Origin of the sequence: Streptomyces sp. NPDC056061 (genome assembly GCF_042266885.1) — a bacterium.
In the GTDB taxonomy this organism is placed as follows: domain Bacteria; phylum Actinomycetota; class Actinomycetes; order Streptomycetales; family Streptomycetaceae; genus Streptomyces.
In genome coordinates this window covers 572,656-630,326 of record NZ_JBHJWQ010000001.1, presented here as the reverse complement: position 1 = coordinate 630,326, position 57,671 = coordinate 572,656, and the positions used below count along the sequence as shown (strand labels likewise).

Below are 57,671 nucleotides of genomic sequence, written 5' to 3'. Positions count from 1 at the left end.
AGAACATCAGCTGACCGGCCGCCTCGGCCTCCACGAAGACGGCGTTGTACGCCTCGCGGACGGAGGCCAGCGGGTGGCTCAGCGGGATCATCGCGGGGTGCACGCGGGCGGTGACGGAGTTCCCGTCGGCGGCGCGCTCGCAGATCGCGAGGAGCTTGACGGTGCAGCCCATGCGACGTGCGGAGACGATGTCGGCGGCGGTGACCTCGGTGATGCCCTCGCGGTGCACGTCACCGATCCGCACCCGGGTGTGGAAGGCGATGCCGGCCAGGATCGCGGCCTTGGCGGCGGCGTCGAAGCCCTCCACGTCGGCGGTCGGGTCGGCCTCCGCGTAACCGAGCGCGGTCGCCTCGTCGAGCGCCTCGGAGTATCCGGCGCCGCTGGTGTCCATCCGGTCGAGGATGAAGTTGGTGGTGCCGTTCACGATGCCGAGGACCCGGTTGACCTTGTCCCCGGCGAGCGACTCGCGCAGCGGCCGGACCAGCGGGATGGCCCCGGCCACCGCGGCCTCGTAGTAGAGGTCCCTGCCGTACTGCTCGGCCGCGGCGTGCAGGGCGGCGCCGTCCTCGGCCAGCAGCGCCTTGTTGGCCGAGACGACGCTCGCACCGTGTTCGAAGGCGGCGGTGATGAGCGTGCGGGCGGGCTCGATGCCGCCGATGACCTCGATGACGACGTCGATGTCGCCCCGTTTGACCAGGGCCGTCGCATCGGTGGTGATCAGCGCGGGGTCGATGCCCTCGCGCACCTTGGAGGGCCGGCGCACGGCGACGCCGGCGAGCTCGACCGGCGCGCCGATGCGCGCGGCGAGGTCGTCGGCGTGCGTCGTCATGATGCGCGCCACCTCTGAGCCGACCACTCCACAGCCCAGCAGCGCCACCTTCAGCGGACGCGTACGCATCATCCGACCTCGATTCCTTTACTTCTGGTATCCGGACCAGTCTCACTCACCGGACGGGAGTTTCTGTCATACGTCCGGATCCTGAGACATCTATTTCATCAACCGACATCGAGACGCAGGAGATCTTCCTCCGTCTCGCGCCGGACGATCACACGCGCCCGGCCGTCGCGCACGGCGACGACGGGCGGGCGCAGGGCGTGGTTGTAGTTGCTCGCCATGGAACGGCAGTACGCGCCGGTGGCGGGCACGGCGATCAGGTCGCCGGGGGCCAGGTCGGAGGGCAGGAACGCGTCCCTGACCACGATGTCGCCGCTCTCGCAGTGCTTGCCGACGACCCGGACCAGCATCGGCTCGGCGTCCGAGACGCGCGACACCAGGGCCACGCTGTACTCGGCGTCGTACAGCGCGGTGCGGATGTTGTCCGACATGCCGCCGTCGACGCTGACGTAGGTGCGCAGCCCCTCCAGCGGCTTGACGGTGCCGACCTCGTACAGCGTGAACGCGGTGGGACCGACGATGGCGCGTCCGGGCTCGACGGAGATCCGCGGGGTGGCGAGCCCGGCCGCCTCGCATTCGCGGGTGACGATGTCGCCGAGCGCCTTGGCGATCTCGTGCGGCTCGCGCGGGTCGTCCTCGGAGGTGTACGCGATGCCCAGGCCGCCGCCCAGGTCGATCTCGGGCAGTTCGACGCCGTGCTCGTCGCGCACCTCGGCGAGCAGCTGCACCACGCGCCGGGCGGAGACCTCGAAGCCGGCCATGTCGAAGATCTGCGAGCCGATGTGGGAGTGGATGCCGATGAGTTCGAGGCCGTCGAGGGCGAGCGCCCGGCGCACCGCCTCGGCTGCCTCTCCCCCGGCGAGCGCGATGCCGAACTTCTGGTCCTCGTGCGCGGTGGCGATGAACTCGTGGGTGTGCGCCTCGACGCCCACGGTCACCCGGATCTGCACGCGCTGCCGCTTGCCGAGCCGCTGTGCGATGTGGGCGACCCGGGCGATCTCCTGGAAGGAGTCGAGCACGATCCGGCCGACGCCGACGGTGACGGCCCGCTCGATCTCGGCGGCGGTCTTGTTGTTCCCGTGGAAGGCGATGCGTTCGGCGGGCATCCCGGCGTCCAGGGCGCAGGTCAGCTCCCCGCCGGAGCAGACGTCGAGGTTGAGCCCCTCCTCGGTGAGCCAGCGCACCACCGCGCGCGACAGGAACGCCTTGCCCGCGTAGAACACGTCGGCGTCCGGCCCGAAGGCGTCGGCCCAGGCCCGGCAGCGGGCCCGGAAGTCGGCCTCGTCGAGGAAGTAGGCGGGGGTGCCGAACTCCTCGGCCAGCCGTGTGACGTCGATGCCGCCGACGGCGACCGCGCCGCCGGCGTTACGGGCGACGGTGCGGGACCAGACCTTCCGGTCCAGGACGTTGAGGTCCGCGGGCGGGGCGGTGTAGTGCCCGTCCGGCAGGACGTCGGCGTGACGGGGCCCGGCGGGGTGTGCGGATCGGCTCATGGTGTTGCTCTGCTCTCTCGGTTCTCTCAGAGGACTTCGGGTGCGCTGATGCCGAGCAGGGACAGGCCGCCGGCCAGCACCGTCCCGGCGGCTTCGGCGAGGGCGAGCCGGGAGCGGTGGGCGGCCGAGGGTTTCTCGTCACCGACGGGGAGCGGCGCGACGGTGTCGTGGAAGTCGAAGAACGCCCGCGCGACCGCCTCCAGATGCCGGGCGACCCGGTCGGGCTCGCGGTGGCGGGCGGCGGCGGCGAGCACGTCCGGATGATCGGCGAGCAGCGCCCCGAGCGCCGGCGCGTCCACCCGCTCCTCGTACCCGGCGCCGAATCCGAGGCGCTCGGCGCTCCGGCTCAGCGCCCGGGTCCGCGCGTACGCGTACCGCACCCGGAACAGCGGGTTGCTCTCGCACTGGACCAGCAGCGCGCCGTCCCCGGTTTCGCGGGGCCGGTCGTGCGGCGCGGGACGCAGCAGCGCCCAGCGCGCGGCGTCGTTCCCCAGTCGCTCGAAGAGATCGCGGTCGTCGGTGGGCACCGGCACGACATGCAGTGCCTCCCCGCCCTCGGTCCGCGCCCCCACGGCCGCGCCCTGGGCCGCGAGCAGCCGCTCGACGGTTTCGGTGACGACCAGCGCCCGCGGCTCCTCGACGACCGCGAACGAGACCGCCGTGCCGGACGCCGCGTCCCCGTGCCCGTAGGCCGCGCCGTGCTCGCGGACGGCCCCGACGAGCGCGTCGAGGCGGTCGTCGCCGTCCAGCAGGGTGAAGTTCAGGAAGCCGGGCCCGGTGACCTCGACCGCGCCGACCCCGGGCATGCCCGGCACCCGTTCCCGGAGGATCTCGGCCACGTCCCTGGCGGGCAGCGCGGCGGGCCGGGCCAGCTGGAGGGCGACGGCGCAGGCATAGTCCCCGCGCCCGCCGGGCCGGGTCCGCTCCACCCGCACGCGCGCGGGCACGGGCGCGCGCAGGGCGTCCTCGTCGACCGCGCGGCGCACGGCGTGCAGCACGGCCCTGGAGAGATCGGCGGGGGTCACGGGACAAGCGTATGGGAGGAAGGGGTGCATCCCGCGACCCCGTTTCGCCATGCGGTCACCCGGCGGCGCTCTCGGCCTTTCCCGCACCGCGTCTGCCTTCGGGCGACGGCGTGTCCCCCCGATTCGCCAACTGCCGTACGAGCCGCACCATCTCGCTCGGCTCGAAGGGTTTCGCCAGGAAGGCATCGACCCCTGCGGCCACTCCGGTGTCCACCTCGTGGGGCGTGCAGGCGCTGATGATCGCCACCGGCAGATGTCTGGTCCGCGGATCGGAACGCAGTCTGGTGGCGGTCTGCAGACCGTCCAACCGGGGCATGACGACATCGAGAGTGATCACATCGGGACAGATCCGATGCACCAGATCCAGACACTCGACACCGTCGGACGCGGTCACGACCTCGAAGCCCTCAAGCTCGAGATTGACCCTGATCAACTGCCGGATGACCTTGTTGTCGTCGACAACAAGCACGCGGCCGCACGCGCCTGACACACTCCGAGAGTAGGCGGGGCGTAGGGGCTGCGTCCGGGTTTTGCCTATTTCCGACCCCGGACGAGTGGTGCGGGGGTGGCCGGATGTACGCCGACGGTTCCACGCCATTCGCTCCCCGGCTCTCGCGGCAGCCCTCCCCGCAGCACGGAAATACCTGTTCACGGACACCCCGCGGAAGCTGGTAGTGTTTCACCCGTCGCCGAGCAGTACAGCGATACGCCCCCGTAGCTCAGGGGATAGAGCATCGGCCTCCGGAGCCGTGTGCGCAGGTTCGAATCCTGCCGGGGGCACACTGTGTAAGTGTGCCGAAGACCCCGCCACCAGCGAGTTCGCTGAGTGCGGGGTCTTTGCGTATGTATGGGCGCATACCGCCGGGGACGGCAGCGTGGTGAGGTCCGCGAACGTGAATACGGAAGGGCGGCGAGAGGCCCGCGCGGCCGTCGGCTGCGGTTCGCCGGGGGTTCGCCGCCGCGGTCGGAGCGCTCGTCCCGCTCGGACCGCCCGAGCCGGAAGCGCCGATCCGGAGCCGTCGGTCCGGGGCTTCGGGTCGAGGCTCCGGTCCGGGGCTTCGGGGCGCACGGGCGGTTCGGCCGCCGTGGCGGATTCGCGTCCTTGCCGAGATCTGCCGGGCGGCCGGGGGCGGGGTGGTTACGCGTCCGTGCCCTCCGCGCCGCCGGAGCCGAGTTGTTCCGCTCGCAGCGCCAGGTCCTGGAGCACGTCGGCGGAGGACACGTCGGTCTGCCCCGAGTCGTGCACCTGGGCCAGCATGGCGAAGGCCAGGGTGAACGCGCCGACCAGTTGTTCCACGGCCCCGCCGACCTCACGGCCGACGATGGTCGCGACCTCCTCGATCGATGCGTCCTCGGGGATCGTGATCCGGGGCATCGTCTCGTTCAGGAGAGCGGTGACCACCGTCGAATCGGTTTCGATGTCGTCGCGGTCGACGTTCTCTTCGAGCAGCCGACGGATCTCGCCCGCTTCCGTGAGGATTCCCACCACACGCTTCACCACTTCGCTCTGCTCCATGCCGTGAGCATAGGCGCGCGGGCGTGCCCCGCGGGGGCGGTCGCGCACATGCCCGGGCGGGAAGTCGGCGGCGGGTCGGCCCCGGTCACGTGCGGCAACCCGGCCCCGGGGGCACGGGCCCGCCCCCGGGGTCCGGGCCCGTGCCCGTGGACCGAAGCCCCGGCCCCGTCGCGGTGCGGCGTCACGCGCGCCCTATCGTGACGCCATGCAAGCAACTCATGGGGCGCGCCGGGCCGGTAAGGCGCTGGTGGCTGGCCATGCCCGCCGTGTTGTGGGTGGGCATGCGGCTGCTGCGGGAACGCCGGGTGTATCCGACCGTGATCGTCGGCACGGTCGGGTGGTTCTTCACCGTCGGCCATTACATCGAGGGGCTGGGCGAACGGCCGGAGCGGATCATGCCGTTGGGGACGCTGGCCCTGTTCGTCGTCGCGACCGCCCTGTCCTCCCTGGTCCTGCGACCCCGGAACGAGTGACCGCGGGGCGGCGCGGCCGTCGCCGTGCGGCCACGCGGCCGACCGGTGCCGCTCCGCCTACATCGGACATCTTTCAGGGGAAGGAACAGAGGGGATTTCTATGGGGCTCACGGCCACTCAGCTGGTACGAGCGACGGATCAAGGCCTGGGGCTCAGCCAGCCCTTTCTCTCCTCCGGAATCGCTTTCCCCGCGTCCACGTACCAAAGCCGGTTGTCGCCGTCGAATCTGGCATTCACAAGCCTCTTGGCCTCTTCCTTCTCCTGGTAGGAGACATTCAGGTAAAGCCGTCCCCAGACCGTTGCGCCCACTTCGACACCCTCGGACGCATCCGGGTTCTTCTTCCTGCTGGCCGAACCCGGCTTCGAGCGGACACCGCGCTCCGGCTGGTAGACAGGTCTCTCTCGACGCGCCTGATCCATGACACGTCGTGCCTGTACACACGACTCCGGATCCTCCAGCCTCATCATGAGGTCTGTTGGCCCCAGGTTGCCCAGTAGGTTCAGCGAACCGTGCCAGAGGACGGTGTCGTCCACGACGAACACCTTCTCGTGCATACGCTCGCGGTAGTCGATCACGCAGCCCACTGTCCTGAGTTGATCCACCAGACCACGATGACGCTCCACCGCCGACTCCTCTCGCTGCTCCTCAGGAGAACGGGTGTGAACGACGACGTCGACACCAGCAGCTGCCTTCTCGGCCAGGAGAGCCAGCCACTTCTTCACCCGGGGCCCTGCCAGCAGAAACGTGTAGATGTCGATGCTCTTCCTGGCACGTTCGATGTCCCAGCAAACGGCACGATCGACTTGATCGGCTGGGAAGAACGCGGGACGTATCAGCTCCTCATCCGGTAGCACCGCGAGTTCAGCGGCGCTTCTGATGGGAATGAGCTGGTCGACGGAAATGGGCTGCGCCCGCGCCTCCAGGTGATCGAGCATCACCCACGCCTCGCTCCGCTGCGACAGCTTCTTGCGAAGGAACGCCACGTCCGCGATGACGACGAGGTGGTCCTGAGCCCTGCTCAGGGCAACGTTCAGCATGCGACAGGTCTCGGAGTCCAGACCGACTCCTTGATAGAAACGGCCGCCCCACTCACCGGCTCCGGCCACGGTGTCGAGGATCACGACAGGTCGTTGGCTGCCCTGGAACCGGTGCACGGTGTCCGCCAGACCGTCGTAGTCCGTGCCGAGCCGCTCGAGCAGGGCGCGTTTGAGGCCCTGAACCTGGTCCCGGTAAGGAGCGATCACCGCCAGGCGGTCAGTCGCACGCTCACCAGGCAGAACGTTCTCCCACTTCCTCGGCGGCAGCACTCCGTCGTACTGGAGGCCGCGCACGAGTTCGTGCACGGCGGCCTGATGGACGGGGTTCGTCCTGTGGTTGGGGCCGGGGACACAGTGCCCCGAGGTGTCGATCAGAATGACCGGGGCGTTGACGAGCGGGCTGAAGGGGATACGGCTCTCATTGCTCCGGCCGGTGCGCAAGGGCGCGTCCGGGTAGGCCACGGCGTTGACGAGATCACAGATCGGTTCACGCATGCGGTACTGGGTGCTGAGAGCCACGAGCCTCGGGTCCTGCCGCACGGTCCCGGCCGCTGTGACCAGGCCGGCCGCGCGAAAGGCGTCCGTGGCCGACCACTGGCGCGCGTGTGCCTTGTCCTCGTCGCTCGCGCCCCGGTCGTCGGCAGCCTTGTTCACGGCCGGCAGCTGCCGAAAGTCGCCTGCCACCACGACACGCTTGCCGGCCAGACCTGCCACGTACCAGGCCATCGGAAGATTGATCATGCCCGCCTCGTCGATCACCACGACGTCGGTGCGCTCCAGTAGGGAGCGGGACTGGACGGCTTTCGCGATGGTGGCTCCGAGCACCCGGCAGTTCGCTCTCACAGCGTCGGAGATGCGCCGCAGCTCCTTCTCCGCCTCGTCGACCTGTCGCTGCAGGACATCAGTCTCTTCGGTCAGGGTCTGCAGCGGCGCTACGCCTTTGAGCTTCTCGGCGTGGTCGGCGATATCCGATCCGATGCGGGAGATGTCCCGCGCCGCCTTGTTCTGTGCGGTCTCCGCCGCACCCGCGGCCTCAGTGGCCTTGACCGCCGCCTGGTTGGCCTTCTGGAGATCGATGAGCGCCGCATCGAGTTTGGCCTGTTTTCTGTCCGCAAAGAAGCCTGAGGGCGTGCCGATGCTCGTGACGCGCAGCGCCAACGCGCCCGCCGCCCCCTGGGCTTCGCTCAGTGCCTGACCAGCATTTTGCCGCGCAGTACCCGCCGCACCGTATGCCTTCCGCGCGGTGGCCAGGTCCTCCTGCAGGCTTCGCATCCGCTCATGGAGCGCGATACCCGCGCGCACCGTCGTCAGGGTGGAGGTGAGCTGAGTGAGTCTGCTCTGCAGGTGGGCCGAGAGCCTGGCTGCCACCTGTTCGGGGTCCACGTAGGCGCCGTACCGCTCCCGGAGCGACTCGACGTCGATGTCACCGGCCCGCTGCACCAGACCGGTGTCGAATCCCTGTTCCTCGGAGAGCAGGTCGCAGATCCGTTCCAGTGCCTGGTCGACAGCGACCTTGGTCGGAGCGAGGAAGAGCACGTTGAGCCCCTGGCGGCTACACCCTTCCACAATGTGCGCGACCACATCCGTCTTGCCTGTTCCGGGCGGGCCCCAGAGGAAGGTGATCTCGCTGGCCAGGGCCTGTTCCACAGCCCGGCGTTGCCGTGGATTGAGACGGAGAGACGGCCAGTCGGCAACCCAGCGCCCGGGGTTGGCCTCCCGCGCCACCTTCGGATTCCCCTGGCCGGTGATCCATCCGGCGCTCGTCGGCCGAACCGGGTGGTCGGCCTCACTCACAGACGTGAGGCGCTCCGCCAGCACCCTCCAGGTCTGGGAGTCGTCCGCGCGCAGTTGTACCTGGCGCGGCGTATGCCCCAGGTCGGCCTCGGTGACGATACGAACCCTGTTATCGGGAAGGCGTGTGGCCTCAGCCGGCGTCCAGGGACCTTGCGATCGGGAGGGGCGCACCAGCAGGGGCAGACCGTTCAGGGCCTCGGGCCAGCGCTTGAAGCTGAATTCGTACTCGCGCTGCGGCCCGGATGCGGACAGCTTGCGCCCGTTGCTCAGGGACGCCTTGGCCTTGTTTCCCCCGTCGCTGCGGAGTTCCGCCGCGATCTCCAGGTGTGCGGCCCTCAGTAGTTCATCCACCGGTTTCGGACGCCCAGACCCTGCCATTCTCGCTCCCCCGCCTTCTCGCCGTCCCGCCATGGTCTCCAAGACCGGATGCAGGGCATCAGTTTTCGGCCCTGCCGTATCCCTCCTCCCGAGACGCCACGGGACTCCCCCGCTTTCACGCGTCCCGGGACTCTACGGTTATGGATGGCTCGTGGACAATGAGTTCTCCCACAAGCTCAGGGCCGCCGGCAGGGGATACGCCCAGGGGCGCCTGCAACCCGCCAATAAATGATCTTGATCGATTCCCCGCTGCCACCCTCAGCCGATACGATCTGGGTGGACTTTTGACGTGTAAATCGAACGTGCGTCGGAATACGTGCAAGTCGGTTCGGGAGCAGAGCGGGGACGGTGTATGCGGGAAGGCCGCTGGGAAACGGTCACGGATTCCGAGTTCCCGCATGAGCGTCGTGGTCTTGAAGCCATCCGCACGGAACTTCCGGACAACGATCCCTGGCGCGCCTGGTCGAACTTCACGTTCACCGCACACACCGGGCATGTCCGGGAAGTGGATCTGCTGGTGATCGCTCCCGGCGGTGTCTTCCTGATCGAGCTGAAGGACTGGCACGGCTCCGTGGAGTCCCGGAACGGGACCTGGCTGCAGACCCAGCCCGGCGGGCGGCAGATCACCCACGGCAACCCTCTGCACCTGGCGAACAAAAAGGCCAAGGAGCTGGCAGGGCTGCTGGACCCCGAGCTGAACGGTGAGCGGGTGTGGGTCTCGGAGGCGGTCTGTTTCACCGACTCCTCATTGAAGGTCCGGCTCCCGGCCCATGACCAGCACGGTGTCCATACCGTTTCCCAGCTCGTCAATGCCTTGAAGGAGCCTCCGCACTTCGAGCAGCGGCGGATCGACGCCCCGCGGTCGCGAAGGATCGCGGCCGCGCTGGGCCGGGTCGGCATCGCGCGCAGTGACGCCGAGTACAAGGTTGGCCCCTATCTGTTGCACCGGAAGTCGTTCGACTCCGGTCCCACATGGGCGGACTATCTGGCCCAGCACAGCGATCTACCGGAGGCCGCCCGGATCCGGGTCTATCTGCGCGAGCGCGGCTCCGACGCCGGGCTGCGGGCCTCGGTGGAGCATGCGGCTCGTCGTGAGGCCGCGGTGCTGCGGCGCTTCCGGCACCCGGGTGTGGTGCAGCTGAAGCAGTACGACCCGTCCGGGCATTCCGCAGGCCCTGCGCTGATCTTCGACTACGACCCGAGGACGCTGCGGCTGGACGAGTATCTGGCGCAGTACGGGGAGAAGCTGGACATCCTCAGCCGGATGGCGCTGGTGCGTCAGCTGGCGGAGACCGTGCGTTCGGCGCACGGAAGGCGTATCTATCACCGGACCCTGGCGGCGCGTGCGATCCATCTGATGCCGCGCGGCCGGGGCGGGGCGGCGGGTTCGGACAGTGAGGACGCGGGCTGGCTCAGTCCGTACGTGCAGATCTCCGACTGGCAGGTCGCCGTTCAGCGCGGTTCCGAACACAGCGGCCGCAATGCCGGAGACCGGCTCGCGCCGACGTCGTTCTCGCGGGCCGGGGCGCACATCGCCGAGGGCTCGGACCCGTACCTCGCTCCCGAACTGACCGCGCTCAAGGCCGATCCGGTCGCCCTGGATGTGTACGGGCTCGGTGTACTCACCTACCTCCTGGCCACCGGTAAGGCGCCCGCGGCCAGCCAGGCCGAACTGCTGGCCCGTTTCGAAGCGGGCGAGGGCCTGCGGCCGAGCGCGGTGGTCGACGGTCTTTCGGAGTACATCGACGAGCTGGTGCAGGCGGCCACCGCCTACAGCGTCGCCGACCGGCTGTCATCGGTGGATGACTTCCTGGAGATGTTGGAGGTCGTCGAGGAGGAACTGACCGAGCCGGCTCCCGCCGCCGAGCCCGTGCCGGTTGCCATCCCCGAGAAGGACCCGCTGGAGGCAGTCGCAGGCGATGTGCTCGCGGGCCGCTGGGAGGTACGGCGCCGACTGGGTACGGGGTCGACGAGCCGTGCGTTCCTGGTACGGGATCTCTCCGCCGGCTCCGAGGTCCGGTTCTCGAAGTCGCTCGCGGTACTGAAGGTGGCGCTCTCCGACAGCAGGAATGACGTGCTGACCCGCGAGGCCGAGGTCATGAGCCGGCTGCGCCCCGACTCCCGCATCATCCGCCTGATCGAACCGACGCCCCAGCGCATCGGAAATCGCACGGTCCTGGTCATGGAGTACGTGGGTGACGAGCGTGCGGCCGACGCCGAACCCGCAGCGCCCGGCACGACGAGGAATCGGCGGCGCGAAGAAACCGTCGCCCGCCAGCTGCGCGAGTTCGGCCGCCTGTCCGTGGACCAGCTGGAGGCCTACGGGGACTACCTGTTCGGCGCGGTGGACTTCCTCGAAGGGGAGGGGGTCTGGCATCGGGACATCAAGCCGGACAACATCGCGATCCGTATCCGCCCGAACCGCACCCGTGAGCTGGTGCTGATCGACTTCTCGCTCGCCGGGTATCCGGTGCAGGAGACGGGCGCGGGCACGGATGGCTACCTGGACCCGTTCATCGGCACGCTCACGGAACGTTCGGTGTACGACGCGCATGCGGAGCGGTACGCCGTGGCGGCCACCCTCCATGAGATGGCTTCGCGCGAGCTGCCGGTATGGGGCGAGGGCCGTGTGTCCGCGCGCCAGACCGACCCGAAGAAGGAGCCGTACCCGAAGATCGCGGTGGATGGTTTCGATCCGGCGGTGAAGGACGGTCTGCTGGCCTTCTTCCGTCAGGCCCTGCATCGGGACGCGTCGCAGCGTTTCCGCGATCTCAAGCCGATGCGGGATGCCTGGAAGAAGATCTTCCTGGCGATGGACGAGGCCAAGCCCTCCTCCCGGCGCTCACGCCATGCGGTCGCGGCCGAAGTGGAAGCGGCGGCGCCGGCGGCAGATGCCGCGATCGCGGATGCCGAGGAGGAAACCGCCGCTCAGCAGCGTGACCGGCAGGCCTCCCAGGCCGACCGCTCGACGCCGGTATCGGCTTCGGGTCTGAGTCCGGCGGCGGAGTCGTTCGTCTATGGGCTGCGCGTCAATACGGTCGGAGAGCTGCTCGACCACAGCCAGCGACAGCTCGTGAACGCTCCCGGCCTCGGTGCGAAGACGCGCAAGGAAGTCCTGGGCCGGATCAAGGAATGGCGCCAACGACTCGCCGAACGCCCGGCCGCTCCCCTCACCCCCGAGGGCCGCAAGGAGGCGAAGGCCGAGCTTTCGGCGGCCGAGGCGGCGGTCGCAGGGGCCATGGTCGAGGCCGACGGCGGAGGTTCGCTCCCGGAGCGGGCACTGCGCAGCGTCAGCCTGGACACCTTGACCACAATCTTCGTGCCGGAGCTGAAGAAGGACGGGGCGAACCGCAACGAGTGCGAAATGGTCCGGCTGCTGCTGCGCCTGCCCAATGAGCACGGGGAACTGCCCACCGAGGTCGGCGTCTGGCCCAAGCAGAAGGACGTAGCGGATGCGCTGGGTCTGTCGGCCGGCCGTATCCCACAGATGCTGAAGACACAGCGCACCCGCTGGAAGAAACATCCGGCCGTGCGGGCATTGCGCGCCGAGATCCTGGAGCTGCTGCGTTCCATGGGTCGGCTGGCGTCGGCCGCGGAGATCGCGGACGCCCTGGCGGTGCGGCGCGGCACTCAGCTCCAGGAGCGTGAGCAGCGCCGGGCGCTGGCCCTGGCCGCGGTCCGTGCCGTTGTGGAGGTCGAGCAACTCGTCCCCCAGGAAGCCGAGTTCCAGCATGCACCGAACCGGGACGCGGCCGACGAGGGCATGGGTGCCGGACTGCTGGCTCTGGAGGTCGGTGCGGACGACGCACCGCAGACTCCGTCCGCGCCCGGTCTGCTGGACTACGCGCAGCGGCTGGGCCGGGTCGCGGACCGGCTCGCGAAGCTGGACACGCTGCCGACCGCGGCAACGGTTCTCGCCGAACTGAGCGCGATCAGCGCGCCGAGTGCGGTCGTGGAGTGGGACGAGCGCCGTCTGGTGGAGGTCGCGGCGGCAGCGGCGCGGAACGCGGCAGCCACACCCCGGCTGGAGATATATCCGCGGAATCTCCCGCTGGTACGGGCTCTGCGGCTGACCCAGGCCGGACTGGTCCGCCTCATCCCCGGCGTGGCGGAGGCCGACCAGCCCGGACTCACCGGCGCCGATGTGCACGAGCGGGTACGGGCGCGCTTCCCGGAACTGCTGAACGAGCGCGGAGGACATGCACTGCCGACCGGCGGCCGACTGACCAAGGCGTTGCAGGAGGCCGGATTCGACCTGGTCCTGTCCACCCGCGAACGCCCCCGCACGCTGCGATACCTGCCGCGACGGACGAACTTCGCGTCGAGCTTCCTGTCCTCGGACGGGAAGCGGCAGGCGACCGGCACGATCGCCGCGCGCCGCTACTCCGACGATCCCCCGCTCGCGGGCGCGGTCGCGGCCGAGGAACGTCTGCTGTCCTCGGCCCGGCGGGACGGTTTCCGCGTCCTTACCGTACGGACGGGTCTGGCACATCAGGCAGTGCGGGAGCTAGAGAGTGACCGGTTCGCCGCAAGGACGGTCTCGGTGACCGCACTGTTCCTCGACGCCCTTCATGAGTTGGTCGACGCCCGTCCGAAGCCGACCTGGGAGACGATCCTGCGGGCGGATGTGGCACCGCCCGGTTCGAGGGGCGCGATGAAGTTCGCCGAGTACGCGCGCACGGCATGGGGCGCGGTGGAACCCCGGGTAGGCGTGCTGCTGTCGACCCCGGGCCCCAAGGCGCCGGTGCTGCTCACGGACGCCGGGGTACTCGCCCGCTACGACGCCATGGGCATCCTGGAGCAGCTGGCCGATCGGGCGAGGAACGGCGGGTGTGGTCTGTGGCTGCTGTGCCCGCAGAGCGACCCGGCCCGCCCGCCTCGGTTGGGCGCGACGGCTGTTCCACATCAGGCGGGGCTGGGTGAATGGGTGGTCCTGCCGGACTCATGGGCGGCGAACGCCCACCGAGCAGACGAATTGAAACTGCAGGGCAGGCAAATCGCTCTGCCGACGACTACGGCTACGCCGACTGGGACAAGGGGAGAAGGCCAGAAGTGATCGACCGCACGGCGTTGAAAACGGACCTGATCAAGCAGGTCAAGGCGGTCGAGGTGGACCTCGGCAAGCAGGTCGCGGAGGGCGAGAAGGTCCTCAAGCCGCTGCGCACGGAGTACGCGAAGACGTGCAAGGCGGTCGCCCCGCCGGACGAGGCCCCGAAGTGGGATGCCTGGCTGTCGGACCGGCTGTCCGAACTTCCGGCGGAACGCGCGGATGCGGTACGGGCGGCGGAGGCGGTCGCGGGCCGGCTGCGGTCGGAGTACGACGAGGCTCGGGGCCTGGGTCGCACGGCGGCGACGTGGAACGCGTGGCTGGACGAGCGCGTCACGCAGGTCGCGGTGGCGTGGGTGCTGGGCACGGTGTTCGTCCGCTTCTGCGAGGACAACCGCCTGATCCCGGACCCGTACCTGACGGGCCCGGAGCAGGAGCGCCGCGACCTGGCGGAGGCCCGGTACGCCCAGTACGTGGAGGAAACCGAGGACCCCACGTACCGGGGCTGGCTGCTGCGCGCCTTCGACGAGCTGGGCGCCGGCCAGGCGGGCAAGCTGCTGTTCCGCCAGGACCGCAATCCGCTGTACCAGATCCCGTTGTCGCACGACGGGGCGCGGGCGCTGGTGGAGTTCTGGCGGGAGCGGCAGGAAGCCCAGGAGGGCGAGGGCTGCGAGAGCGGTGCGCTGGTCCTGGTCCACGACTTCACGGACCCGCTGAACGAGGACGGTACGGAGGGGTGGGACACCCGGTTCCTCGGCGACCTGTACCAGGACCTGTCGGAGGCGGCGCGGAAGACGTATGCGCTGCTCCAGACCCCGGAGTTCGTCGAGGAGTTCATCCTCGACCGGACGATGGACCCGGTGGTCCGGGAAATGGGCGGCCGGTTCAACGAGCTGAAGATGATCGACCCGACATGTGGCTCGGGCCACTTCGTGCTGGGTGCGTTCCGGCGGCTGGTGCGGCTGTCGGCGGAACGTCAGCCAGGACGCGATCGGCACGAGCGGGTGCGGGACGCGCTGAACTCGGTGCACGGCGTGGACATCAACCCGTTCGCGGTGGCCATCGCGCGGTTCCGGTTGCTGCTGGCGGCGATGGCTGCGGCGAATGTACGGACGCTGGCGGACGCGGGGCGGTATGACTGGCCGATCCACTTGGCGGTGGGCGATTCGCTGATCGAGGACCGGCAGCAGGAGCTTGAGCTGGTCAGCGTGGAGTCGGGGAAGCGGCTGGTTGATTTCGCTTATGCGACGGAGGACCTGGATGACTATCCGGGGATTTTGGAGCGGGGGCGGTATGACGTGGTGGTGGGGAACCCGCCCTACATCACAGTCAAGGATAAGAAGCTGAATGCACTGTACCGAGGACTGTACGCGTCTTGTGTAGGAAAGTATGCCCTGTCAGTCCCCTTCGCCGAACGATTCTTTCAACTAGCGAAGACTGGCGAGCCCAACGGGCGCGGGTACGGCATGGTGGGACAGATCACCGCAAACTCGTTCATGAAGCGCGAGTTTGGAACAAAGCTAATCGAAGAGTTCTTCGCACATAAGGTTGAACTGACCGAGGTAATTGACACGTCGGGGGCCTATATTCCAGGACATGGAACGCCGACCGTCATTTTGATGGGGCGCCGGCGATCTGGAAATGGCCGCACGGATACGATCCGGACAGTACGCAGCGTCCAGGGCGAACCAGGCGTCCCTGAAGACGGGGCACACGGATTGGTGTGGCGTGCGATCGTAGAGCAGATTGACACACCCGATTCAGTGAGCCAATGGGTTTCCGTGGGCGATCTTAATCGTGACCATTACTTTAAAAAGCAACCTTGGATCTTGACAGATGGTGGCCTGGAGTTGGTCCAGGGCCTGGAGAATTCTAGCCACGGAAAACTTAAGAATCTCCTGGCGCGGGACGTCGGTCCCGCGAGTTTCACCGGCCAGGACGATGCATTTTTCAGTAGCGCCGAAGCCCTGCGCAGGCAGCGCGTTCCAGAGGCCATCGCGAAGCCACTGATTGCTGGCGACACGGTTCGCGACTGGGATACTCATTGCGTTGTGACCGCAATCGCCCCCTACGACGACGACTTCAAACCCTTTCCGTACGCAAGTGCTGAGCCCTGGGCTCGCTTGCTGTGGACTACTCGCGAAGCCCTCCGCTCCACAACAGATTTCGATGGACGCACCAAGGGCGACATCGGTGGATCGTGGTGGACATGGTATCGATGGATCCCCGAACGCTATCAGTCTCCGCTCTCCATCACGTTCGCCTTCGTATCCACACACAACCATTTCGCACTGGATCGAGGGGGAAAGGTTTTCACTCGCACCGCCCCTGTAATGAAACTGCGTAGCGATGCAAGCGAAGAAGAGCATCAAGAACTGCTCGGCCTACTAAATAGCTCGACAGCCTGCCTCTGGATGAAACAGGTGAGTCACGATAAGGGAAATCGTGGTGGCGAACGAGGGACCGGACGATACGACTGGGAGAGTTTCTATGAATTCACTGGATCCATCATCCCGAATCTCCCTCTGCCCGCCACCCACCCCACTAAGCTCGCCGCAGCGATTGACTCCCTCGCTCAAAAGCTAGCTGTTACCGAACCTCACTCACTATCCGTCCCCGACACATCGACCCTCCGCGAAGCTAGCGTCGAGTGGCACTCCACGCGTGCCCAGATGATCGCCCTTCAGGAAGAGCTGGACTGGCAGGTCTACTCTCTCTATGAATTGCACTCCGAAGACCTGCGCGCGCCCGAATCCGAGGTCCCCGAACTCGCCCTAGGCGAGCGTGCCTTCGAGATTGTGCTCGCTCGACGCGTGGCGAAGGGCGAGGCATCCGGCGAGTGGTTCAAGCGGCACGGTTCCACGCCCATCACCGAGATGCCCGACCACTGGTCCGACGCCTACAAGGCCATCGTCCAGAAGCGCATCGATGTCATCGAGTCGTCGCGGGCCATCGGCATGGTGGAGCGGCCCGAGTACAAGCGTCGCTGGGCCACCGAGGGCTGGGACGTGCTTCAGGAGCGGGCCCTCAAGTCGTGGTTGCTCGACCGCATAGAGAACCGCGATCTCTGGTTCCAGGACGGGCAGCCGACCCTCCTCACTCGCACCCAGCTCACCAGCGCCCTCGCTCTCGACGAGGACTTCGTATCCGTCGCCGAGCTGTACGCGCCCCGCAAGGAGTTGGCGACCGTCGTCGCCGAACTCCTCGCGGACGAGCATGTACCGTTCCTACCTGCCCTCCGCTACAAGCCCTCCGGCTTGAAGAAGCGTGCCGACTGGGAGCACGTCTGGGAACTTCAGCGCGAGGAGGACGCAGCTCCGGACGAGCCGGCCAAGCGGAAGATTCGGGACAGCATCCCCGTACCGCCGAAGTACACCTCGGCCGACTTCCTCAAGCCCTCCTACTGGCGGGCGCGCGGCAAGTTGGACGTGCCGAAGGAGCGGTTCATCTCCTACGCGACGGGCGCGATCTCCGGCGTTCCCGACCTGTTCGGCTGGGCAGGCTGGGATCACCGGGAGCAGGCGCAGGCCCTGACCACGTACTTCACCAACGATGACGGGCTGTCCTCCGAGGAAATGGTCCCTCTCCTCGCGGGGCTTCTCGAACTCCAGCCCTGGCTCGGTCAGTGGCACAACGAGTTCGATCCGCTGTACAGCGGTACGCCCGCCGCCTTCTTCGCCGGTTACCGTTCCGCCCAGCAGGGCGAGCACGGACTGACCGATGACGATCTGCGCGCCTGGCGCCCCGCCCCGGCTGCTCGGCGTGGCCGCCGTCCGGCAGGCCACTGAGGGACCGAGATTCCGCGTGGACGGCGTGCAGGTCAGACCGACACGACCTGCACGTCGTACTGCGGAATCCAGCGGTTCCGGGTGACCAGCACCATCCCTTCGGCCTGCGCCTGCGCGATGAGTATCCGGTCGAAGGGATCGGTGTGCACCATCGGCAGCCGTCCTGCTCGTACTCCGTGCGCGGCCATGATGGGCAGGCTCCTGAACTGGAGATCACGTACCTGCTCGGCCAGGTCTCCAGGGCCCTCAAACTTGCCGAGAAACTGCTTGACGGTGATCTCCCACGGCGACACCGCGCTGACGTACACAGCGGGTTCGGTGTCCAGCAGTTCTTTGAGCGACGAGGTCAGCTGTGGCGAGTCGTCGAGCCACCACAGGACCACGCGCGTATCGAGCAGTAGACGCATCAGCGCATCCCCAGCGCCTCGGTCACCGAGGCCGGTGCGTCGTCGAAGTTGGCGGGGATGCGGATCCTGCCCCTCAACGCCCCCCGGCCCAGCCGCCGCACCGTCGGCCGTGGGGGCAACGCCCTCTCCGTCGGCCCACCCGCCCAGCTGATCACGACCACATCGCCGCCGACCATCTGCATCAGGGTTCCCAGGAATCGCGGCTTGGCGTGGTGGGAGTGGCGCCGACGGAACCTCTCCCATAGCGCCTTCACGATGAGACCGTCGGGCTGGTCATGTGTTGACACGGGCTCCCGGCAGGCTCTGCCACCCGTACGGTCAACGGCTCCGCAGCGTCCAACCGCAAGGCCGGGCCACCGTCGTCCAGGGCGATGATGACTGCCAGCCCTCCCGATGCGTACCGCTCGCTCCGGACCGAACGGACGGCGTGCCAGGCGCCCCAGGCACGTACGCACTGACCGGGCCGAACGGTTACCGCCGCGATCTCCACCTGTGTTGGTGCGGGGTCGATCCCGGGCGCCAGCAGTTCCGCCCATACCGTCTTGCCGATCCCGGCCCGGCGTTCGTCCACACCCCAGCGGTGGGCCAGGGCCTCGACGAGCAGGAGCCCCCGCCCGCCTTTGGTCAGTTCCCCCGGCCGCTGGACCTCCGGCCGGCCCGCCCCTGCATCGCTCACCTCCAGACGCAGCAGTTCGCCCCTTCCCCGGCACTCGATGCGTACGCCCACCAGCCGGTCCCCGGGGACGGGCACCCGTAGCGCGTTGGTCACCAGCTCCGATAGCACCAACTCGCCGTCTTCTGCGGCAGCTTGCTCGGACCGCCACTCCCCCAGCTTGGCTCGCAGCACTGCCCGCGCCTTGGGGACGCTGCTGCGGCAGCGAGAGAGCCTGAAGGTCACTTCGTTCGGTGCAGCCATGGCAACTCCAAGAAGGTCGACGTCCGGTCGGAATCCCCCGCAGGTAGGGGCAGTTCGCGTCGAGCGACGCCACCCCCGTACCCAGCACAATGGATGAGCCGCACGCCAATCTGCAACGTTGCCGACCGGCATAATGCTGTTTTTCCCTCTTTCGAGTAACCTCGCCTCCTCCGAGCCGTCACTTTGCTAAAGGTGTTCTCATGCCTGCGAAGCGCACCACCGCCACCCCATCAACCGTCCTTGGCCGCCAACTCGGCGATGAGCTACGCCGGTTGCGGGAGTCCGCCGGGCTTACCACCGCTCACGCGGCAGAGGCGCTCGACTGCACCAAGGGCAAGATCAGTCGCATCGAGAACGGCCGGGTCGCGGTACGGATGCCCGACCTGACAGCGATGCTGCACGCGTACGAGGTATCCGATCAGGAGATTCGCGATCGCCTGAGCATGCTGGCCCGCAAGGCCAACCGCAGGCGCAGGGAAGGGTGGTGGAACCAGTACGGGTCAGTCCTCGCCGACACATACCGGGACTACATCGCACTGGAAGCAATGGCGGGTTCGATCCGTACCTTTCAGGCGCAGCTCATCCCTGGCCTGCTGCAGACACCTGAGTACATCCGAGCCGTGACCGTGGCCTCCCGGCAGTGGGAGACAGCGGATGAAATCGACAAGTTTGTCCAAGTGCGCCTCGCCCGGCAAGAGCGCCTGGCGGATGAACAGCCGTTGCACCTGTGGGCCGTTCTCTCCGAGGCTGTACTTCTCCAGCAGGTTGGTGGCGCTACGGTCATGAACGCCCAGCTGGAACACCTGCTGGCCAGTTCTGAGAACCCCAACGTGACCGTCCAGGTGCTGCCGTTCTCCCGCGGAGCCCATGCGAGTATGTTCGGCCCGTACGTAGTGCTGGGATTTCCCGAGGATGGGGCGCTCGACGTGGTACTGGCAGATAACCCGTCGGGTTCCATGTGGCTGGAGCGAGAGGCGGATGTCTCCCGTTACCAAGACCTCTTCGACGCCGCGCGCACGTCTGCGCTCTCACCGACGGAGTCCCGCACTCTCATCCAACGCCGGGCCAAGGAGCACAGAGCATGAAGAGCGCACACCGCGGTACGCCGAACTTCTCGGGCGTGAAGTGGCGCGCCAGCACATACAGCGGTGGCAACAACGAGTGCCTTGAAGTCGCCGACAACATCCCCCACCTCATCCCCGTCCGCGACAGCAAGCGCCCCACCGGCCCCGTGATCACCTTCAGCCCCAACGCCTGGCGCACGTTCATCAGCGACCTGGGCTGACCGTCCACACCGAAGGGCAGGCGGCACCCGGGGCGGGCCGCCCAGGCCACCAGCAGCGCCCCGGGACCTGCCCCAACCACCACCGTGCCACCTGGTGGCACACCGCGCCACGACCCGCGTACCGTGGTCCCATGAGCGCTCAGCCAGAGATCACCCAGCGCGATCTCCGTAACCGATCCAAAGAGATCATGGACGCAGTCCAGGGCGGGCAGTCGTTCACCGTGACCCGGGACGGGCACCAGATCGGTGAGCTGATTCCGTTGCGGCGGCGACGCCGGTTCGTCCCGCGCGAGGAATTCGTCGGCATGTCCCGTACCGCCCCCGATATCTCGCTGGACGCCTTCCGTGCCGATCAGGACCGGACGGCCGAGCAGGGAACGGACGACCCCTATGCCCGCTGAGCCCGGCATGACGCCGTCGCCCGCCGCGTTCCGGCAGGGGCTGCTCGACACCGACATCATGATCCTTCGCAGGTGGATCGACCCCGCCGAGCTGCCCGCCGAGATGGCGATCAGCTCCATCACCCTGGCCGAGCTCTCCGCGGGGCCGCACGAGGTCCGGCGGAACGAGGAGCAGTCCGACTACGACGAGCACGCCGAGCGGGCCAGGAGGCTCGATGTGCTCCAGCGGGCGGAGAACGAGTTCGATCCCATCCCGTTCGGGGTGGAGGCCGCCCGCATCTACGGCAGGGTCTGCGCCGCCGTGATCGGCGTGGGACGCAAGCCGAGGCGTCGCATCGCGGATCTGATGATCGCGGCTGTCGCCGTCGCCGAGGAGCTTCCGTTGTTCACCACCAACCCGGACGACTTCAAGGGGCTGGACGGTCTCCTCACCGTGGTGCCGGTCACACGGCCCAAGGTTCTCCACGACCGGTGACGCGACAGCGGTAGCACCCAGCGGTGCGGGCGGGCCACGGAACACCGCCCCTGACCAGTCCCTCGTACCATGCATGTCCGAGGGAAAGACGGAATGGAACGGAAGCAGCAGACCTCATGGCCCCGAATGTGACCCAAGCCCCGCTCCTCCGCGACGTCATCGACATCAAGACGTCGATCTCCACCTCAGACTTCGTCCTGAAGCTCGCCGAGGCGGTCAGCGAGGAGGGCACGGCCCTCGCGCTGCGGGACTACGTCGTCACCGAGCGGCTGCTGGAGAACTTCGACGAGGCGCTCGGTCTGATCAAGGCAGCGCTCGACGGGCACACCTCGAAGGCCGCATATCTGCACGGTTCGTTCGGTTCCGGTAAGTCGCACTTCATGGCCGTGCTGCACGCTCTCCTGCGTGGCGACCAGGCGGCGCGGGCCCGTGCGGACTTCGATCCCGTACTCGGCAAGCACGAGTGGCTGGGCGGTGAGCGCAAGCGGTTCCTGCTGGTGCCGTACCACATGCTCGGGGCGAAGTCCCTGGAGCAGCGGGTGCTCGGTGGGTACGTCAGTCATGTCAAGGCGCTGCATCCGGGCGCGTCGACGCCGCAGGTGTACCGGACCGACTCCCTCTTCGAGGACATCCACTCGCACCGGCAGCGGATGGGGGACGAGAAGTTCATCGAGGGGCTCGCGGGTGCGGACGCGGACACCGGGTCCGGCGCCGCGGCTGACGATGACGACGACTGGGGCGAGCCGTTCGCCTGGACGTCGGAGCTGCTTTCCAAGGCGCTCGCCGCCGAGGAGCTGGACGGCGGCGAGGTCAGTCTGGACCTGGTCAATCCGAGTACGCCGGCCGAGCTGCGGGCCAAGCTGGTGCACGACGCGAGTGCCACCTGGTTCCCCGGGTTCGCCCGCAACGCGGCCGAGGACGAGCACGGTTTCATCTCGCTGGACGCCGGTCTCGCGGTGATCGCCGAGCATGCGAAGTCGCTCGGGTACCACGGGCTGATCCTCTTCATGGACGAGCTGATCTTGTGGCTCGCCAACCGGGTCCACGACCAGAAGTTCGTCTCCCGCGAGGCGGACAAGATCACGAACTTCGTGGAGGGTGCCGATTCCCGGCGGGCCGTCCCGATCGTCTCGTTCATCGCGCGCCAGCGTGATCTGCGCGAACTGGTCGGTGAGGAGATCTCCGGCGCCGCCGAAGCCGCCATCCAGGACAGTCTCCGGCTCGCCTCTGGCCGCTTCGACACGATCACGCTGGAGGACCGCAACCTTCCGCAGATCGCCCATGCCCGTCTCCTCAAACCGAAGGATGACGAGGCCGCCGCCAAGCTGGATGCCGCCTTCGCCAAGGTCAAGCGGGTCGGACCGCAGGTCTGGGACGTACTGCTGGGGTCGGACGAGGGGACGACGGGAGCGGACGAGGAGTCGTTCCGGCTGACGTATCCGTTCACGCCCGCGTTCATGGACACGCTCGTCCACATCTCCTCCGCGCTCCAGCGTTCCCGGACCGGTCTGAAGCTCATGGGCCAGCTTCTGGCCGATCACCGGGACGACGCGACGCTGGAGAATCTGATCCCGCTCGGCGATCTGTACCCGGTGATCGCGGACGGCGGCGACAAGCCGTTCGTGGACAGCCTGAAGGTGGAGTTCCAGGCCGCCGACAAGCTGTACCGCGCCAAGCTGCGGCCGCACCTCCTGGCCACGTACGAGATCACCGAGGAGGACATCGAGCGCTACCGGCACCGGCGCGACTCGGTGACCGATCCGCAGCTGGTCAACCGGTGCAGGGGCTTCATCGGTGACGACCGGCTCATGTGCACCCTGCTGCTGTCCGCCCTGGCACCGAGTGTGCCGGCGCTGCGGGACCTCACGATCCGGCGGCTCGGCGCGCTCAACCACGGGTCCGTGCTGTCGCCGATTCCCGGCGCCGAGGTCGGCGTCATCAAGGCGAAGGTCGACGAATGGGCGTCGCGCTTCGCCGAGATCAAGGCGACCGGCACCGGTGCCAACCCCGGTGTACGACTCGAACTGGCCGGGGTCGATGTCGACTCCGTGATCGCCAATGCCGATGTCAACAACAGTCGGCCCAACCGCCGCGCCCTCGCCAAACGACTGCTCGCCGAGGAACTGGGGCTACCGCTCCAGGAACGGCTGGTCGCGGACGAACTGCAGCTCGTCTGGCGCGGCTCGCACCGTGCGGTGGAAGTCGTCTTCGGTAATATCGCCGACCCCGACGACCTGCCCGACCACGAGTTCTCCCCCAGCCAGGACGGGCTGTGGCGGATGGTCATCGACCTGCCGTACGACGAGGGCGAGTACGGGCCCATCGAGGATGCCAACCGCATGCGCGATCTGCGCGCGCTGCCCGGTGTCCATCCTCGTACCGTTGCCTGGATCCCGACGCATCTGTCGGCCGCCCGGTTCAAGGACTTCCAGCGGCTGGTCGTCATCGACTACACGCTGGCCGACCAACAGCGCTTCGACACCCTGTACGCCCGGCATCTCAACGCCGACAACCGGGCCCGGGCCAAGGCGCTTCTCGAAGGGCAGCGCGAAGCGCTCAAGAAGACGGTGAAGGCCGCCTTCAAGCAGGCGTACGGCTGCGCGGAGAAGAAACCGACCGATGTCGATGTGTCGTTCGAGAACCACTTCGAGCCGCTGCCGAACGTGGCTGAGCTGCGGGTATCCGTCGGGATGACCCTGCACGCGGGGATCCGGCACGTCGCGGACAAGCTGCTGACGCACCAGTTCCCCGCCCATCCCGATCTGGACCCGCAGAACACTGGTACCGCCGTCCGGCCGGCCGATGCCCGGACCGTCTTCGGGCACATCAGGGCAGCCGCCGAGGCCGGTGACCGACAGGCCGAGATCCCGGCCAAGGACCGTGCGGTGATGCAGCGCGTCGCTGCTCCTCTCGGGCTCGGCCAGCAGAAGGAGGCGTACTTCCGGCTGTCGGGCCGCTGGGTGGACCACTTCGGGCTCCAGGCCCGTAACGAGGGCGGGCCGGGTGACCTGAGCGTCGTCCAGCTCACCGAGTGGCTGGACCGGCCCGAGCCGATGGGACTCGACCCCTTCCTCGCCAACCTGGTCATCGCGTCCTACGCGGAGATGGACGACCGGGTATGGGTGCAGGGCGGAGCGCTGTTGGACCCGGCACCCGAGCCGTCGGCGGTCAAGCCGCAGTACGCGCTGCGCTCGCAGCCCCTTCCGGAGGAGGAGGTCTGGGAAGAGGCAGGACGGCGTTTCTGGGAGATCTTCGGCGACCGGCCGCCGACGCTGCGCCGCGGCAGGATGGTCGGCCAGTTCGCCCGGCAGATCAGCCGCCAGGCGCACGCCTACCGAGGGCACGCGGGCGATCTCGTGCAGGGGCTGGAGCGGCGCTCCGTCGCACTCGGACTCGACGGGGCGGACGAATCCGGCAGGCTCGCGATCGCCCGGCGCTCGCGCGATCTGCTCGAAGAGCTGGTGGGTCTGGACCGTGGTGCGGCGAGCGGTTCGGCCAGTGCCAAGCAGATCATCACGGCTTTCGCCTCTTTCGACCTCGGCGAGGTGTCGGCAGGGCGGTACGGGGCTTCGATCAAGCAGGCCGAAACCGTGACCACCGCGCTGGTCGGAGCGGCCTGGGACATGTTCAAGCTCGCCCCGAAGTACGGTGCGCAGGGCCGGGCCGTACTCGAAGAGCTGCAGGGAGCCGCACAGGCCGATCAGCGCACCACGAAGCTGGAGGACGCGCTGCAGAACGCGCGCGACTCGATCGTTGCCGTCATCGACCGGAGTGACACGGAAAGCGTTCCGCCGGTGGGGCCCACTCCGACCACAGCGCCCACGGACAAGCCGCTCAGCACACCCAACGATGTCGACCTGAACACCGAGTTCAGCCGGCCTCCGGTGCCGACCACTCATCCGGCCACTGAGCGTGCGCCGAAGCGTTCGGGCGGTGGCCGGACCACTGCTGCGCGCGCGATCGCCGAACTCCAGGCAGAACTGGCGGGGCTGTCGGCGGCGGAACCCGACGCAACGATCGAGATCAGCTGGCGAGTCGTGGAATGAGGCACGTGAAGTGAGTACGGCGACGAGCGCGAGCGGGTCCACGCCCGCTGCCACGAGCGCGGTGCGGCTCAACAAAGCCACGGTGAAGCAGTACCTGGCCTCGCAGTCCGGTCTCCGGACCGGGAAGCGCCGGGTGGTCCTGCTGCGAGCCGAACCGGTGTGGGACGGGCCTGCCGAACTGAGCTGGGGCGAGCCCTGGCGGGCTGTCGTCAAGGGCGCGCCGTCGCCGCTGGCCGTGCACGAACTGATCCTGGGGCACCGGGCCAGGTCGGCCACGGGCCCCGAGGTGCTGGTGGTGCTGACCGATCGCGAAGAGGCCGAGCTCGGGCCGGACCTGCTGGCCAAGGTACACAAGCAGCGCGTGAACGCCGTCAATACCTGGGACGTCGTCCGTGAGGCGTTCGGGGCGGTGGACACCGACAGCAGACTCAACAAGGAGAACTGGGCCGCCGAGTCACTGCTCGACGCCACACCGCCCGGCGGTTGGCCACAACTGGCCGGCGGCATACTGACCCGGCGTGAATCGCTCACCGCCCTGGCCCTGCGCAGGCTGGGTATCGGACGGTACGACCCCGACCGCGATCCGCGCGCCGCCTCCCCGGAGTTCGCCACCGGATCGGGCGGGGGCACCGATGCCGATCCCGGGAGCCTCGTCTCCGGTACGGTCCCGAGCGGTGACGGGCTCGATGTACAGGCGCTGTTGCGGTGGTCCATGGCGCCCGGCGGCCCGAACCGTCTGCTGTCCCTGCGCACAGCCGAGCGGGAAGGGTTGACGCGTTTTCTCGGCGAGGAGGATCAGACCGGGCTTGCCGGGCAGGCGCTGCTCGCGCTCGTCGGCGCGGAGCACGGGCCCGACGCCGTGGCGTTCGGTCTGGTCTGCGCCGCTCTGTGGGGGCATGCCGATGCGACGGCGGACGCGGAGGACTACCGGGCCAGGGGGCGGGCCGAGCGTTGGTTCGGGGAAGAGCCACCGGCGCGGGGCAAGGCGCTGGATGCCCTCGCTGCCGCTTTCGGCCGTAGCTGCGAGAGCTTTGTCTCCGGTCTTCTGCTGACCGGGCGAACCGGTCAGGACGAGGTTGCGGCAGCGGCGCGCCGGCAGAGCGGCGCCGCACTGGACCGGGCTTCCTCCCTGGTCCGACAGTTCGGCGCCGAACGGGCGGCCACATCGAGTCCCGTTCTCGCAGAAGGACTCGAAGCCAGGTTCCGTGATGTCGGACGAGCGCTGTCCTCGGGCGACGCCGGGGCGACAGCGCAGTCGGTGAGCGCGCTCGACGAACACCGGCAGGCCACGGACCCGGATGCCCGGACGCGTATCTCGCGGGCGAAAATGGCGCAGCGGCTCACTCAGTGGCTCGCGACCGGGCCGGTGACGGAGTGCGAAACCGTCGCGTCCGGCGTCGGACGTCATGTCACCGAGACCGGCTGGGTGGATCTGGCGCTGGAGCACATCGAGGCGGGAGGCGATCCCGATGCCTCCTTGCGGTCCGCCTACGACACGCTGTGCACCTCGGTACGTGCCGAACGCCGCGAGATCGACCGGCACTTCGCCGCGAAACTCGCCACCTGGACGACGAACGGCGCGGATCCCGGTTCGATGCTCACGGTCGAGACCTTCCTGCCCTCCGTCGTCGCGCCCGTGGTGAAGGCCGGAGGGCGGCGCGTTCTGCTGCTCGTCCTGGACGGCATGAGCGCGGCGATCGCTGCCGAACTGGGCGAGGAACTGCGTGAGCACTGGGTCGAGTACGACCCGGTACCGAAGGCCAAGGACTCCCCGCAACGTCGGGGTATGGCTGCGGCGTTGCCCACGGTCACCTCGGTTTCACGGACCTCGCTCTTCGCCGCCCGGCTGATGACGGGCACACAGGCCGACGAGAAGCGGCTCTTCCCCAGCCATCGGTTCTGGGGCGGCGAGAGCGTGGCGGTGTTCCACAAGGACGATCTGCGGGGTGAGAGAAGTGGCGACACGGTCGGTCCGGAGCTGAACGACGCGTTGGTCGGGGACCGTACACATGTCGCGGTGGTGCTGAACACCATCGACGATCGTCTCGCCAAGGAACAGAAGCTCGGGGACGGCGCCTGGAGGCTCGGCGAGATAGGGCGGCTGCGGCAGTTGCTCCAGCTCGCCGCCGGACAGGGGCGTGCGGTGATCCTGGTCAGCGATCACGGCCATGTCGTCGACAGGCACGGTGTGAGGATCGACGCGTCGGGCGTGCGGTCGGCCAGGCATCGGAGCCCCGGCGGTGCCCTGCAGGAAACGGAGATCGCGCTCTCGGGGCCGCGCGTCGTCGCGCCGGAGTCCGGTGACGAGATCGTGGCCCTGTGGGACGCCGACTCTCGATACACCGCTCAGAAGGCCGGCTACCACGGCGGGGCGGCTCTGGCCGAGTTCACCATTCCGGTACTGGCCTTTTTGCCCTTCGGTGCCGAGCCGCCACACGGCTGGCGGGAGCTGGGCAGCCAGCAGCCGCCGTGGTGGTCGCTCACTTCCCGGCCGGCCGAGCCCGTGCGCCCCGCGGCAGCCGATGTCGCCGCACCGAAGAAGCCGTCCAAGCGGGCAAAGGCCGATGCCGTATTCGCCCGGAGTCATGAATCACTCTTCGACGTGGTGCTGACGCCGGTTGCGGAGGAACCCCGGGCGGACAGCGCGATGATCTCGGCCGAGCTGAGATTGCCTGACGATGCCCTGGTCACGGCTCTGTTCGCGTCGGAGCTCTTCGAGACGCAGGTGCAGGTGCTGGGCCGCAAACCGAATCTGGCGCAAGTGGAGAAGGCCGTCCGGGCGCTGCTGGACGCGGGGGGCACGCTGCCGGTGACCGCGCTCGCGCAGCGTGCGGGGGTACGTGCCAGTGGAGCGGACGGCTTCGGAGCCGTACTGCGGCAACTGCTGAACTACGACAGCGCCCAGGTGCTGGAGAACCTGCCTGACGGCCGGACGCTTCGGCTCGACAAGGAACTGCTGCGAGAACAGTTCGGATTGGGATAGGGATTCCGGGCCGGGACGTCGCACGACGGTCCGGCCCGGTCGACGGCCTCAGGTGATCTGGCGAAGCAGTCCGGCGAACTCACGGAGTTCGTCGGACAGTTTCGCTGTCAGCGGTTCCGCGTCGAAGTGGGCGATGCTGTTGCGGATGACACGCACACGGTCGAGCTGACGCACGAACTGCCCCCGGTCGACCCCTGGCCAGCCGAGCGCCTTCCAGTTCTCGTCCGAGAGAGTACGGAGTGCGGGGTTCTGCTGGTCACCGTCCAACAGCTTCACATAGCCGTTGAACATCAGGTCGGTGATCAGCCCTGTCTTCTTCGCTGCCGAGGGCCCCTGAACGGCACGGATCGCGTCCGCGTCGAGCTTCGCCCCCAGACACTTACGGAGCCGGGACTCGATCTCCCCCACGACGAAGAAGGGCCAAGCCGTCGTGCCGAACCGGTCGGTGATGTCGGCCGCCGTCACGATTCCGCAGAACGTGCCGTTGTTGGCCCGGACCAGCAGATAGTCGTCGTCGCTGACCCGGGGCAACAGCGTGAAGAAGTCGTGGCGCACATCGACGACCGGCGCGTCGTCGACCATGGCCTCCGCCAGGACGGCGGCGGACGTGGTCTCGTACACCTTCGCCACCGAGCTCCAGGTGACGACGCCGTGCAACGTCGATCCGCCTTCAATCACAGGGATCTGGGAGTACTTCTTCGTCCGCATGAGGTACGTGACCTCCGTCAGCTGCGTATCCGGTGTCACGGAGAACAAGCCACCCACCGCGGACGGGATGTCCCCGATACGCAGAGGGCGCGCCGGCAGCCCACCGGAAGGGAGCTCTTCGGCGTCCTCGGCCGACTCGTCCTCGACCGACTCCGGAGGAGTCGCTTGCTGCCACGGCACTATGTGGATGTCGGCGCTGTTGCTGCAGTTGGCGAAGTACGGCAGCGTTGCGAGCCCGACATCCTTGAGCGCCTGCTCGACGCGCGGCACAGTCAGATCATTGCGCAGGCGCGTACCGAAAAGTGCCATGAGTTCAAGGACGGGGATCCGCTTGCCCTTGAGTGCGAGAAGCTCTTCCCCAGAAGGATCCTGAGACATCGTCGCGCTCACACCCATTCCGTCGCGTCACGGAAGACGGTGCGCTTGCCCATCGCGGCCCTGACCAGATCGCGGAGCTGCTTCGCCCGGTTCTCGTAGAAACGGACGAAGTCGCCCTCCTTCAACGTGTCCACGTCGACGAGGTGGGTGGCCACGACATCCTCGAACCATTCAGGACGCATACCCGACTCGAGTGACAGTGTCTTGAGATAGGCACCGGGCGGACCGGACATGCTCTTGCTGGCCCGAAGCGAGAGCGGGGTCTTGTTGACGATCGATGTGGCGTACTTGGCCCAGGTGGGCTCGTTCTTGGCGATCCAGGCCTTGGGGAAGAGCAATCGTACGTCGACCGCGTGCTCGACCAGTTGCGCCGGAGAGAGAGGGCGGTCGGTGAAGTACCAGTCCACGGCCCCCTGCTTGATGAGGAGAGCGTAGATCCCCTTGTAGGCAGCACTGTTGCGGGTCGTCAGTGTGTCCAGGCGGTCATCGAGGAACGCTGCTTCGCTGACCGTGTCGGGGGTCGCGTGGTCTTCACCGCGAACCCAGTCGATCAACTGCTCGACATCCCTGGTGAAACGGGTCTCCAGTGAGCCGCCGTACATCTCACCCAGCACACCGCACCAGTACCACTGGCTGATCCGCTCGTCGGCGCCCGGGGTGTCCGTCTCCGTACCGATGAGCGCACGCACAGCGGCCAACGGCACCAGCTGTGTGCGGTAGGGCAGGTCACCGGTCCGGACAATGGACTGGCGCTCCAGGAATCCACCGACCCAAGCGAAGGCGGCCGCCACCCGGGGCGCCAGCCTGCGGAAGTCGGCGAGCGGCAGGTTGAGGAGATCCCGGCGCTTGCAGGACACGGATGTCCCCGCCCCCGCCCGCTTGGCCTCCCAGGTACGGACCAGGGAGACCGCCTGAAGGAAGTCGCTACTGCTCAGACCGTCCTCCGGTCCGTCCTCCGGACGGCCGAAGACCGGGTACGCGGACGTCAGTTCCTTCTTGAGCTGCTGCCACTCGTCAGGCAGCCGGTAGTAGTCCCCGTGCTCCGCGACGTGTTCCTGATTCCCCGCGTACGTGGCTGTGAGCAGCTCGAAGACATTCAGTGGCACACCGCCGGTATTCACTCGTTCGAACACCGCGCACACCGCATCGGTTGTCGTGGTGGCAGCGAGTTTGATCATCGGGACGTCGAACGACAGCATGTTGTTCAGCACCTGCTCCTGGAACTTCGCCCACAGAGGCCAGTTGCTGTGCTCCTTCACGAACTCCTGCTGCCATTCGCTCACTCGCCGGGTGTCGAAGACGAAGCGGAGCGGGAAGTACCCGGCAGCGCACTCACCCTCGACCGTACTCAGATCCAGTACGACTCTGCGAGCAGTGCCACTCTTCAGCTTGCGGTCCTCGGGGACCGAGACAATCGCGTCGTCGCGGTCGGCGGGCGCACCCACGGCCTTGGCGATGTCGACGTAGTACCAGCACTTCAGGTCATTGCCCCGGGAGTCGACCGTCGCGACGGGGCTGTCATGGTGCAGTGCCTGGAAGAGCGAGGTCATTCGCTGCTGTCCGTCGAGCAGCAACAGGTCTGGGGTCCGGCCCTCGGCTGACTCGGCGCCCTTGAGTGTCCGGGCCTTGAACTGGGAGGTACCACCGGTGTGCAGCGCCATGACCACACCGAGCGGATATTTGAGCGTCACCGTCGCGATGAGTGCCCTGATGCGCTCGTCGTCCCACTTCCACTCCCGCTGGAAGTCGGGCAATTGGAGGGCGCCGGATGCGACTTCCTTGAGTACGTCCTTCAGATTCGGATTGTCGAGCGCCACGCCGCTGCTTCCCCCACTCATAACAGAACTGTGCACTGAGCATTTGACCGGCGGGCCGCCCAGGTGTCAATCAATGCCGGAGCAGCAGGGTCCGTAAGGGCATATTCCGGCCGATCCTCCGGAACTTTCCCTGGATGGGAGACTGAGCAGGTGAGTATCGACAGACCCGAACGCACCGGCCTCGTCAGCGTCGCCCGGCGTCGAGATGTGATCGACGCGCTTCGGCGCGGCGCCGTCCCTGAGAGCGGCCTCGACCTGCTCGCGACCGGCCTGGGCCGCTTCGAGCCGGCGCTCGATGCCGAGCTCGACGCCGTGGCGTCGGGTGCCTCCGTGTTCAAGGCGGTGCGGGGTGAGTACGGGTCCGGCAAGACCTTCTTCACCCGGTGGCTCGGCGAGCGTGCCAAGAGGCGCAACTTTGCCGTCGCGGAGATTCAGGTCTCGGAGACGGAGACACCACTGCACAAGCTGGAGACGGTCTACCGTCGCCTCACCGAGCGGCTGACCACCTCCGGCTTTCCCCCGAGCGCGTTGCGCCCTGTCGTGGACGCGTGGTTCTACGCACTGGAGGAGGACTCGCTTGCCGCGGGTACGGCGGAGGAGGACCTGGCGGAAGCCGTCGAGCAGCTGATGACGGCCCGCCTCACCGATGTATCCCGGCATGCCCCGTCCTTCGCGACAGCCCTTCGCGGCTACCGGACCGCACTCACCTCGGGCGACGAAGTCACTGCCTCGGCGGTGATGGCCTGGCTGGGCGGCCAGCCACACGTTGCCGCCTCGGCGCGCAGAGCCGCCGGAGTCCGGGGCGACCTCGACCACTTCGGTGCCTTCGGCTTCCTTCAGGGACTACTGACAGTGCTGCGCGACTCGGGGCACAAGGGGTTGTTCGTCGTACTCGACGAGGTGGAAACGCTTCAGCGGGTACGTTCCGACGCACGCGACAAGGCGCTGAACGCACTGCGTCAGCTCATCGACGAGGTGCACTCCGGCCGCTTTCCCGGCCTGTACTTGCTGATCACCGGCACTCCGGCATTTTACGAAGGCCAGCAGGGCGTGCAGCGCCTGGCACCCCTGGCGCAGCGGCTTGCCACCGACTTCACCACCGATCCGCGTTTCGACAACCCCCGGGCCGTGCAAGTCCGGCTGCCCGGATTCACCCAGGACTCGTTGGTGGGCCTAGGGACGACCATTCGCGACCTCTATGCGGACGGTGTCCGTGATTCCGAGCGGGTCAGGACTGTTGTGGATGACGCGTACATTGCCGACCTGGCCGTAGCCGTCGGCGGGGCTCTCGGCGGTCGAGTGGGTGTCGCCCCCCGGCTGTTCTTGAAGAAGCTCGTCGGTGACGTTCTGGACCGTGTCGACCAGTTCGACGACTTCGATCCGCGTCAGCACTATGCCCTGACGGTCAGGACGGCGGAGATGAGCGAGGTCGAACGCAACGCGGCGGCCGGCAGCCCGGACGAGATCGAACTGGATCTTCCATGACCACGGTCTCGGACCCACTGGATCTGCTGCACCCCGGAATCGTCCATCACATCGTGAACACCTTGGGATGGCCAGGGCTGCGCCCGCTCCAGGAGGAGGCGATCACACCGCTCGTCGACGGTTCGGACGCATTGCTGCTGGCCCCCACGGCCGGCGGGAAGACCGAGGCGGCGAGCTTCCCGTTGCTCTCGCGCATGGCCCGGGAGGGCTGGACCGGCACCTCGGTCCTTTACGTCTGTCCTCTCAAGGCACTGCTGAACAACCTCCTGCCCCGGCTGGAGACGTATACCTCGTGGCTCGGGCGCACGGCAGCGCTCTGGCATGGCGACGTATCGCATACTCGCCGCAAGCGCATTCTGCGGGAGCGCCCGGATGTTTTGCTGACCACTCCGGAGTCTCTGGAAGCCATGCTGGTCAGCACAAATGTCGATCACAGGGCGTTCTTCTCCGGGCTGCGCGCCATTGTCGTGGACGAGGTGCACGCCTTCGCGGGGGACGACCGGGGATGGCATCTTCTTGCCGTGCTGGAACGGCTGGAGCGCGTGGCCGGACGCTCCGTCCAACGGGTGGGTCTCTCGGCGACCGTAGGTAATCCGGAAGAGATGCTCACCTGGTTGCGGGGGTCGCGGGGGGAATCGGGTAAGGGCAACCCGCGAGTTGTCGCTCCCCATCTGCGTACCCAGGCGTCGTCGACAGCGCAATCGCCTCCGCCAGGGGATGTCCAGCTCGACTACGTAGGTTCGCTGACCAACGCGGCCACTGTGATCGCGGCCTTGCACAGGGGTGAGAAGCGTCTGGTGTTCTGCGAGTCGCGTAAGCAGGTCGAAGAGCTCGGTGAGGCACTGCGCGCGAAGGGCGTGACTACATTCCTGTCACATGCGTCGCTGTCCGCGGACGAGCGACGACGAGCAGAGGAAGCCTTCGCGGACGCTCGCGACTGTGTGATCGTCTCCACGAGCACGCTGGAACTCGGCATCGACGTGGGCGATCTCGACCGTGTCATCCAGATCGACGCGCCCGGGACTGTGGCTTCCTTCCTCCAGCGGCTCGGGCGCACCGGACGGCGGCCTGGGTCGACGCGCAACTGTCTGTTCCTGGCCCTCGATGAGGCTGGCCTGTTGTCGGCTACCGCTCTTCTTCTGCTCTGGTCGCGCGGGTGGGTCGAGCCGGTCATCGCACCGCCGGAACCCCGGCACATCGTTGCTCAACAGGTGCTCGCGCTCTGCCTTCAGGAACACCGGGTCGGGGAACGTCTCTGGCAGGTCTGGTGGGGTGGCCTCGGGCCGTTCGGACCGCCCGCCGAACCGCTCGTACGCCACCTGATCACGGAGGGCTATCTAAACCGTGACGGCGGAATGATGTTCATCGGCCCCGAGGCCGAACAGCGTTTCGGCTACCGGCACTTCATGGACCTCACAGCCGTGTTCACTGCGGCCCCCGAGTTCACAGTTCTGTCAGGGCGCAACGAAATCGGTATGACGGACCCGGCCCTGCTCACCGAGAAGATCACCGGGCCACGGCGGCTGCTGCTCGCCGGGCGCAGTTGGCAGGTGACCTACATCGACTGGTCACGGCGCCGCTGCTTCGTCGAGCCGGTGGACGGAGGAGGAAAGGCCCGATGGGGCGGAGCAGGTCTGTCCCGCACCGGGTCCCACGCATTGACCCGTGCCGCGCGGGAAGTGCTCCTCGGTGAAATGCCTCCGATCGCCTTCACCCGCCGTGCCGAAAGCGCCCTCGGTCAAGTACGCGAAAAGGCAGCCGAGCTGGTGCACCCCGATGCCTCAGTTCTCGTGCGCGGCGGACAGGACACCAATGTGCGGTGGTGGACGTGGGCCGGATACAAAGCCAACGTGACTCTGGCTGCCTCGCTCGGTACCGCCGCCGACCCTTTGCAGCGCCCCACGGACACATATGTTCGACTCCGTGAAGACATCACGCTTCAAGAATGGAAGCAGGCCAAGTCCGAGGCAGCAGGACGCCTCTGTCTCCCTTCAGTGGCCCCCCGCGCTCTCCACGGCCTGAAGTTCAGCGCAGCGCTGCCTCCGCGGCTGGCCGAGGCGACACTTGCCGCCCGCCTTGCCGACCTCAGCGGCGCGGCGGAAGCACTTCGCGAACCCAGCAGGTTCACTTTCGAAGTTCTATAGCAACGCGACTGAAATCACAGTTATCGACCGTCATTTCGGTGAAGCTCGTCGGATCTGGGTTCCAGGCCTCTGCCGGGCCAGGCAATCCGATGGTGGCCACGGCAGACCGATGCCCGCCCACGCTCTAGTAGTGCTTGGTCATGTTGGTGCGGGGTCTGGCATGTCGCGGTGGCAGGTGGGGCAGGCGCCGGTCCAGATCACGAGGAGTATTTGCAGCTCGTGGACGACTCGGTAGAGGTTCAGGCCGACGCCGTCTCTTTTGGGGATCGGGTCAGTCGCTGAAGGGTGCAGAAGGCGTGGGCGACCGAGACGAGGGTGACGTGGTGGTGCCAGCCTGGCCAGGTTCGGCCTTCGAAGTGGGCCAGGCCCAGGGCCTGTTTCATCTCGCGGTAGTCGTTCTCGATGCGCCATCGGAGCTTCGCGGTGCGCACGAGGACGGGCAACGGGGTGGCCTCGGGCAGGTTGGAGGGCCAGAACTGCACGGGCTCGTCCTGGCCGGCGGGCCATTCGGCCAGCAGCCAGCGGACCGGAAGCTCGGTGCCGGCCGTGGCCTTGCGGATCTCGCGTCCGGCGGGCCGAACCCGCAGGGCCACGAAGCGCGAGTACATGCGTTTGTACCCGCTGCGGACCGCTGCCCGGCCGCGATCCCTCCCTCCACTGCACCAGCCGCGCGGAGTTCTTGCCGGCCGCGATGACCAGGCTCTTCACCTGCTGGGCCGGCTCGGGGCAGGCCGGGTGCACGGCTGTGCGTCCCCGGGTTGCGCAGTGGTCGTGGCCGAGATGCCCACCACGTAGTCGAGACCGCGTTCTTCCAGGCCGAGCCGGAAGGCGGCGGTGCCGCCGTCGGCGATGTCCTGGGGCACCTCGATGCCCCAGGACCGCGTCTCGTCGATCACGTCGAGGGCCAGCTGCCACTTCTCGACATGGCCCACCTGGACGGGGATGGCGCACTTGTCGCGGCGGGCTACCTTGGCCGGGTCGGCCTTGGGCGAGGCGGGATCCCAGCTCCCGGGCAGGAACAGACGCCAGTTCACGGCCGCGGAAGCGCCGTTGGAAGCCAGGTGCAGCGAGACCCCGGCCTGGCAGTTGGTGACCTTGCCCGCGGTGCCGGTGTACTACCGGGTCACACACGCCGATGCATCCCCGTCCTTGAGGAACCCGGTGCCGTCGATGACCAGCGCAGTGGGCTTGATGACCGGCTGCATACGCCAGGCCAGACGGGCCCGCACATGCGCCGCATCCCATGGGCTGGAAGTGACGAAGTGGGCCAGGGCCTGCCGGTTCCCGTCCTCGCCCAGACGGCCGGCCATCGGCTCCACCGACTTGCGCCCGCCGTCCAGCAACAGGCCCCGCAGATAGACCCCGCCCCACCGCCGCTGATCCGCCCGCGCGAACGACTCGAACATCTCCGCCGCGAAGTCCTCCAGATCACACCGGACCGCAGCCAACTCCCCACTCAGCGCATCCTGTCAACGACACACCCCATCAAGAAGACACACCATCACAAACCGCACATGACCAAGTACTACTATTGATCAGAAACTCATTGGGTTCACTCGTCGAGGATGTAGCGGACGTGTGAGCCGCCGAAGTATCCGCGCACGATGTGTGGCTAGCGTTGTCGGCGGTGGAAGAACCGGCGGGTCTCGGTGGCGAGTTCCCCCTGGTTCCTGGCCCTGTGGGTGTGGGGCAGGCTGCGTTTGAGGTCGGCGTTGACCAGCTCGTCGGGGTTCAGCTCGGGTGAGTACGACGGCAGGAAGTGCAGCTCGGTCTGGTCCTCGTGCTCGGCGAGCCAGGTCCGGACGGTCCTCGAGCAGTGGGCCGAGTGCCGGTCGACGACCAGGTGGACCTTGTGGTCGAAGTGTCCGACGAGCCGGTCCAGGAAGCGGCACATGACCTTCGCGTCGAACGACTCGGTGAAGACCATGAAGTGCATCCGGCCCTTCGTGCCGATCGCGGACATCGCGTTCGCGGAGAAGCGGTTCCCGGTGCGACGGACGACCGGAGTCCGTCCCCGCTCACCCCCGGTGCGGCCGGTGACCTGGTCCGATCGGACACCGACCTGGTCGACGAAGAGGACTTCACCGTTCTCGGCCTTCGCCTGGGCCCGGATCGCCGGCCAGGTCTCCTCGTGCCGGACACGGAACGCTTCCGCGTCCTGCTCGACGGCCCGCTCGTCCGGACGCTGGAACGCCAGGCCCCAGCGTTTGAGGTAGTTGCCCACCCCGGGTTCGGTGAAGCGGATCCGGTACAGCTTGAAGATCAGCTCGCCGATGAGGGCCCGTGCCCAGAGCTGACCGGAAAGTCCCAGGCCGCAGGGGTGTGACCGAGGACGGCCTGCCGGACGGCGGCCTGCTCGGCCCCGGACAGAACCTGCTGCTCGCCCACCCGGCGGCCACGCGGACGGGACAGCAGCACGTCCCGGCCGCCGGTCTGCCACCTCGTCCACCAGTTGTCCACGGCCCTGACCGACACCTTGAACAGGGCCGCGACCTCTGCCCGGTCCCGCCCGTCCACCAGCGCGGACAACGCCAGCAACCGCGCAGCCTCCTGCGCGTCCGGCGACCAGGTCCACGCATCCCCCACCAGATCACTCACACGCCGTCAACGAGGATGAAGCCAAAGCGCTTCGGATCAATAGCCCCGTCATGTGCCTTGCACACTCAGCCGACAGCGAGATCAGGTATGCCGACGCGCGGTCGACTCGAATCCTCCTTCCGGGGATTTACCGTGCCCAGCCTGTCGTGACGCCATGCAGACATATAGGCCTCAGCGCTCGACAAAGTGCTGGGCATGACCACGCCGGAGGCATACCCTGCCAGACGGGTCCACGTTCACGGGCGAATCCGCACTTCGACCGCAACTCCATGCGGGAGCCGTCCTGGTCAGACGCGCCCGCACAACCCCCGGTGATAGCGCAAGTGCTTTTTGTTTATGACGTGATCGGCATGACGTCGGAGTTCAAAGAGGATGTCCCCGGTGGAGTTCCGTCGCACCGACCAGTCCTCATCGATATAGATGGCGAGCCTGTCGAATTCGACATGGTGATTGGGACAGAGGCACAGCAGGTTGGAAAGCTCATCCGGACCGTTGTGAGGTTTCCCGACACCTCTGATATGCGCTGCCTCGCTGTAGTGGCTGTATCTGGTCTCCACCCGGGATCCACATACCTGGCACGCATGTTTGTACATCATCTTGATGTGTTCGACGAGCCGCTGATCACGATCAGGCTGCGACGAGGTGACCGTACGACGTTTCGCGGATCCTCCACCTCCAGCAGGGGGCTCACCGCTGGCGCTCGTGTAGCCGGCCAGTCCGACTCTTTCCAGCAAGCTGTCCCGATCGATATCGGCAAAGTACGTGGAACACAGCAGGCCAATCGCCTCGGCACGGGACAACGAGCGTCGGAGGATCGCTGCCGCGTCCTTGCCGAGACCAGCTCGGGCGTGCGCCGAGGCCAGCTGGGCGGGTGTGGGAGTGGCTCCCTGCCCAACAACTCCTTCCACACTCCACAACCCGCTGCTGCGCAAGTGCCAGAAGGGGTACTCAGGGGTGACGCGTGAGTCCGGCTGTCCGAATTCCTTGAGCAGCGGCGCGACCTCGGCCCTGAACGTCTCCCAGTCCACCATCCGGCCCTTGCCTTGTGCCAGACGGCCGATGGACCAAAGAAGGGTGATCGGCTTGTGACGCGTCGGGCGATGCTCCCTGATGTGGGTCTTCAGGGACGCAAGAGCACGGAACAAATCATCCCGCCCCAGTGTCGCGAGGTCCGCGGGCTCTGCTGTGGCTTTGGCCGGGACAGTGCGCTCCGGGTGCGACGAGGGAGGGATCAGATGCAGGAATCGGCGCCGTTCCTCGGCCCGCACGAGTGTCAGCGAACGCAGCGGAATGGGGATCGTAAGCCCTTTGAGGATGGGTTCCGCGGAAACATCGATCTCGACCACGTCGCCCAGCGCCATCATGTGTTCCCAGGTCTTCTGATTTTCGTCCACACCCCAGATCTCTTTCGCCAGCGGCCGATTGTGGAGCAGGGCAAGAATTCTGGCTTTGGCGACGAACCTCTTCCTGGCGTAGAACAGCACTTCATCGCCGACCCGACGCTCCTGGAGTGCAGTTACCTTCTCGGACTTCCCCCGAACAGGAGGTGTGGATCCCCAGAGTCGCGCCACACCTCTCGGGAACAAGCGTCGCAGGTCATCCCCATCGGCGCCCAGTACGTGCTCGTACGACGAGAGCAGGATGCCGCTCCGAACCGAGTGCCGGAAGTGCTGAGGTCCCCTGACTCTCGAAGTGCCCCTAGGTTGCAGGATCCATTGGACATCGCGCCCATCCTTCCCGGCGAGGCCGCCGTCCGGACCCGCTGCTTGTGCATCTCCCGTACCGGGAAGCTGGACACTGCGCTCCGTTTCCATGATTTCCAGACTAACCAAGTGGGCTGACAGTGCGACTACGGCGCACGAAACGGGCGAGGGTGTGCACCGTCGCCGATCAAGCCGCCAGCGCCGGCGACCAGGACCGCACGGGCATCGCAAGCAATCCTGCAGAAGCCCGCGAAGTCGCTCGTACTGCAGGAACCACGTCCGGATTGACTCCGTTCAGGGTGTCATGGATGGTGATCCGGCCGGGTTCGATTTGAGGCCTGGCTTGCTTAACTGCTGGGGGAATGACGTGAGTTGGGATGATCAGAATCTTGATGCCCGTGTCGCTTCCGCTCCGCCGCCGCCCGATCGGCCGCCGGTGGCGGGGCCGCCGCCGGCCGGGAGCGGGCTGCGGTCGGTGGCGGCGGGGCTGCTCAATCTGAGCGGTTTCGGTCTCGGCTACGCGCTGATGCGGTGCTGGGGCCGGGCGGTCGTGTGCTGGGCGGTGACCGGCGCGCTGCTGTTCGTCGCCCTGCCCGCCGATCCCGACGGGGTGGCCACCGGGGTGGTGGTCGCGTATGCGGTGGTGCTGGTCCTGGCGGCCCTGGACGGGGCGCGGACCGCGCGGCGGCGCGCGGTCGGCGGGTCGTGGCGGCCGATGGTGGCGGCGGGGGTCGGGCTGGTACTGCTGGCAGCACCAGCAGGTGGCGTGGTCCTCTACGGCTCCGCACGCGACGAGGCCGTGGAACAGATGCTGCTGGACCGGCTGGAGCGGACCGACCGGAGTGTCGCCGCGGCCTCGGGCAGGCCCTTCGCCGACGCACGCGCCGACTACACCTCGGCGCTCGCCGCCTACCGCGACCTCGGCGAGAAGCACGCGGGTTCGCGGGCGGGGAAGCTCGTGCCGGAGCGGCTCGACGCGTACTACCGGGCGGTCTCGACGCCGTACCGGCAGAAGAAGCACTGCGAGGCCGTCGAGCCGCTGACCTATCTGCGCACCGTGCCGAAGTCCGTCGACCGGAAGCTGCTGGGCGGTCTGGCCGGCTACCCCGACGATCCGCTGGCCACCTCGCTGTACGAGTGCGGGGTCGCGAAGCTGGGCGACACGACACTCGTCAAGGTCACCGACGAACTCGGCGAGCTGCTGCGCACGTTCCCCGATTCCGCGCAGGCCGGAAAGGTGGGGTCCGCGGTCACGGCGAAGATCTCGGAGCAGACCCGGGCCGTGCGCGGGAAGTCCCCGTGCACGGCGCTGGGCTCGCTGCGGACGATCCGCGCCACGGCCCTGTCGCTGCCGGACGCGAAGGTCTCGGCGCTGGCCGCGAAGGCCGACCCGGGCATCGAGGACGGCGCCTACGCCTGCGGGATCTCGGAGTTCGAGGACAAGAAGTTCGACGCGGCGCGGATGTCGTTGACGGATTTCGCCGCCACGTACAAGAAGGACAAGCGCCGGGCGCACGCCCGGGACATCGCCATCGCCGCCGAGATCGCCGACAAGCGGCCCGCCGCCGGGAAGCACCTGCCGCCCGCGAACGCGCCGGGCGGGCCCCGGATGGAGCTGGTCATCAGCAACGACGCACCCGACGGGGTCGAGGTCCTGTACACCGGGCCGGTCACCGGAACTGCCGAGATCAAGGGGTGCGGCAGCTGCTCGACGTACTCCGCGATCAACGGGGCCCTGTCGGCGTGCAAGGCCGGCGGGAAGAACTATCCGAAGACGACGCTCCGCCTGCCCGCGGGCGAGTACCACTTCCTGTACAAGCACCGGGGCGGCTCGTCGAACAGCGTCAGCAGTTACGCGGACGGCTCGAAGGTCCAGCCCGGGTACCGGTACACCGGCTGCACGTACATGAGCAGTTCGCCGTCGTTCGGTCTCGCTCCGCTGAACCCGACCTCGGGCACCTGAGTGCGCTTTTCCCCGCGTTCTTCGTGAACGGCCGGTCGGATACGGACACTTGGTCGATTCTTGGCCAATGCATGCCCCCTGCATGAAGGGTTGATCGCCAGAGTGGCGCATTACATGTGCACCTCATCCGGCACATGGTCCACACGTGCAGACCACTTCGCAGGGGGTTGTATGAGAACCAGCCGCGCGAGAAGGCGCGCCGCGCTCAGCATGGCAGCGACACTGCCACTGCTGGCCGGCGCGCTCGCCCTCGGGACGCCGAACGCCAGTGCCGACTCCGCACCCGGCGGACGGAACGCCCTGCAGGGCACCAAGCCCGCCTGGGCGACCGCCCAGGCGGATCAGGGGGCCACGGCCGACAGCGGCAAGATCGCCGTCCGGGTCCATCTGGCCGGGCGGGACGCGAAGGGGCTGGCCGCCTACGCCGCCGCCGTGTCCGACCCTCGGTCGGCGTCGTACGGGAGGTACCTGAGCCCGGAACAGACGCAGGAGCGGTTCGGTGCCACCCAGGAGCAGATCGAGCAGGTCGCCCAGTGGCTGCGGTCGAACGGGCTGACCGTCACCGGCACCAATCAGCACTACGTCTCGGCCACCGGTGACGTCGCCGCCGCCGAGAAGACGTTCGGCACCCAGCTGCGCAACTATCGCAAGGGCGGCCGGACCTATCGCGCGCCCGCTTCCACCGCCTCCGTCCCCGCCGCGCTGGGCGACGCGGTGCTCGCGGTGTCCGGTCTGGACAACGCGCCGCACAAGGCGAGTCACGACGAGACGCTGCCGCCGCCGGACGCGGTGTTCCGCAATTCCGGCCCGTTCTCCTCGTACTACGGCTCGAAGACCGCCTCGACGCTGCCGAGCGCCTACGGGGCGAAGGCGCCGTACGCCGTGAAGGGGTACACCGGCAAGCAATTGCGGGCCGCGTACGGTGCGGGCAAGTGGACGGGCAAGGGGGTCACCGTCGCGATCACCGACGCGTACGCCTCGCCGACCATCGCGAAGGACGCCGCCGAGTACGCGAAGCGCAACGGCGACGCCCCGTACCGCCGGGGCCAGCTCCGGCAGGTGCTGCCGGACGACTACACGAGGACCGAGGAGTGCGGGGCCTCCGGCTGGTACGGCGAGGAGACCCTCGACGTCGAAGCCGTGCACGCGGTCGCGCCCGCCGCCGACATCGTGTACCTGGGCGCGGCCTCCTGCTACGACGCCGATCTGCTGGACACGCTGAACAAGGTCGTCGACCACCGCCTCGCGGACATCGTGTCCAACTCCTGGGGCGACGTCGAGTCGAACGAGACCCCGGACGTCGCGGCCGCCTACGACCGGGTCTTCAAGATGGGCGCCGTCGAGGGCATCGGCTTCTACTTCTCCTCCGGCGACGCCGGTGACAACGTCGAGTCCACCGGGACCAAGCAGATCGACGTGCCGTCGAACTCCGCCTGGGTGACGTCGGTCGGTGGCACCGCACTGGCCGTCGGCAAGAACGACCGGTACCTGTGGGAGACCGGCTGGGGCACGCTGAAGGCCGGCCTCGCCGACGACGGCGGGAGCTGGGCGGGCCTCCCGGGCGCGTACACCGGCGGCGCGGGCGGCGGCACCAGCGCGACCGTGCAGCAGCCCTTCTACCAGCGCGGCGTCGTCCCGGACTCGCTCGCGCGGGCCAACGGGAAGCAGCGGATGCGCACGGCCCCGGACATCGCGGCCGTCGCCGACCCGAACACCGGCTTCCTGGTCGGGCAGACCCAGACGCTCCCCGACGGTTCGCTCGGCTACGACGAGTACCGCATCGGCGGCACGTCGCTGGCGGCCCCGGTCATCGCGGGCGTGCAGGCGCTGGCCCAGCAGGCCCGGCACGGGCTGCCGATCGGATTCGCCAACCCGGCGATCTACGCCCGGTACGGCTCGAAGGCGTACCACGACGTCACCGACCACCCGCTCGGCCCGAACCGCGACCTCGCGGTGGTCCGCGTCGACTACGCCAACGGGGTCGACGCGGCGGACGGCCTGCTGACGTCGCTGCGCACGCTCGGCAAGGACGCCTCGCTCAAGGCGGTCAGGGGGTACGACGACGTGACGGGGGTCGGGACTCCGGCGGCCGGATACGTCGACTCGTACCGGCTGTTCGGGCACGGGCGCTGACACGGGCTCTGCCGCGGGCGCCGCTGTGGGCGCCGGCCCGGGTGCGTGTGACGGGGGAACGTGCGGGCACGGGGTGACGGCCGCCCCGGGGCTTCGGCTCCGGGGCGGCCGTCGGCGTGGTGCGTGACGTGTCGCGTCGAGGTCGGGCCCGCACCCCGGGGATCGGTCATCGGGCCCCTGGTCGGCGCGGTCCCGGCGCCACGGGCCCGGGACCCGGGGCCCGGGACCCGGGGCCCGGGACCCGGGGCCCGGGACCCGGGGCTCGGGGCTCGGACCGCTCGGGGCGTCGGGGGGCTCGGAGCTCGGCCCCGTCCGGGGGCCGGGGCTCAGGCGGAGGCGCGCTTGCGCGAGGGCGTTTTCTTCGCCGCCGCCTTGCCGGTCGTCTTGGTGCCGGACTTCGCGGTGGTCTTCTTCGCCGCTGTGCCGCCTGCCGACTTCTTCGCCGTGGACCGCGAGGCGGTCTTCTTGGCGGGCGCCCTGCTCGTCACGGATCTCGGCTTCTTCGTAGCCGTCTTCCCGGTCGCCGCGGACTTCCTCCTCGTCCCGGTGCCGCCCGGCTTTCTGCGGCCGTCGAGCGAGGTGACCTCGGCCATGGAGGCGTCCGCCGATTCCTCTCCCTCCGACGGTTCCCGCTCCTCGGCCGCCGGTTCCTCGCCGCGGGACCTCCTGGCGGCCCGGACGCTCTTCTCCAGCGCGGCGACCAGGTCGATGACCGTGCCGCGGCCGGAGTCCTCCGCCTTCTCGGGCTCCAGGGTCCGACCCTCCGCCTTCGCGGCGACGAGCTGCTCGACCGCCTCGCGGTAGTCGTCGTGGAGCGAGTCCATGTCGACCTCGCCGAGGGTGTCCATCAGCGCGTCGGCCAGGTCCAGTTCGGCGTCCCGCACCGTGACCTCGGCCTGCGGGGCGACGCCCTCGGGGCTGCGGATCTCGTCCGGCCAGAGCAGGCCGTGCATGGCGATCACGTCGTCGACCACGCGCAGCATGCCGAGCCGTTCCCGGCCGCGCAGGGCGTACTTGGCCAGGGCGACCTTCTGGCTCCGCTTCAGCGCCTCACGGAGCAGGGTGTACGGCTTGGCCGCCGGGACTCCGTTGGCGGAGAGGTAGTACGCCGCGTCCATCTGGAGCGGATCGATCGAGGCGGCCGGCACGAAGGCGACGATCTCGATCGTCTTGGCGGTGGGGAGCGGGAGCGAGCCGAGGTCCTCGTCGGTGATCGGGATCATCGAGCCGTCGGCGTCCTCGTACGCCTTGCCGATCTCGGCGGCGGTGACCTCCTCCTCGTCGATCTCGCACACCTTCCGGTAGCGGATCCGGCCACCGTCGGCGAGGTGGATCTGGCGGAACGAGATCGCGTGGTTCTCGGTCGCGTTGACCAACTTGATCGGGATGCTGACCAGCCCGAAGGAGATGGCGCCGTTCCATATGGACCTCACTGTTCACCCCTTGCCTCCGCGTACATGCCGTTCATCCCGTTCACCCAGAGACACACCCGGGTGTCCGGAAATCATGTGATTCTTATCGTATGACGCCGATCACAGAGGTGGAGGGGCGGCGGCTGGCCCTCAGCAACCTCGACAAGGTGCTGTATCCAGCCACCGGAACCACCAAGGGGGAGGTGCTCCACTACTACGCGACGACCGTGACGGGGCCCCTGCTGGCCCAGTTGCGCGACCGGCCCGTGTCCTTCCTGCGCTATCCGGACGGGCCGGAGGGGCCGTGCTTCTTCACCAAGAACCCGCCGCCCGGTACGCCGTCCTGGGTACGGACCGCTCCGGTGCCGCACCGCGGGGACGAGGCGGCCGAGCAGGTGGTCCTGACGGATCTGGCCTCGCTGATGTGGGCGGCCAACCTGGTGGTGGAATTCCACACCCCGCAGTGGCGGGCCGGGACGCCGGGGGTCGCCGACCGGATGGTGTTCGATCTGGACCCGGGGGCGCCCGCGACCGCGGTGGAGTGCTGTGCGGTGGCCCTGTGGCTGCGCGAGCGGCTGGCTGCGGACGATCTGCTCGCCTGCCCGAAGACCTCCGGCTCGAAGGGGCTGCATCTGCTGGTGCCGCTGGAGCCGACGGCCTCCGATCGGGTGTCGGCCTACGCGAAGGGGCTGGCCGTCGAGGCGGAGCAGGCCCTTCCGGAGCTGGTGGTGCACCGGATGAGGCGCTCGCTGCGGCCGGGAAGGGTGTTCGTCGACTTCAGCCAGAACGCGGCGGCGAAGACGACCGCCACCCCCTACACCCTGCGCGCCCGCCCCGAACCGACCGTCTCCGCGCCCCTCACCTGGGCGGAGATCGAGAACTGCCGGACACCCGCGGAACTGGTCCTCCTGGCCGGCGACATGGCGGCCCGGCTGGCCGACCACGGCGACCTGCTGGCGCCGCTCGCCGATCCGGACCGGGCTCGTCCGCTGCCGCGCGGCGACTCTCGCAGGGGCTGAGAGAGGTCCTGTCGGCGCGGCGGAACCGGGGTGGGCCGCGGGGGCCGAACCGCCTCGCCCGCGCACATGGGCGGGCGGCGGCGCGGACGGGGCGGCGGTTCCCCGCGCCGGGGCCGGCACGCCGTCCGTCGCACCGGCACGGAACGAGGGCGCGCACCGAAGCGGAACGAACACGCACCGGCACGGAACGAAGACGTACACCGGTGCGAATCGAAAACGCGCCATCCCCGCATGCGGGAAAAGCAGGGCGTTCTCCCCCGTCCACCGATAGCGCATGGCGAGACCTTTGTCATGTCCGTCAGGAAAAGACCGCATGTGGAGGGCGGAGCGTCCGGGCCGTGGTGCACACTCTGGCAGACACTGCTTCGTGGAATATGCGTGGGGAGGCGATGGCGTGTTCGCAGGGATCGACGAAGTCGACTGGGCCTCGATGGAGCATGCCTACGGGCCTGCCGATGATGTGCCGGTGATGCTGCGGGGTCTCGCGTCCGACGATCCGGCGGAGCGCGAGAGGGCACTGGACGGCATGTACGGGGCCGTTCACCACCAGGGCGATGTGTACGCCTGCACGCTGGCCTGCATTCCTTTTCTCTTCGAACTGGTCGTGGAACCGAGTGTCCAGGACCGGGGCAGCATCGTGGAGCTGCTCACCAGCATCGGCGGCATCGATCTGGGCGAGGACGACGAGGACGAGATCGGCGAGGACGAGATCGAGGGCGCGGCGAACTATGCGATGGCGGCGACCGCCGTCACCGCGGGTGCCGGGGCGTTCTGTGAGCTGATGGCCGACGACGATCCGGGGGTGCGGCTCGCCGCGCCGCCGGCGCTCGCCGGGCTCCACAGCCACCCGGAACGGGTGCTCGCACTGTTGCGGGAGCGGCTGCCGGTGGAGCCGTCCGAGGAGGTGCGGCTCGCCCTGATCGAGGCCGCCGGGCGGGTGGCGCTGCGGCACCGCGCGCTGGCCGGACAGGCGGCCACCTGGCTGACCCGGCTGGCCGGTGAGGGGTTCCCGCCCGGGCTGCGGCTCGCCGCACTGGCACAGGTGGCCAGGTGCGCACCGGACGCGTTGCCGGGCGACGTCGTCCGGGTGGTGACGGGGTTGCTGCGGCAGCTGCGGGCGGCGCCCGCACGACGGTCCGCGCCGACCGCGTACGGCTCGGGCGAGGCGCGGACCGGTCCGGCCGGGGTGGTCGCGGCCCTCGACGCGTACGCCGAGGCGGCCGGGGCCGGCGACGTGTACGCGGACGATTGGCCGGTGCCCGGAATGTGGTCCGGTCAGTCCCGGGCGCCGGGCGGCGAGGGGATGACGCCCGGTCCCGCCCCGTGGACGGCGGATCTGCTGCGGACGCTGCACGCCGGGCTCGACGACCGGGTGGCCGAGCGGACGGCGCTGCTGGCGGATCAGCTGCGCAGCCCCGACCGCGGGCAACGGATCGACGCGCTCCGGATGAGCGGCGGCCTGATCCGGTCCTGGCGGGGCGGCTACGAGGAACTGATCCGGCTGGTCGGCGAGCAGCTCGCCACTCCCGAGCCCCGGCTGGCCGAGGCCGCGGCACAGGTGCTGGAGGACCTGTTCGGGCTGGCCACGCCCGCCGCCGACGCGCTGGCGGCGCGGGTCGCCGCCGATCCCGGTGCCTGGGTGCGGAACTGGCCGGGCGGCCCCCCGGCGCTCGGCAGCGCGGTGAAGGCCCTGGCCCGGCTGGGCGACGCCCGTGCCGTACCGGCACTGGCGGCGGCCCTGGAGCGGCCCGAGGTGCCGCACGACGCGGGGTTCGCGATCGGTTTCCTGGGAGCCGCGGCGAGCCCGTTGACCGATGTGCTGCGCCGCAGGCTCGGCGAGGTCCCGCTGGACGAGGCGGCGTACGACCGGGCGAGCCCGTTGCTGATGGCCCTGACCGCGCTGCGGGCGGACGAGGCGCTGCCGGAGGTGCTCCGGGTGCTGCGCGGCGCCCCCGGGTACCGCGGCGAGTGGCTGCGTACGGCGGCGCTGAGGGCTCTCGCCTCGTTCGGGCCGGCGGCGCGTGAAGCCGTGCCGGAACTGCGCGCGTTACTGCGCGGTCCGGGGACCGTCTCGGCGACGGAGGCGGCCCGGACCCTGTGGGCGATCGGCGGGGACGCCGATGCGGTGCTGCCGGTGCTGGCCGAGGGGCTGCGCGGCGGGAACGTCCACGCGCTGCGTTCGGCCGTGGACGCCGTGGCCGGGCTCGGGGAGCGGGCGGCGGTGACCGTGCCCCGGCTGCGTGCGCTGCTCGGGCACCAGGACGTGTGGGTGCGGGTGGCGGCGGCGGACGCGCTGCGGGCGGCGTCCGGGCGGCCCGAGGAATCCGTGCCGGTGCTGTTGTCGGCCTGGGAGCGGAATCGGCAGGTCCGGGTTCGGGTGGCGGAATGCCTGGCGCGGACGGGGCCCGTTGGTGCAGGGTCGGACGCGGCGCACGTGCTGCGCGCCGAGCTCGCCTCTCCCCGCCGTCACCAGGCGATGGACGGCGGATACGGCAGCCACGACATATACCAGGACGAAACGCTGCTGGCGCTCTGCCGGCAGGCGCTACGGGGAAACACGGGGAAGGAACCCACAACGTGATCATTTTCGGTACACGGGGATACCTGTACCAACTGGCCGTCCTGACACTGGTCTGCAACTGGTGCACCAACCCGGCGGCGCACACGCTGCGCAAGCGGGTCACCAAGTTCACGCTGTTCTTCGTGCCGCTCTTCCCGTTCTCGACGAAGTTCGCGACGCAGTGCACGTTCTGCGGCGGGGAGCAGCAGATCCCGAAGGAGCAGGCGGACCAGTTGCTGGCGCAGTACGCGGCCTCGCAGCAGGGCAATCCGTTCGGGCAGGCGCAGGGCCCCGTGCAGGGGCAGCCGGGCTACGCGCCGGGCGGGAACCCCTACCGGACCTGACCCCGTTCCCGGCCGGAACCGCCTCGGCCCGGCACCGCGCCCACCGGCACTACCCCTCGGCACGGCGCCGCGTCCCGGCCGGAATCCTCAGGGTAGGCGCCGCGTCTCAGCCAGTAGGCAAATAGGGATAAACGACTTCCTTCCGCATAAGGTCTAGGGGCATGACCCGAGGGAAGGGAGGACGCCATGGGTCCCCGTCTCCGGGTGCGGTGCCGCATGACGGCGGTCCTCGCGGCCGTCGTCGGCGGAGCCCTGCTGACCGGCTGCGGTGCGGGGGGCGGACTGCGGAGCACCGGCCCGGCGTCGCACGCCGTCGGGCCCGCCCGGCTCTGGCCCGAGTTGCCGCCCGCCTCCGCCGCCCCGTACGACTACGGCGAGGGCGAGACCGCGCGCATCCCGGGCGTCGAACTCCCGGACGGCGATGTGCACCGGCTGGATCCGGTGGCGGTGGCGCAGGCCGAACTGAAGGCACGGCCCGACCGCTCCAGCGGCGCGGCGGAGCTGCCCGCCGACACCGTCCGCCGGATCTCCGAGTGCGGCGGAACATCGGCGTCCTGTCCGGTGCTCCGCCCCTATTTCCGTGATCTGACCGGGGACGGCAAGGACGAGATGGTGCTCGGTATCCGGCTGGCCGACGACCAGGTCTCGATACGCGTCTACATGCCGGAGGCGGGCGGGCTGACGCGGATCCTCTCCACCTCGGACGCCGTGATCAGTGTCGAGCTGGCGGGACAGGACCTGATCATGAGGGTGCCGTCGGCCATCACCGGCTACGAGTACCGCACCGCCTGGACCTGGGACGAGCGGCAGCGGGCGATGCTGCCCACGCGGGACGAGATCCTGCGGATGCCCCCACCGCCCGCCACCCCGTCCGCCCCCGCCACCCCGTCCGGCGGCGTCTCCGCGGAGCGCCGATGAGGTGGCGCGGCCCCCGACAGCCGGTGACCGGGCGGCAGGGCACGGAGCGGCCCGGCACCGGGCCGTACGAGGACGCGCGCACGGCTGCGGAGCCGCAGGCGTCCGGGCGCCGCGGAACCGCGCGCCGGGGAACCGGCAGGCGCGGTTCACGGGCGCGTCGGCTGCGCGCCCCCGCCTGGACCGCGACGCTGACCTGGAAGGCGGCCGTCTTCATCACCGCGATGTGCTGCGCGCTGGCCGCGCTGCTGAGCATCCTGGTCCACGGCGAGGTGACCCGGCAGACTGTCGCCGAGGCACGCGAGAAGGCACTGTTCCGGCTGTCCGAGGTCACGGTCGCGTACGAGGCCGGTGAGGCCCTGCCGCCGCGCTCCGGCCTCGATCCGCCCGGGCTTCCCGCCTCCCTGCGCGCGCTTGCCGCACGCGGTGAACGCGGCACGCTCGTCGCCGACCGCGAGGGACGGCCCGCCATGTGGGCGGCGGCACCGGCCGACAACGGTGTGCTGGCCACGGCGGTGGACTACAGCCAGAGCGCCAGCACGATCGGCGCCCTGGACCGGGCGATCGTCGGCTCCTCGCTGCTGGCCACCGGGGCCACCCTGCTCGTCGGCGCGTTCGCCGTCACCCGGATCACCCGGCGACTGCACGCGACGGCCCGGGTGGCCCGCCAGATCAGCGCGGGCGATCTCGATGCCCGCGTCGACGACCCGCGTACGTCGCACCCCTCGCGCCCGCAGGACGAGGTGGCGATCGTCGCGGGCGCGCTGGACACGATGGCGTCCACGCTCCAGCACAAGCTGCAGGCCGAGCAGCGTTTCACCGCCGATGTGGCGCACGAGCTGCGCACCCCGCTCACCGGCCTGACGGCCGCGGCCGAGCTGCTGCCGCCGGGGCGGCCGTCCGAGCTGGTGCGCGACCGGGTCCGGGCGATGCGGGCACTGACCGAGGACCTGCTGGAGATCTCCCGGCTCGACGCCCGTACGGAACTTGTCGATCTCGACGTGCACGAGCTGGCACCACTCGTCGAACGGGTGGTGCGCGCGTCCGGGACGGAGGCCGAGGTCCGGCACGGGAAGACCGCCTCCGGGGCGGGAACGGGCGGGGCGCGTGTGAGCGCACCCGTACCGGTGCGGGTGGAGACCGACAGGCGGCGCGTGGAACGGGTGCTGGGCAATCTGATGGCCAACGCGCACAACCACGGCCGTCCGCCGGTGCTGGTGACGGTCGACGGGCCGGTCGTGACCGTGCGCGATCACGGACCGGGCTTCCCGGGCTACCTGCTGGACGGCGGGCCGCAACGGTTCCGCACCGAGGGCGGCAAGGGACACGGGCTGGGCCTGACCATCGCCGTCGGGCAGGCCGCGGTGATCGGAGCGGAGCTGACGTTCGCCAACGCCCCGGAGGGCGGGGCGTTGGCCCGGCTGACGCTGCCCGCGTACATGCGGCCGGACGACGACGGAACGGAACGAGACGAGGACGGGGCGGGCCCCGCCTCCCGCCCCCGCGGCTGAGACGCCGGTCGCCCCGGCCGCGCGGATGTCCGGTGCGGATATCCGGTTCCGCCCCCCGCCCACGGGGATGTCCCGCTTCCCCGGCCGCGGGAACGGGACATCCGCGCTATGACATAAGGGAAATAGGCACCGCCTCTTGCTACGTTGCGTGGCATGACCGTAACTGCGGGGGACCCGCCACCGCCCGCGCTGCGTCTGCCGAAGCGGCGCGGGGTGGAGTTGCTGCTCCTCGTCGGCGCCGTCCTCGTCCCGGTCTACGGCTATGCCGCCGTCGGCCTGGCCAGGAACGGCGTGGTTCCGCCCGACGTCGCCGGCTACGGGGGCGGGCTGGGCCTGCTCGCCCTGCTGGCCCATCTCGCGGTCCGCTTCCGCGCCCCGTACGCCGATCCGCTGCTGCTGCCCATCGCCGTGCTCCTCAACGGGCTCGGCCTGGTACTGATCTACCGGCTGGACCTGGAGACCCCCAACGACCGGGCGGCCCCCACCCAACTGATCTGGTCCACGCTCGGGGTGGCGCTCTTCATCGTCGTGGTCGTCCTGCTGCGCGATCACCGGGTGCTCCAGCGGTACGCCTATCTCTCGGTCGCCACCGCCCTGGCACTGATGATCGTGCCGATCTTCTTCCCCGCGGTGAACGGGGCCAAGATCTGGATCCGGATCGGCGGGTTCTCGTTCCAGCCGGGAGAGTTCGCCAAGATCCTGCTCGCCGTCTTCTTCGCCGCGTACCTCTCCGCGAACCGCAATGCCCTCGCCTTCACCGGCCGCAGGATCTGGCGGCTCCAGTTCCCCACCGGGCGGGTGCTCGGCCCGATCGTGGCGATCTGGGTGCTCAGCGTCGGGGTGCTGGTCCTGGAGCGGGATCTGGGCACCTCGCTGCTCTTCTTCGGCCTCTTCGTGATCATGCTGTACGTGGCGACCGGCCGGACCGGCTGGATCGCGGTGGGCCTGCTGCTGGCCGCGGTGGGCGCGTTCGTCGTCGGCTCGCTCGAACCGCATGTGCACAGCCGGGTCGAGGACTGGCTCGACCCGTTCGCCTCCATCGCCGCCGGCCGCGGCCCCGGCCAGCTTGCCCAGTCGCTGTTCGCGTTCGCCGCGGGCGGGATGCTCGGTACCGGTCTCGGGCTCGGACATTCCATCCTCATCGGCTTCGCCGCCAAGTCGGACTTCATCCTGGCGACCGCGGGCGAGGAACTCGGCCTGACCGGGCTGACCGCGATCTTCCTGCTGTACGCGCTGCTCGTCGCCCGCGGCTACCGGACCGGGCTGGCGCTGCGCGACCCGTTCGGGCGGCTGCTGTCGATCGGGCTCTCCTCGATCCTGGCGCTCCAGGTGTTCGTGATCGCGGGCGGGGTGATGGGGCTGATCCCGCTCACCGGCATGGCGATGCCGTTCCTCGCCCAGGGTGGATCGTCCGTCGTCACCAACTGGATCATCGTGGCGCTGCTGATCCGGGTCAGCGACCAGGCCCGCAGGCCGCCGCCCGACCATGTGGACACCGGGGTCATCGCCCCGAGCCCCGAGGAGGTGCCGTGACCCGCTGCATCCGCCGGGCCGCCGCGCTCTGCCTGCTGCTGCTCGTGGCCCTGCTGCTGAACGCGGCCCGCGTCCAGGTCCTCGAAGCCCCCGGCCTGGACGACAACCCCGCCAACCGCCGTTCCACGATCGCCCGTTACGGCCAGCCGCGGGGCAACATCCTGGTCGGCGGCGTGCCCGTCACCGGCTCCGTGGACACCGGCGAGCAACTCGCGTACGAGCGCAGGTACCGGGACGGTCCGCTGTACGCGCCGGTGACCGGGTACGCCTCCCAGACGTACGGCACCACCCTGATCGAGTACGCCGAGGACGGCATCCTCTCCGGCACCGACTCGGCGCTCGCCCCGTTCCCGTTGTGGAACGAGGTCACCCGGAGCCAGCAGCCCGGCGGGAACGTGGTCACCACCATCGACGCCGCGGTGCAGCGCGCCGCCTACGAGGGCCTCGCCGGGCGGCGGGGCGCGGTCGCCGCCCTCGAACCGTCCACCGGCCGGATCCTGGCACTGGTCTCCACCCCCTCGTACGATCCCGGGCTGATCTCCGGCACCGGTCCGTCCGTGACCGATGCCTGGCGGCGGCTGAACGCGGACCCGAGCCTGCCGATGCTGAACCGGGCGATCCGGCAGACCTATCCGCCGGGCTCCACCTTCAAGATCGTGACTGCCGCGGCGGCGCTCGACGCGGGTGTCGTCACCGATCCCCGGGCCGACACCGACACCCCCTCCCCCTACGTGCTGCCGGGGACGACGACCACGCTCCCCAACGAGGCGGAGGGCTGCGAGGACGCCCCGCTCGCCGAGGCGATCCGGGTCTCCTGCAACACCGTGATGGCGGAGCTGGGGGTGCGGGTCGGGCTGAGCGGCATGGTCGACGCGGCACGGAGGTTCGGTTTCGACGACCCCGGACTGCTGATCCCGTCCGGAGTGGCGAAGAGCAACTTCGACACCGAGATGAGCGACGACCAGTTGGCACTCTCCTCGATCGGGCAGTTCGACACGACGGCGACCCCGCTCCAGATGGCGATGGTCGCCTCGGCCGTGGCGAACGGCGGCGAACTCATGCACCCGTATCTGGTGGACCGGACGACGACGCGGAGCGGCTCGGCCGTCCGGCGGACGGGCCCACGCGCCTACCACCGGGCCATGAACCCGCGCACCGCCGCGCAGTTGCGGGAGATGATGGTCGACGTGGTGGAGCGCGGCACCGGTTCCAACGCCGCGATCGACGGGGTGACCGTCGGCGGCAAGACCGGCACCGCGCAGCACGGCGTCGACAACTCGGGCCGCCCCTACGCCTGGTTCATCTCCTGGGCGCAGGCACGGGGCGCGGGCCGCCCTGCCGTGGCGGTCGCCGTGGTGGTGGAGGACGCCGCCGCGCACCGGACCGACATCAGCGGCGGCGGCAACGCCGCCCCTGTCGCCCGTTCCGTGATGGCGGCGGCCCTGCGAGACTGACCGCATGACGGGGGTGGGCGACACGGGCGAGGTGGCCGCGGCGCTGCTGCGGATCGGGCGGGAGGACCCGCGGCTGTCCGCGTTCGTCGAGGTGTGGCCCGAGCGGGCCCTTGCGGAAGCGGAACGGGCCGCCCGGCTCCCGCTGGGTGCCCTGCCGTTCGCGGTGAAGGGGCGGGCCGGCATCCGCTCGTTCGCGGCCCGGCGGTTGATCGCGGCCGGTGCCGTCCCCCTCGGCTCGACCTCGGTGCCCGGCCCCGGAACTGCCTGGCAGACCTGGGGGCTGGGCGCCCACGGCCGCACGGTCAACCCCTGGCGGCCCGACCGGACGCCCGGCGGGTCCTCGGCGGGCTCGGCGGCGGCCGTCGCGGCGGGCCTGGTACCACTGGCCACCGGGAGCGACGGGGCGGGGTCGGTGCGCATCCCGGCCGCGTGGTGCGGGGTGTTCGGCCTGAAGACGACGAACGGGCTGCTGCCCTCCCCCGACCGGACCGGACTCGCCGCTGCCGGGGTGCTGACCCGCTCGGCGGCCGGGGCCCGGACCTATCTGCGCTGCGTCCTGGACGACCACCGGCCTCAGCCGCCCCCCGTCCTCCCGGTCCCGGCCGTCTTCTCCCCGGACCTGGGGTTCGCGGACGTCGACCCGGAGGTGGCGGCTGTGGTCCGGGGCGCGGTGCGACGGCTGGTGGCGGCCGACGTGGTGCGGCCGGCCGGCATCGCGTGCCGCCTGCTCGACCCGCGGGAGGCGTGGCAGGCGGTCCGGGGCGGGGAGCCGTCCCCGGCCGCGGCGGAGATCCGGCGGGAGAACGACGTCCGCCTCGACGCGCTGTTCGCCCGCGTCCCGCTGCTGCTCACCCCGACCACGCCGAACCGCCCGCACGGCCACGACGGCCCCGGCAAGCTCTACTCGACGGCTCTGACCTGGGCGTTCAATCTCAGTGGTCATCCTGCGGCGAGCGTGCCCGCCGGTTTCACGCGGGACGGCTGTCCGGTGGGTCTGCACCTGGTCGCGCGGCACGGCGCGGACGTCCCGCTCGTCGGGACGGCCCATGCGGTGGAGAACGCGCTGGCCGCTGTGCGGCCGTGACGCCCGTCGGCCGGGGGCCTTCCCGGCACCGGGCACGACCGGCCGGCCACCGTCCCGCGCCGGAAGGAGGCATGCGGGCGGTGTCTCCCGCCGGGCACCGCGTCCCCGGACGGGCCGCCCCCGCCTCACCCCTGCGGCCTCACTCCCCCGCCGCGCCCTGCGCCACCGCTTCCTCGACCTCGGCGACCCTGGCGCGTTCCTCCGCCGCGAAGCGGTCCCGGTCCAGTTGCTCGGCCACTTCCTCGTCCCGGGTCATCAGCAGGTTCAGGTCGGAGTCGCCGAGTTCGAGGACGCCCATGTCCACGTAGGCCCTCCGGAGCCGCTCGCCCCACAGCCCGATGTCCTTGACGCACGGCACGATCCGGCTGAACAGCAGCTTGCGGAAGAGCTGGAGGAACGGCGACCGCTCGGAGAGCTCCTGCGCCTCCCGGGTGCCGATGCCGAAGTTCTCCAGCACCTCGACGCCGCGCAGCCGGTCCCGCATCAGATAGCAGCCCTCGATGACGAACTCCTCGCGTTCACGCAGCTCGGCGTCGCTCAGCTGCTTGTAGTAGTCGCGCAGCGCCATCCGCCCGAAGGCGACGTGGCGGGCCTCGTCCTGCATCACGTACGCGAGGATCTGCTTGGGCAGCGGCTTGTCCGTGGTGTCGCGGATCATGCCGAACGCGGCGAGCGCGAGCCCCTCGATCAGGACCTGCATGCCGAGGTAGGGCATGTCCCAGCGGGAGTCGCGCAGGGTGTCGCCCAGCAGCGCCCGGAGATCGTCGTTGACCGGGTAGAGCATCCTTATCTTCTCGTGCAGGAACCTGCCGTACACCTCCGCGTGCCGCGCCTCGTCCATCGCCTGGGTCGCGGAGTAGAACTTCGCGTCGAGGTCGGGGACCGACTCCACGATCCGGGCGGCGCAGACCATGGCGCCCTGCTCGCCGTGGAGGAACTGGCTGAACTGCCAGGAGGCGTAGTGCCGGCGCAGCTCGCCCCGGTCCCGGTCGGTCATCTTCGCCCAGTGCGGCGTGCCGTGGAGAGTGAGCGCGTCGTCGGGCATGCCGAGCGGGTCGAGCGGGTCGACTTCGAGGGACCAGTCGATGCGCTTGTTGCCGTCCCACTGCTTGTCCTTGCCCTTCTGGTAGAGGGCGAGCAGACGTTCGCGGCCGTCGTCGTAGTCCCAGCTGAAGCGGGCGGCACCCGAGGCGGGCACCTCCCACAGCGGTGCGTCGGGGGCGGTGGTGTAGAGGTCATGTGTCGACACTGACGGCTCCTCATGTCTGGCGTGCTCCATCAAGTCCCTTGCCGCTCACCTCGGTTGGCAGGTTCACACGCTGTTGGACGCCTGGTCAACAAGTCGCGCACAAGGGATTGACGGCTTTGCTGACAAGCAGTCTCATAAGGGGTGACCACCGGTAACTTCACCGGTCATCCCCGTGCGAGGTGCCCGTACCCATGACGCCAGTGACCGAACGCGACGTGCAGGTGCTCCGCGATGCGATCGGCCCGCTCCGGGACCGCGAGCAGATCGCCGCGCGTCTGCTCGAAGCCTCCGCGAAGCACTCCTTCGACCCGGACGAGGAACTCGACTGGGACACACCGGCCGAGGAGGGCAAGTGGCACTGGCCGCCCGAGCTCGTCTCGCTCTACGACACCCCGCTGTGGCACCGCATGTCCGAGGAGCAGCGGATGGACCTGTCCCGGCATGAGGCGGCGTCGCTCGCCTCGCTGGGCATCTGGTTCGAGATCATCCTCATGCAGTTGCTGGTCCGGCACGTCTACGACCGGCCGGTGACCAGCAACCACGTCCGCTACGCACTCACCGAGATCGCCGACGAGTGCCGGCACTCGATGATGTTCGGCCGCATGATCACGTGGAGCGGGGCGCCCGACTACCCGGTGCCGCGCGTCTATCACAACCTCGCACGCGTACTGAAGACCATCTCCACCACACCCGGTTCGTTCGCCGCGACGCTGCTCGGCGAGGAGATCCTCGACTGGATGCAGCGGCTGACCTTCCCGGACGAGCGGGTCCAGACGCTGGTGCGCGGGGTGACCCGCATCCACGTGGTCGAGGAGGCCCGGCACGTCCGGTACGCCCGTGAGGAACTGCGCCGCCAGATGGTGACCGCTCCGCGCTGGGAGCGCGAACTGACCAGGGTCAGCTGCGGCGAGGCGGCCCGCGTGTTCTCGGTCTGCTTCATCAATCCGAAGGTGTACGAGAACGTCGGCCTGGACCGGCGCGAGGCCGTCGCCCAGGTGCGGGCGAGCCGCCACCGCACGGAGATCATGCAGACCGGCGCGAAACGGCTGACGGACTTCTTCGAGGACATCGGGGTGCTGAACGGGGTCGGGCGCAGGCTGTGGCGGAGCTCGGGCCTACTGGCCTGAGCGGGGCCCGGCGGGCGGCCCCGCCGCGCCGGGCCCACCGCGCTCGCCGACGGGGCGGATCGGTCAGACTGGGGCGGTGCGAAGCGAGAACACCCCCTTCATCGGCGGCCCGCTGGACGGACGCGTGCTGCCCGTCCTGGTCGGCCCGACCGGTCATCCGCCCCAGTGGTACGAGGTGCCGGTGCCGGACGCCGACGGCGGGCCCGCCACCGTGTACGCGTACCGCAGGGTCCCGGCCGGTCACTCCCGGCGGCTGGGGATCCCGCGCGGCTGGGTGTACGAGTACGCCCCCGAGGGGCGGGTGCGCCGCCGCCCCAAGTGGCCCTGGTCCAAGCCGGACTGAGCGGTCCGGGGCCGTCCGGGCGCCGGGCACGACCTGGGGGTTTCGAGGCATGAAGCGACGTCAGGAGCGTTCGCCGCCCGGGGCGCGGGCGCGGGACGCGCCGGACCCGGCCGCCGTCACCGGTGGCGATGCCGGAGGCGGAGTCGCAGGGCGTCGGGAGCCCACTCCCCGTTGCTTCCCAGGTCGCAACGGCCTGGGGAGCAACGGGGGGTGGACCAGCGAGCGGTGTCA

37 protein-coding genes, 1 tRNA gene and 2 pseudogenes (1 of these 40 running past the window's edge) are annotated in these 57,671 nt (G+C 69.2%); 24 read left to right on the top strand and 16 right to left on the bottom strand.

Going from position 1 to position 57,671, the window contains the following annotated elements:
• The 4 genes from ACFC79_RS02735 to ACFC79_RS02720 form a co-directional block, all read right to left on the bottom strand.
• Positions 1-901, bottom strand: partial view of a homoserine dehydrogenase gene (locus ACFC79_RS02735; protein WP_376234229.1) — the 5' portion only. The gene continues 431 nt to the left of window position 1, outside the view; the window shows 901 of its 1,332 coding nt (coding positions 1-901); its start codon is at positions 899-901; the stop codon falls past the left edge of the window.
• A 95-nt stretch (positions 902-996) separates the two neighbouring features.
• Positions 997-2,388 (bottom strand): diaminopimelate decarboxylase, encoded by a 1,392-nt coding sequence (gene lysA / locus ACFC79_RS02730; protein WP_376234226.1) that lies wholly within the window; start codon positions 2,386-2,388, stop codon positions 997-999.
• Positions 2,389-2,414: 26 nt separating this feature from the next.
• Complete coding sequence (gene nrtL, locus ACFC79_RS02725; protein ID WP_376234223.1) at positions 2,415-3,413, bottom strand: ArgS-related anticodon-binding protein NrtL; 999 nt, start codon at positions 3,411-3,413, stop codon at positions 2,415-2,417.
• Between the two features lie 55 nt (positions 3,414-3,468).
• Positions 3,469-3,951 (bottom strand): response regulator, encoded by a 483-nt coding sequence (locus ACFC79_RS02720; RefSeq protein ID WP_376234896.1) that lies wholly within the window; start codon positions 3,949-3,951, stop codon positions 3,469-3,471.
• 170 nt (positions 3,952-4,121) lie between these two features.
• Here ACFC79_RS02720 and ACFC79_RS02715 point away from each other — a divergent pair.
• A tRNA-Arg gene (locus tag ACFC79_RS02715) sits at positions 4,122-4,193 on the top strand.
• A gap of 358 nt (positions 4,194-4,551) precedes the next feature.
• Here the strand turns inward: ACFC79_RS02715 and ACFC79_RS02710 are convergent.
• A complete protein-coding gene (locus tag ACFC79_RS02710) occupies positions 4,552-4,929 on the bottom strand; it encodes a hypothetical protein (RefSeq protein ID WP_376234220.1) in 378 nt (125 codons plus the stop codon).
• 257 nt (positions 4,930-5,186) lie between these two features.
• Between ACFC79_RS02710 and ACFC79_RS02705 the strand changes: the two genes are divergently transcribed.
• On the top strand, positions 5,187-5,402 hold the full coding sequence (locus ACFC79_RS02705; RefSeq protein ID WP_376234217.1) for a hypothetical protein: 216 nt from the start codon (positions 5,187-5,189) through the stop codon (positions 5,400-5,402).
• A 138-nt stretch (positions 5,403-5,540) separates the two neighbouring features.
• Here ACFC79_RS02705 and ACFC79_RS02700 read toward each other — a convergent pair whose 3' ends face one another.
• Positions 5,541-8,585 carry an AAA domain-containing protein gene (locus ACFC79_RS02700; protein WP_376234214.1) on the bottom strand — a complete coding sequence of 1,015 codons (3,045 nt, stop codon included), beginning with the start codon at positions 8,583-8,585 and terminating at the stop codon, positions 5,541-5,543.
• A gap of 379 nt (positions 8,586-8,964) precedes the next feature.
• Between ACFC79_RS02700 and pglW the strand changes: the two genes are divergently transcribed.
• On the top strand, positions 8,965-13,668 hold the full coding sequence (gene pglW, locus ACFC79_RS02695) for a BREX system serine/threonine kinase PglW (protein WP_376234211.1): 4,704 nt from the start codon (positions 8,965-8,967) through the stop codon (positions 13,666-13,668).
• Positions 13,665-17,447, top strand: coding sequence for a BREX-2 system adenine-specific DNA-methyltransferase PglX (pglX, locus tag ACFC79_RS02690; protein WP_376234208.1), 3,783 nt, complete (start codon positions 13,665-13,667; stop codon positions 17,445-17,447). Before pglW ends, pglX begins: the two co-directional genes overlap by 4 nt.
• A 32-nt stretch (positions 17,448-17,479) precedes the next feature.
• Here the strand turns inward: pglX and ACFC79_RS02685 are convergent, their stop codons facing one another.
• The 3 genes from ACFC79_RS02685 to ACFC79_RS02675 are packed head-to-tail and all read right to left on the bottom strand — an operon-like array spanning position 17,480 to position 18,770.
• Positions 17,480-17,854, bottom strand: a complete 375-nt coding sequence (locus ACFC79_RS02685) for a type II toxin-antitoxin system VapC family toxin (protein WP_376234205.1) — start codon at positions 17,852-17,854, stop codon at positions 17,480-17,482.
• Positions 17,854-18,108 (bottom strand): prevent-host-death protein, encoded by a 255-nt coding sequence (locus ACFC79_RS02680; RefSeq protein WP_376234202.1) that lies wholly within the window; start codon positions 18,106-18,108, stop codon positions 17,854-17,856. Before ACFC79_RS02680 ends, ACFC79_RS02685 begins: the two co-directional genes overlap by 1 nt.
• A complete protein-coding gene (locus ACFC79_RS02675; RefSeq protein WP_376234199.1) occupies positions 18,105-18,770 on the bottom strand; it encodes an ATP-binding protein in 666 nt (221 codons plus the stop codon). Before ACFC79_RS02675 ends, ACFC79_RS02680 begins: the two co-directional genes overlap by 4 nt.
• A 200-nt stretch (positions 18,771-18,970) precedes the next feature.
• Here ACFC79_RS02675 and ACFC79_RS02670 point away from each other — a divergent pair, with 200 nt between their 5' ends.
• The 6 genes from ACFC79_RS02670 to pglZ all read left to right on the top strand — a co-directional run bounded on the left by ACFC79_RS02670 (position 18,971) and on the right by pglZ (position 27,960).
• Entirely contained in the window at positions 18,971-19,855 is an 885-nt protein-coding gene (locus ACFC79_RS02670; RefSeq protein WP_376234196.1) for a helix-turn-helix domain-containing protein, read from the top strand.
• Complete coding sequence (locus ACFC79_RS02665) at positions 19,852-20,055, top strand: DUF397 domain-containing protein (protein ID WP_376234193.1); 204 nt, start codon at positions 19,852-19,854, stop codon at positions 20,053-20,055. Before ACFC79_RS02670 ends, ACFC79_RS02665 begins: the two co-directional genes overlap by 4 nt.
• A gap of 131 nt (positions 20,056-20,186) precedes the next feature.
• Positions 20,187-20,456 carry a type II toxin-antitoxin system Phd/YefM family antitoxin gene (locus ACFC79_RS02660; RefSeq protein WP_376234190.1) on the top strand — a complete coding sequence of 90 codons (270 nt, stop codon included), beginning with the start codon at positions 20,187-20,189 and terminating at the stop codon, positions 20,454-20,456.
• Positions 20,446-20,931 (top strand): type II toxin-antitoxin system VapC family toxin, encoded by a 486-nt coding sequence (locus ACFC79_RS02655; RefSeq protein ID WP_376234187.1) that lies wholly within the window; start codon positions 20,446-20,448, stop codon positions 20,929-20,931. Before ACFC79_RS02660 ends, ACFC79_RS02655 begins: the two co-directional genes overlap by 11 nt.
• Before the next feature lie 116 nt (positions 20,932-21,047).
• Positions 21,048-24,977, top strand: a complete 3,930-nt coding sequence (locus ACFC79_RS02650) for a phage resistance protein (RefSeq protein WP_376234184.1) — start codon at positions 21,048-21,050, stop codon at positions 24,975-24,977.
• A gap of 10 nt (positions 24,978-24,987) precedes the next feature.
• On the top strand, positions 24,988-27,960 hold the full coding sequence (gene pglZ / locus ACFC79_RS02645) for a BREX-2 system phosphatase PglZ (protein WP_376234181.1): 2,973 nt from the start codon (positions 24,988-24,990) through the stop codon (positions 27,958-27,960).
• Between the two features lie 48 nt (positions 27,961-28,008).
• On the opposite strand, the gene ACFC79_RS02640 is transcribed toward pglZ, so the two are convergent.
• Positions 28,009-28,977 (bottom strand): CBS domain-containing protein, encoded by a 969-nt coding sequence (locus ACFC79_RS02640; protein ID WP_376234177.1) that lies wholly within the window; start codon positions 28,975-28,977, stop codon positions 28,009-28,011.
• A 77-nt stretch (positions 28,978-29,054) separates the two neighbouring features.
• Complete coding sequence (locus ACFC79_RS02635) at positions 29,055-30,884, bottom strand: DUF262 domain-containing protein (protein ID WP_376234174.1); 1,830 nt, start codon at positions 30,882-30,884, stop codon at positions 29,055-29,057.
• 129 nt (positions 30,885-31,013) lie between these two features.
• On the opposite strand from ACFC79_RS02635, the gene brxD reads away from it, so the two are divergent.
• Both brxD and ACFC79_RS02625 read left to right on the top strand, forming a co-directional pair.
• Entirely contained in the window at positions 31,014-32,348 is a 1,335-nt protein-coding gene (gene brxD, locus ACFC79_RS02630) for a BREX system ATP-binding protein BrxD (protein WP_376234171.1), read from the top strand.
• Positions 32,345-34,492 (top strand): DEAD/DEAH box helicase, encoded by a 2,148-nt coding sequence (locus ACFC79_RS02625; protein WP_376234168.1) that lies wholly within the window; start codon positions 32,345-32,347, stop codon positions 34,490-34,492. The genes brxD and ACFC79_RS02625 overlap by 4 nt, the downstream gene beginning before the upstream one ends.
• 239 nt (positions 34,493-34,731) lie before the next feature.
• On the opposite strand, the pseudogene ACFC79_RS02620 reads toward ACFC79_RS02625, so the two are convergent.
• The 3 genes and pseudogenes from ACFC79_RS02620 to ACFC79_RS02610 form a co-directional block, all read right to left on the bottom strand.
• Positions 34,732-35,898 (bottom strand): annotated as a pseudogene (locus tag ACFC79_RS02620) (IS701 family transposase).
• Between the two features lie 129 nt (positions 35,899-36,027).
• A pseudogene (locus ACFC79_RS02615) lies at positions 36,028-37,030 on the bottom strand (IS630 family transposase).
• Between the two features lie 347 nt (positions 37,031-37,377).
• On the bottom strand, positions 37,378-38,574 hold the full coding sequence (locus ACFC79_RS02610; RefSeq protein ID WP_376234165.1) for an HNH endonuclease: 1,197 nt from the start codon (positions 38,572-38,574) through the stop codon (positions 37,378-37,380).
• 745 nt (positions 38,575-39,319) lie between these two features.
• Here ACFC79_RS02610 and ACFC79_RS02605 point away from each other — a divergent pair.
• Both ACFC79_RS02605 and ACFC79_RS02600 read left to right on the top strand, forming a co-directional pair.
• Positions 39,320-40,756 carry a hypothetical protein gene (locus tag ACFC79_RS02605; RefSeq protein ID WP_376234894.1) on the top strand — a complete coding sequence of 479 codons (1,437 nt, stop codon included), beginning with the start codon at positions 39,320-39,322 and terminating at the stop codon, positions 40,754-40,756.
• Between the two features lie 210 nt (positions 40,757-40,966).
• The gene (locus ACFC79_RS02600; RefSeq protein ID WP_376234162.1) at positions 40,967-42,889 is read left to right on the top strand and encodes a protease pro-enzyme activation domain-containing protein; all 1,923 of its coding nucleotides are present in this window, start codon (positions 40,967-40,969) and stop codon (positions 42,887-42,889) included.
• A gap of 326 nt (positions 42,890-43,215) precedes the next feature.
• On the opposite strand, the gene ACFC79_RS02595 is transcribed toward ACFC79_RS02600, so the two are convergent.
• Positions 43,216-44,322 carry a Ku protein gene (locus tag ACFC79_RS02595; protein ID WP_376234159.1) on the bottom strand — a complete coding sequence of 369 codons (1,107 nt, stop codon included), beginning with the start codon at positions 44,320-44,322 and terminating at the stop codon, positions 43,216-43,218.
• Between the two features lie 89 nt (positions 44,323-44,411).
• Here ACFC79_RS02595 and ligD point away from each other — a divergent pair, with 89 nt between their 5' ends.
• The 8 genes from ligD to ACFC79_RS02555 all read left to right on the top strand — a co-directional run bounded on the left by ligD (position 44,412) and on the right by ACFC79_RS02555 (position 54,721).
• Entirely contained in the window at positions 44,412-45,320 is a 909-nt protein-coding gene (gene ligD / locus ACFC79_RS02590) for a non-homologous end-joining DNA ligase (protein WP_376234156.1), read from the top strand.
• Positions 45,321-45,714: 394 nt separating this feature from the next.
• Positions 45,715-47,901 (top strand): HEAT repeat domain-containing protein, encoded by a 2,187-nt coding sequence (locus tag ACFC79_RS02585; protein ID WP_376234153.1) that lies wholly within the window; start codon positions 45,715-45,717, stop codon positions 47,899-47,901.
• Positions 47,898-48,224 carry a zinc-ribbon domain-containing protein gene (locus ACFC79_RS02580; RefSeq protein ID WP_376234150.1) on the top strand — a complete coding sequence of 109 codons (327 nt, stop codon included), beginning with the start codon at positions 47,898-47,900 and terminating at the stop codon, positions 48,222-48,224. The genes ACFC79_RS02585 and ACFC79_RS02580 overlap by 4 nt, the downstream gene beginning before the upstream one ends.
• A gap of 186 nt (positions 48,225-48,410) precedes the next feature.
• A complete protein-coding gene (locus tag ACFC79_RS02575; protein ID WP_376234147.1) occupies positions 48,411-49,142 on the top strand; it encodes a hypothetical protein in 732 nt (243 codons plus the stop codon).
• Positions 49,139-50,650 carry an ATP-binding protein gene (locus ACFC79_RS02570; RefSeq protein ID WP_376234145.1) on the top strand — a complete coding sequence of 504 codons (1,512 nt, stop codon included), beginning with the start codon at positions 49,139-49,141 and terminating at the stop codon, positions 50,648-50,650. Before ACFC79_RS02575 ends, ACFC79_RS02570 begins: the two co-directional genes overlap by 4 nt.
• A 153-nt stretch (positions 50,651-50,803) precedes the next feature.
• A complete protein-coding gene (locus ACFC79_RS02565; RefSeq protein ID WP_376234142.1) occupies positions 50,804-52,183 on the top strand; it encodes an FtsW/RodA/SpoVE family cell cycle protein in 1,380 nt (459 codons plus the stop codon).
• Positions 52,180-53,637 carry a peptidoglycan D,D-transpeptidase FtsI family protein gene (locus tag ACFC79_RS02560; protein ID WP_376234139.1) on the top strand — a complete coding sequence of 486 codons (1,458 nt, stop codon included), beginning with the start codon at positions 52,180-52,182 and terminating at the stop codon, positions 53,635-53,637. Before ACFC79_RS02565 ends, ACFC79_RS02560 begins: the two co-directional genes overlap by 4 nt.
• Before the next feature lie 4 nt (positions 53,638-53,641).
• Positions 53,642-54,721, top strand: a complete 1,080-nt coding sequence (locus ACFC79_RS02555) for an amidase family protein (RefSeq protein WP_376234136.1) — start codon at positions 53,642-53,644, stop codon at positions 54,719-54,721.
• A 139-nt stretch (positions 54,722-54,860) separates the two neighbouring features.
• Here ACFC79_RS02555 and ACFC79_RS02550 read toward each other — a convergent pair whose 3' ends face one another.
• Positions 54,861-55,970 carry a ferritin-like domain-containing protein gene (locus tag ACFC79_RS02550; RefSeq protein ID WP_376234133.1) on the bottom strand — a complete coding sequence of 370 codons (1,110 nt, stop codon included), beginning with the start codon at positions 55,968-55,970 and terminating at the stop codon, positions 54,861-54,863.
• 191 nt (positions 55,971-56,161) lie between these two features.
• Between ACFC79_RS02550 and ACFC79_RS02545 the strand changes: the two genes are divergently transcribed.
• Positions 56,162-57,097: a diiron oxygenase gene (locus ACFC79_RS02545; protein ID WP_376234130.1), complete on the top strand. Its 936-nt coding sequence runs from the start codon at positions 56,162-56,164 to the stop codon at positions 57,095-57,097.
• Positions 57,098-57,173: 76 nt separating this feature from the next.
• The gene (locus ACFC79_RS02540; protein WP_376234128.1) at positions 57,174-57,440 is read left to right on the top strand and encodes a hypothetical protein; all 267 of its coding nucleotides are present in this window, start codon (positions 57,174-57,176) and stop codon (positions 57,438-57,440) included.
• Positions 57,441-57,671 lie beyond the last annotated feature (231 nt).

Bases quoted from the DNA above. Each gene is read 5' to 3' on its own strand.
- ACFC79_RS02570 (WP_376234145.1), top strand. From the start codon at position 49,139: ATGAGGTGGCGCGGCCCCCGACAGCCGGTGACCGGGCGGCAGGGCACG.
- lysA (WP_376234226.1), bottom strand. From the start codon at position 2,388: ATGAGCCGATCCGCACACCCCGCCGGGCCCCGTCACGCCGACGTCCTG.
- ACFC79_RS02640 (WP_376234177.1), bottom strand. From the start codon at position 28,977: ATGGCACTTTTCGGTACGCGCCTGCGCAATGATCTGACTGTGCCGCGC.
- ACFC79_RS02670 (WP_376234196.1), top strand. From the start codon at position 18,971: ATGCCTGCGAAGCGCACCACCGCCACCCCATCAACCGTCCTTGGCCGC.
- ACFC79_RS02665 (WP_376234193.1), top strand. From the start codon at position 19,852: ATGAAGAGCGCACACCGCGGTACGCCGAACTTCTCGGGCGTGAAGTGG.
- ACFC79_RS02565 (WP_376234142.1), top strand. From the start codon at position 50,804: ATGACCGTAACTGCGGGGGACCCGCCACCGCCCGCGCTGCGTCTGCCG.
- ACFC79_RS02685 (WP_376234205.1), bottom strand. From the start codon at position 17,854: ATGCGTCTACTGCTCGATACGCGCGTGGTCCTGTGGTGGCTCGACGAC.
- ACFC79_RS02625 (WP_376234168.1), top strand. From the start codon at position 32,345: ATGACCACGGTCTCGGACCCACTGGATCTGCTGCACCCCGGAATCGTC.
- ACFC79_RS02675 (WP_376234199.1), bottom strand. From the start codon at position 18,770: ATGGCTGCACCGAACGAAGTGACCTTCAGGCTCTCTCGCTGCCGCAGC.
- ligD (WP_376234156.1), top strand. From the start codon at position 44,412: ATGACGCCGATCACAGAGGTGGAGGGGCGGCGGCTGGCCCTCAGCAAC.
- pglW (WP_376234211.1), top strand. From the start codon at position 8,965: ATGCGGGAAGGCCGCTGGGAAACGGTCACGGATTCCGAGTTCCCGCAT.
- ACFC79_RS02605 (WP_376234894.1), top strand. From the start codon at position 39,320: ATGCGGTGCTGGGGCCGGGCGGTCGTGTGCTGGGCGGTGACCGGCGCG.
- ACFC79_RS02660 (WP_376234190.1), top strand. From the start codon at position 20,187: ATGAGCGCTCAGCCAGAGATCACCCAGCGCGATCTCCGTAACCGATCC.
- ACFC79_RS02600 (WP_376234162.1), top strand. From the start codon at position 40,967: ATGGCAGCGACACTGCCACTGCTGGCCGGCGCGCTCGCCCTCGGGACG.
- ACFC79_RS02575 (WP_376234147.1), top strand. From the start codon at position 48,411: ATGGGTCCCCGTCTCCGGGTGCGGTGCCGCATGACGGCGGTCCTCGCG.
- ACFC79_RS02635 (WP_376234174.1), bottom strand. From the start codon at position 30,884: ATGAGTGGGGGAAGCAGCGGCGTGGCGCTCGACAATCCGAATCTGAAG.
- ACFC79_RS02650 (WP_376234184.1), top strand. From the start codon at position 21,048: ATGGCCCCGAATGTGACCCAAGCCCCGCTCCTCCGCGACGTCATCGAC.
- ACFC79_RS02710 (WP_376234220.1), bottom strand. From the start codon at position 4,929: ATGGAGCAGAGCGAAGTGGTGAAGCGTGTGGTGGGAATCCTCACGGAA.
- ACFC79_RS02655 (WP_376234187.1), top strand. From the start codon at position 20,446: ATGCCCGCTGAGCCCGGCATGACGCCGTCGCCCGCCGCGTTCCGGCAG.
- ACFC79_RS02555 (WP_376234136.1), top strand. From the start codon at position 53,642: ATGACGGGGGTGGGCGACACGGGCGAGGTGGCCGCGGCGCTGCTGCGG.
- ACFC79_RS02545 (WP_376234130.1), top strand. From the start codon at position 56,162: ATGACGCCAGTGACCGAACGCGACGTGCAGGTGCTCCGCGATGCGATC.
- ACFC79_RS02705 (WP_376234217.1), top strand. From the start codon at position 5,187: ATGCCCGCCGTGTTGTGGGTGGGCATGCGGCTGCTGCGGGAACGCCGG.